Source organism: Mycobacterium yunnanensis, from assembly GCF_025823185.1.
In the GTDB taxonomy this organism is placed as follows: Bacteria; Actinomycetota; Actinomycetes; order Mycobacteriales; family Mycobacteriaceae; genus Mycobacterium; species Mycobacterium yunnanensis.
This window is the reverse complement of sequence record NZ_JACKVK010000013.1, coordinates 401,909-458,822: the sequence shown is the minus strand read 5'-3', so window position 1 is coordinate 458,822 and position 56,914 is coordinate 401,909. Positions and strand designations below refer to the sequence as shown.

General features: G+C 66.5%; 53 protein-coding genes, 2 tRNA genes and 2 pseudogenes (2 of these 57 cut by a window edge). 23 read left to right on the top strand and 34 right to left on the bottom strand.

All coding sequences use genetic code 11. The annotated features are described in order from the left end of the window. The 4 genes in view from H7K45_RS25830 to H7K45_RS25815 are tightly spaced (each overlapping or abutting the next) and all read right to left on the bottom strand, a layout consistent with a single transcriptional unit that may run on beyond the window. Positions 1–2,221 carry the 5' portion of a hypothetical protein gene (locus tag H7K45_RS25830; RefSeq protein WP_263998927.1) on the bottom strand. It extends 2,882 nt beyond the left edge of the window, so only the first 2,221 of its 5,103 coding nucleotides appear in the window; the start codon lies at positions 2,219–2,221; its stop codon lies off the left edge, out of view. After that, positions 2,211–3,680, bottom strand: a complete 1,470-nt coding sequence (locus tag H7K45_RS25825; protein ID WP_263998926.1) for a hypothetical protein — start codon at positions 3,678–3,680, stop codon at positions 2,211–2,213. The genes H7K45_RS25830 and H7K45_RS25825 overlap by 11 nt, the downstream gene beginning before the upstream one ends. After that, positions 3,673–4,671 (bottom strand): caspase family protein, encoded by a 999-nt coding sequence (locus tag H7K45_RS25820; protein WP_263998924.1) that lies wholly within the window; start codon positions 4,669–4,671, stop codon positions 3,673–3,675. Before H7K45_RS25820 ends, H7K45_RS25825 begins: the two co-directional genes overlap by 8 nt. Beyond that, positions 4,671–5,636, bottom strand: coding sequence for an alpha/beta fold hydrolase (locus H7K45_RS25815; RefSeq protein WP_372512643.1), 966 nt, complete (start codon positions 5,634–5,636; stop codon positions 4,671–4,673). Before H7K45_RS25815 ends, H7K45_RS25820 begins: the two co-directional genes overlap by 1 nt. Positions 5,637–6,167: 531 nt before the next feature. Between H7K45_RS25815 and H7K45_RS25810 the strand changes: the two genes are divergently transcribed. Then, positions 6,168–6,353: a putative endonuclease domain-containing protein gene (locus H7K45_RS25810; protein ID WP_263998923.1), complete on the top strand. Its 186-nt coding sequence runs from the start codon at positions 6,168–6,170 to the stop codon at positions 6,351–6,353. Positions 6,354–6,428: 75 nt separating this feature from the next. Here the strand turns inward: H7K45_RS25810 and H7K45_RS25805 are convergent, their stop codons facing one another. After that, positions 6,429–8,450 carry a TPM domain-containing protein gene (locus tag H7K45_RS25805; protein WP_263998921.1) on the bottom strand — a complete coding sequence of 674 codons (2,022 nt, stop codon included), beginning with the start codon at positions 8,448–8,450 and terminating at the stop codon, positions 6,429–6,431. A gap of 84 nt (positions 8,451–8,534) precedes the next feature. Between H7K45_RS25805 and H7K45_RS25800 the strand changes: the two genes are divergently transcribed. The 3 genes from H7K45_RS25800 to H7K45_RS25790 are packed head-to-tail and all read left to right on the top strand — an operon-like array spanning position 8,535 to position 12,081. Beyond that, on the top strand, positions 8,535–9,803 hold the full coding sequence (locus H7K45_RS25800; protein WP_263999322.1) for a deoxyguanosinetriphosphate triphosphohydrolase: 1,269 nt from the start codon (positions 8,535–8,537) through the stop codon (positions 9,801–9,803). Between the two features lie 4 nt (positions 9,804–9,807). Next, complete coding sequence (gene dnaG / locus H7K45_RS25795) at positions 9,808–11,739, top strand: DNA primase (protein ID WP_263998920.1); 1,932 nt, start codon at positions 9,808–9,810, stop codon at positions 11,737–11,739. A gap of 54 nt (positions 11,740–11,793) precedes the next feature. Then, positions 11,794–12,081 (top strand): DUF7155 family protein, encoded by a 288-nt coding sequence (locus tag H7K45_RS25790; protein WP_263998918.1) that lies wholly within the window; start codon positions 11,794–11,796, stop codon positions 12,079–12,081. Here H7K45_RS25790 and H7K45_RS25785 read toward each other — a convergent pair. Continuing rightward, positions 12,078–12,308: a hypothetical protein gene (locus H7K45_RS25785; protein ID WP_263998916.1), complete on the bottom strand. Its 231-nt coding sequence runs from the start codon at positions 12,306–12,308 to the stop codon at positions 12,078–12,080. The two genes, H7K45_RS25790 and H7K45_RS25785, sit on opposite strands and share 4 nt — an antisense overlap. A 181-nt stretch (positions 12,309–12,489) precedes the next feature. On the opposite strand from H7K45_RS25785, the gene H7K45_RS25780 reads away from it, so the two are divergent. Then, positions 12,490–12,562, top strand: a tRNA-Asn gene (locus H7K45_RS25780). Positions 12,563–12,574: 12 nt separating this feature from the next. Here H7K45_RS25780 and H7K45_RS25775 read toward each other — a convergent pair. Then, entirely contained in the window at positions 12,575–14,521 is a 1,947-nt protein-coding gene (locus tag H7K45_RS25775) for an acyl-CoA dehydrogenase family protein (protein ID WP_263998914.1), read from the bottom strand. Between the two features lie 103 nt (positions 14,522–14,624). Between H7K45_RS25775 and H7K45_RS25770 the strand changes: the two genes are divergently transcribed. After that, positions 14,625–15,356, top strand: coding sequence for a VIT1/CCC1 transporter family protein (locus H7K45_RS25770; protein ID WP_263998912.1), 732 nt, complete (start codon positions 14,625–14,627; stop codon positions 15,354–15,356). A gap of 7 nt (positions 15,357–15,363) precedes the next feature. Here H7K45_RS25770 and H7K45_RS25765 read toward each other — a convergent pair whose 3' ends face one another. From H7K45_RS25765 to H7K45_RS25755, 3 genes are read right to left on the bottom strand one after another with little or no spacing between them, the layout of a single operon-like run. Beyond that, positions 15,364–15,993, bottom strand: a complete 630-nt coding sequence (locus tag H7K45_RS25765; protein ID WP_263998911.1) for a hypothetical protein — start codon at positions 15,991–15,993, stop codon at positions 15,364–15,366. 57 nt (positions 15,994–16,050) lie between these two features. Next, entirely contained in the window at positions 16,051–17,253 is a 1,203-nt protein-coding gene (locus tag H7K45_RS25760; RefSeq protein WP_263998910.1) for an MFS transporter, read from the bottom strand. A gap of 27 nt (positions 17,254–17,280) precedes the next feature. After that, on the bottom strand, positions 17,281–17,739 hold the full coding sequence (locus H7K45_RS25755; protein ID WP_263998909.1) for a MarR family winged helix-turn-helix transcriptional regulator: 459 nt from the start codon (positions 17,737–17,739) through the stop codon (positions 17,281–17,283). A gap of 107 nt (positions 17,740–17,846) precedes the next feature. On the opposite strand from H7K45_RS25755, the gene H7K45_RS25750 reads away from it, so the two are divergent. Continuing rightward, on the top strand, positions 17,847–19,904 hold the full coding sequence (locus H7K45_RS25750) for an ATP-binding cassette domain-containing protein (protein WP_263998908.1): 2,058 nt from the start codon (positions 17,847–17,849) through the stop codon (positions 19,902–19,904). Further along, positions 19,901–20,731 (top strand): CbiQ family ECF transporter T component, encoded by an 831-nt coding sequence (locus tag H7K45_RS25745; protein WP_263998907.1) that lies wholly within the window; start codon positions 19,901–19,903, stop codon positions 20,729–20,731. Before H7K45_RS25750 ends, H7K45_RS25745 begins: the two co-directional genes overlap by 4 nt. A gap of 3 nt (positions 20,732–20,734) precedes the next feature. On the opposite strand, the pseudogene H7K45_RS25740 reads toward H7K45_RS25745, so the two are convergent. From H7K45_RS25740 to H7K45_RS25720, 5 genes and pseudogenes are all read right to left on the bottom strand, one after another. Then, positions 20,735–21,760, bottom strand: a pseudogene (locus H7K45_RS25740) (HNH endonuclease signature motif containing protein); the annotation flags it as partial. A 109-nt stretch (positions 21,761–21,869) separates the two neighbouring features. Further along, positions 21,870–22,136 (bottom strand): annotated as a pseudogene (locus H7K45_RS25735) (DUF222 domain-containing protein); the annotation flags it as partial. Positions 22,137–22,175: 39 nt separating this feature from the next. After that, positions 22,176–23,513 (bottom strand): ABC transporter substrate-binding protein, encoded by a 1,338-nt coding sequence (locus H7K45_RS25730; RefSeq protein ID WP_263998905.1) that lies wholly within the window; start codon positions 23,511–23,513, stop codon positions 22,176–22,178. A 10-nt stretch (positions 23,514–23,523) separates the two neighbouring features. After that, positions 23,524–24,339, bottom strand: a complete 816-nt coding sequence (locus tag H7K45_RS25725; protein ID WP_263998904.1) for a carbohydrate ABC transporter permease — start codon at positions 24,337–24,339, stop codon at positions 23,524–23,526. Then, positions 24,326–25,183 (bottom strand): carbohydrate ABC transporter permease, encoded by an 858-nt coding sequence (locus H7K45_RS25720; protein ID WP_263999321.1) that lies wholly within the window; start codon positions 25,181–25,183, stop codon positions 24,326–24,328. Before H7K45_RS25720 ends, H7K45_RS25725 begins: the two co-directional genes overlap by 14 nt. A 57-nt stretch (positions 25,184–25,240) precedes the next feature. Here H7K45_RS25720 and H7K45_RS25715 point away from each other — a divergent pair, with 57 nt between their 5' ends. From H7K45_RS25715 to H7K45_RS25695, 5 genes are all read left to right on the top strand, one after another. Beyond that, complete coding sequence (locus H7K45_RS25715; RefSeq protein ID WP_263998903.1) at positions 25,241–26,764, top strand: TldD/PmbA family protein; 1,524 nt, start codon at positions 25,241–25,243, stop codon at positions 26,762–26,764. Beyond that, complete coding sequence (locus tag H7K45_RS25710; protein ID WP_263998902.1) at positions 26,761–28,131, top strand: TldD/PmbA family protein; 1,371 nt, start codon at positions 26,761–26,763, stop codon at positions 28,129–28,131. Before H7K45_RS25715 ends, H7K45_RS25710 begins: the two co-directional genes overlap by 4 nt. Before the next feature lie 72 nt (positions 28,132–28,203). Continuing rightward, a complete protein-coding gene (locus H7K45_RS25705) occupies positions 28,204–28,929 on the top strand; it encodes a class I SAM-dependent methyltransferase (protein ID WP_263998900.1) in 726 nt (241 codons plus the stop codon). 65 nt (positions 28,930–28,994) lie between these two features. Beyond that, a tRNA-Ile gene (locus H7K45_RS25700) sits at positions 28,995–29,068 on the top strand. 195 nt (positions 29,069–29,263) lie between these two features. After that, a complete protein-coding gene (locus H7K45_RS25695; RefSeq protein WP_263998898.1) occupies positions 29,264–29,632 on the top strand; it encodes a hypothetical protein in 369 nt (122 codons plus the stop codon). A 609-nt stretch (positions 29,633–30,241) separates the two neighbouring features. On the opposite strand, the gene H7K45_RS25690 is transcribed toward H7K45_RS25695, so the two are convergent. The 3 genes from H7K45_RS25690 to H7K45_RS25680 all read right to left on the bottom strand — a co-directional run bounded on the left by H7K45_RS25690 (position 30,242) and on the right by H7K45_RS25680 (position 33,954). Further along, entirely contained in the window at positions 30,242–30,829 is a 588-nt protein-coding gene (locus H7K45_RS25690; RefSeq protein ID WP_263998897.1) for a DUF4276 family protein, read from the bottom strand. Next, positions 30,826–32,037, bottom strand: a complete 1,212-nt coding sequence (locus tag H7K45_RS25685; protein WP_263998895.1) for an AAA family ATPase — start codon at positions 32,035–32,037, stop codon at positions 30,826–30,828. The genes H7K45_RS25690 and H7K45_RS25685 overlap by 4 nt, the downstream gene beginning before the upstream one ends. 558 nt (positions 32,038–32,595) lie before the next feature. Beyond that, complete coding sequence (locus tag H7K45_RS25680; protein WP_263998893.1) at positions 32,596–33,954, bottom strand: alpha/beta hydrolase family protein; 1,359 nt, start codon at positions 33,952–33,954, stop codon at positions 32,596–32,598. 172 nt (positions 33,955–34,126) lie between these two features. Between H7K45_RS25680 and H7K45_RS25675 the strand changes: the two genes are divergently transcribed. Together H7K45_RS25675 and H7K45_RS25670 are read left to right on the top strand one after the other, a co-directional pair. After that, entirely contained in the window at positions 34,127–35,038 is a 912-nt protein-coding gene (locus H7K45_RS25675; protein ID WP_263998892.1) for a fumarylacetoacetate hydrolase family protein, read from the top strand. Next, positions 35,035–35,712, top strand: coding sequence for a TetR/AcrR family transcriptional regulator (locus H7K45_RS25670; RefSeq protein ID WP_263998890.1), 678 nt, complete (start codon positions 35,035–35,037; stop codon positions 35,710–35,712). The genes H7K45_RS25675 and H7K45_RS25670 overlap by 4 nt, the downstream gene beginning before the upstream one ends. A gap of 54 nt (positions 35,713–35,766) precedes the next feature. On the opposite strand, the gene H7K45_RS25665 is transcribed toward H7K45_RS25670, so the two are convergent. After that, the gene (locus H7K45_RS25665; RefSeq protein ID WP_263998888.1) at positions 35,767–36,546 is read right to left on the bottom strand and encodes a maleylpyruvate isomerase N-terminal domain-containing protein; all 780 of its coding nucleotides are present in this window, start codon (positions 36,544–36,546) and stop codon (positions 35,767–35,769) included. Between the two features lie 175 nt (positions 36,547–36,721). Between H7K45_RS25665 and H7K45_RS25660 the strand changes: the two genes are divergently transcribed. Both H7K45_RS25660 and H7K45_RS25655 read left to right on the top strand, forming a co-directional pair. Next, the gene (locus tag H7K45_RS25660; protein ID WP_263998887.1) at positions 36,722–37,243 is read left to right on the top strand and encodes an RNA polymerase sigma factor; all 522 of its coding nucleotides are present in this window, start codon (positions 36,722–36,724) and stop codon (positions 37,241–37,243) included. Further along, positions 37,240–37,854, top strand: coding sequence for a methylated-DNA--[protein]-cysteine S-methyltransferase (locus H7K45_RS25655; protein ID WP_263998885.1), 615 nt, complete (start codon positions 37,240–37,242; stop codon positions 37,852–37,854). The genes H7K45_RS25660 and H7K45_RS25655 overlap by 4 nt, the downstream gene beginning before the upstream one ends. 32 nt (positions 37,855–37,886) lie before the next feature. Here H7K45_RS25655 and H7K45_RS25650 read toward each other — a convergent pair whose 3' ends face one another. The 3 genes from H7K45_RS25650 to H7K45_RS25640 form a co-directional block, all read right to left on the bottom strand. Next, positions 37,887–38,309 (bottom strand): PPOX class F420-dependent oxidoreductase, encoded by a 423-nt coding sequence (locus tag H7K45_RS25650; RefSeq protein ID WP_263998884.1) that lies wholly within the window; start codon positions 38,307–38,309, stop codon positions 37,887–37,889. Positions 38,310–38,339: 30 nt separating this feature from the next. Then, the gene (locus H7K45_RS25645; protein WP_276070590.1) at positions 38,340–39,071 is read right to left on the bottom strand and encodes an ABC transporter permease; all 732 of its coding nucleotides are present in this window, start codon (positions 39,069–39,071) and stop codon (positions 38,340–38,342) included. 184 nt (positions 39,072–39,255) lie between these two features. Beyond that, the gene (locus H7K45_RS25640; RefSeq protein ID WP_263998882.1) at positions 39,256–40,281 is read right to left on the bottom strand and encodes a hypothetical protein; all 1,026 of its coding nucleotides are present in this window, start codon (positions 40,279–40,281) and stop codon (positions 39,256–39,258) included. A gap of 188 nt (positions 40,282–40,469) precedes the next feature. Between H7K45_RS25640 and H7K45_RS25635 the strand changes: the two genes are divergently transcribed. Next, positions 40,470–41,198, top strand: a complete 729-nt coding sequence (locus tag H7K45_RS25635) for a type 1 glutamine amidotransferase domain-containing protein (protein ID WP_372512642.1) — start codon at positions 40,470–40,472, stop codon at positions 41,196–41,198. A 19-nt stretch (positions 41,199–41,217) separates the two neighbouring features. Here the strand turns inward: H7K45_RS25635 and H7K45_RS25630 are convergent, their stop codons facing one another. The 5 genes from H7K45_RS25630 to H7K45_RS25610 all read right to left on the bottom strand — a co-directional run bounded on the left by H7K45_RS25630 (position 41,218) and on the right by H7K45_RS25610 (position 48,282). Further along, positions 41,218–42,867 (bottom strand): PucR family transcriptional regulator, encoded by a 1,650-nt coding sequence (locus tag H7K45_RS25630; protein ID WP_263998881.1) that lies wholly within the window; start codon positions 42,865–42,867, stop codon positions 41,218–41,220. A 217-nt stretch (positions 42,868–43,084) separates the two neighbouring features. Then, positions 43,085–45,274, bottom strand: coding sequence for an amylo-alpha-1,6-glucosidase (locus tag H7K45_RS25625; RefSeq protein WP_263998880.1), 2,190 nt, complete (start codon positions 45,272–45,274; stop codon positions 43,085–43,087). Next, positions 45,271–46,302: a glycosyltransferase family 4 protein gene (locus H7K45_RS25620; RefSeq protein WP_263998879.1), complete on the bottom strand. Its 1,032-nt coding sequence runs from the start codon at positions 46,300–46,302 to the stop codon at positions 45,271–45,273. Before H7K45_RS25620 ends, H7K45_RS25625 begins: the two co-directional genes overlap by 4 nt. Before the next feature lie 238 nt (positions 46,303–46,540). Then, complete coding sequence (locus tag H7K45_RS25615) at positions 46,541–47,113, bottom strand: hypothetical protein (protein ID WP_263998878.1); 573 nt, start codon at positions 47,111–47,113, stop codon at positions 46,541–46,543. A gap of 20 nt (positions 47,114–47,133) precedes the next feature. Beyond that, positions 47,134–48,282, bottom strand: a complete 1,149-nt coding sequence (locus tag H7K45_RS25610) for a zinc-dependent alcohol dehydrogenase (protein ID WP_263998877.1) — start codon at positions 48,280–48,282, stop codon at positions 47,134–47,136. Between the two features lie 152 nt (positions 48,283–48,434). Between H7K45_RS25610 and H7K45_RS25605 the strand changes: the two genes are divergently transcribed. Continuing rightward, positions 48,435–49,292, top strand: coding sequence for an NAD(P)-dependent oxidoreductase (locus H7K45_RS25605; RefSeq protein WP_263998876.1), 858 nt, complete (start codon positions 48,435–48,437; stop codon positions 49,290–49,292). Here the strand turns inward: H7K45_RS25605 and H7K45_RS25600 are convergent. The 6 genes from H7K45_RS25600 to rpmG all read right to left on the bottom strand — a co-directional run bounded on the left by H7K45_RS25600 (position 49,286) and on the right by rpmG (position 52,781). Continuing rightward, a complete protein-coding gene (locus H7K45_RS25600; RefSeq protein ID WP_263998875.1) occupies positions 49,286–50,500 on the bottom strand; it encodes an MFS transporter in 1,215 nt (404 codons plus the stop codon). The two genes, H7K45_RS25605 and H7K45_RS25600, sit on opposite strands and share 7 nt — an antisense overlap. Next, positions 50,500–51,048: a Chromate resistance protein ChrB gene (locus H7K45_RS25595; protein ID WP_263998874.1), complete on the bottom strand. Its 549-nt coding sequence runs from the start codon at positions 51,046–51,048 to the stop codon at positions 50,500–50,502. The genes H7K45_RS25600 and H7K45_RS25595 overlap by 1 nt, the downstream gene beginning before the upstream one ends. A gap of 130 nt (positions 51,049–51,178) precedes the next feature. Next, positions 51,179–51,985, bottom strand: coding sequence for an RsiV family protein (locus tag H7K45_RS25590; protein ID WP_263998873.1), 807 nt, complete (start codon positions 51,983–51,985; stop codon positions 51,179–51,181). A 32-nt stretch (positions 51,986–52,017) separates the two neighbouring features. Further along, complete coding sequence (gene rpsR / locus H7K45_RS25585; RefSeq protein WP_263998872.1) at positions 52,018–52,311, bottom strand: 30S ribosomal protein S18; 294 nt, start codon at positions 52,309–52,311, stop codon at positions 52,018–52,020. After that, positions 52,312–52,617 carry a 30S ribosomal protein S14 gene (gene rpsN / locus H7K45_RS25580; protein WP_263998871.1) on the bottom strand — a complete coding sequence of 102 codons (306 nt, stop codon included), beginning with the start codon at positions 52,615–52,617 and terminating at the stop codon, positions 52,312–52,314. Beyond that, complete coding sequence (gene rpmG, locus H7K45_RS25575) at positions 52,617–52,781, bottom strand: 50S ribosomal protein L33 (RefSeq protein WP_263998870.1); 165 nt, start codon at positions 52,779–52,781, stop codon at positions 52,617–52,619. Before rpmG ends, rpsN begins: the two co-directional genes overlap by 1 nt. Before the next feature lie 176 nt (positions 52,782–52,957). Here rpmG and H7K45_RS25570 point away from each other — a divergent pair, with 176 nt between their 5' ends. The 3 genes from H7K45_RS25570 to H7K45_RS25560 all read left to right on the top strand — a co-directional run bounded on the left by H7K45_RS25570 (position 52,958) and on the right by H7K45_RS25560 (position 55,609). Further along, entirely contained in the window at positions 52,958–53,923 is a 966-nt protein-coding gene (locus H7K45_RS25570) for a metal ABC transporter solute-binding protein, Zn/Mn family (protein WP_263998869.1), read from the top strand. Further along, positions 53,910–54,704: a metal ABC transporter ATP-binding protein gene (locus H7K45_RS25565; protein WP_263998868.1), complete on the top strand. Its 795-nt coding sequence runs from the start codon at positions 53,910–53,912 to the stop codon at positions 54,702–54,704. The genes H7K45_RS25570 and H7K45_RS25565 overlap by 14 nt, the downstream gene beginning before the upstream one ends. A 62-nt stretch (positions 54,705–54,766) precedes the next feature. Further along, entirely contained in the window at positions 54,767–55,609 is an 843-nt protein-coding gene (locus tag H7K45_RS25560) for a metal ABC transporter permease (RefSeq protein WP_263999320.1), read from the top strand. Here the strand turns inward: H7K45_RS25560 and H7K45_RS25555 are convergent. After that, on the bottom strand, positions 55,570–56,283 hold the full coding sequence (locus H7K45_RS25555; protein ID WP_263998867.1) for a VIT1/CCC1 transporter family protein: 714 nt from the start codon (positions 56,281–56,283) through the stop codon (positions 55,570–55,572). The two genes, H7K45_RS25560 and H7K45_RS25555, sit on opposite strands and share 40 nt — an antisense overlap. A gap of 203 nt (positions 56,284–56,486) precedes the next feature. Between H7K45_RS25555 and H7K45_RS25550 the strand changes: the two genes are divergently transcribed. Further along, positions 56,487–56,914, top strand: the 5' end (the start) of a protein-coding gene (locus H7K45_RS25550) for a cation:proton antiporter (RefSeq protein WP_263998866.1). The gene runs 850 nt beyond the window's last position; the window shows 428 of its 1,278 coding nt (coding positions 1–428); the start codon lies at positions 56,487–56,489; the stop codon falls past the right edge of the window.

The window sequence follows — 56,914 nt, the reverse complement described above, 5'->3', positions numbered from 1 at the left end:
CCAGGATCTCGGCATCGTTGATAAGCGCAGTGCCTCGCAACATAGTCAGAATGGACTCGACGTCTTCCTCCCGCAGTAGTCGCGCAAGTGGTCCGTTGAGCGCCTCGAAAACCTGGTCGGCCCAGCTACGCCGCTCATTGAGCAAGCTCGCCATCGCGGCCGGACTTGGGAGCAACCATCGACTTTCTGCGACCTCGCGAGCGCCGAGCCGACGCAACTGATTCTCGGTAAGCGGGAGGAGATCAATGGTGGGAGCTGCGACGCCGATCGCCGAGTATGCCGCAAGTGCTTTGGCTGCCTGCATCGCGGCATCATCAAGACCGTCGCCGCGCATCTCGAGGAACGCCGCCTTTAAGGAATCGGGGTCGCCAAAAGGCCCACTCTGACAAACGAAGTCAAGCAAACGAATCATCCACCAGAGGTCACCTGCACACGCTCTCGCGAGGATCCCGGCATATCCCTTGGCTTTGGAGAACCTGATGGGGAACTCTTCGATTAGTCGATCGACCAGACCCTCCATTGTCTTGTAGTCGTAGCGAAACCGCAGCACCTGGATGCTCTGCTGGTTCAGACGCTTCGTGCTAGCCCGTTTGGTTGTATTCAGTACAAGAACCGAACACCCCAATTCTGCTACGCCCACTATCGATTCCGCGAGGTCGGCGTCTTCTTCAGAAGCGTCGATTCCCTCCGCGATCAGCAGCCACGGTTGATTCGGTTCGATTGGTAGAACGGTTAATACGAGACCCATGATGCGCAGCAGTGCGGATTTCTCTGGCAGAGTGCCGTCCTCGAAACGAACCAGTCGTACGGCGTGTCCGCGCTCTGACATTGCATTGGCTACCGATCGTGCTGTCCACGACTTACCGACGCCCGGCGGGCCACCGAGAATCATGGGCATGCTGGGGTAGCTGGTGAGGAAGTCCATCACCTCGTCGTGATAAGCGCTACGCACCCCGATGCGCACTCCGTCATCGTCGATCAGCGCAAATGGATCTGGGTCGTACCCATCGGAGACGGTCACTCCGATGGACTCGAGTTGTCCTCGAGCTCCGGTGACCTCGACGGCGAGCCAATCCTCTCGCCAGAGCGCAGCAGCTGCGCCGCGCAAGGTCGTCGCGGCTATTTGCCAGAAGCCGACCTCCCCGGCCGGAATGCTTGTCCTTGCGGCCAGCCGCTGTCGAAATCCGTCGGCGCGGACGGCTGCCAGTTTCAACCTCGTAGAATTCGCATCCATCTCTTCGATTCGACCCTCGCGCGATAGGGCTCCCGTGACAGCGCAGTCAAGTGGTGGCAGACCCAGTGCTCTTTCCAAGACGTAGAGCGCGATGGGCAGACCCACGGATCGCTGGTCGAGGTCCGGAAGAGCTGCCGTTCCAACGATTCGATACTCAAGTCGCGACACGAGGTCAACCCTGGAGGTTTCGACGCCAAGGTTTCGCAGTAGCATCAGCGCCGCGTAGTGGCCCTCGGTGATTGCATCTCGAAACACCTTGTGCAGTTTCGGTTGATCGACATCGTCGTGGATACATTCGCTTCGGACGCCCGACGCTTGCCCAAGCGTGACGGACAGGCCGGTGACTAGACCGTATCTCCCGTCGAACAAGGTCGGCACGTCGACGCGGAACAGACGCGAGGCAAGCTCGCGTTCATAGACTGTCAGCTCGCCGCTGTGGCTGAGGACGTCTTTGAGTTCGGAGCGGACGTCGCCGCGAAGTGCGCCTGTAGACGCCGTCAGTTCAGCACCTCGGTGGACTAAAGCCCTGGCCAGATTGTCGTAATCGTCAGGTCCCAACCGCGCGGCGTTTTCCAACAGCGTCGTCGAAGAAGTCTGCGACAACGCTTCGACTAGGGCAATCGCTAGCTCGAGATCGTCCTCGCCGAGGATCGGCGCGCCGCCGTCGCCCTCGGCCGCCCAGAGCGCATCCGACCCCACTCCCGTCGCCAAGTCGAGGGGTCCGTGCCCGCCCGACGCGTCGTTGGGAATGAGCCAGTTCGGTATTCCATAGCCGACTGCCCTAGCGACCTCTGCATCGTCAGAGCGGACCATTTCGCCTGCCTGCACCATCACCTTTAGCCCTTCGGCAACGGCAGCGGCAGTTTTCCCAGACACGGAGCTGAATTGCAATCGCTCGCTCTCGAACTCGGAGGCAGCCAGATGCCATCGGATGAGGGCTTCCAGCAAGTGATCTCGTGGCGTCATGGCACTGAACTCATTGTTCATCGACGTGTAGTGCCTGTTCCAAGTGGCGAATGACATCGGAGCCGACCGGAATCAAGAGCTTCAGCGCCGCATTCGGATCGGTCGGGACGATTTGACCCGTGGGAAGATATTGCAAACGCGCACCACCGCTCCGCTGATAGATGGTGAGGGCATCGCTCTGCCGGACTCGCACCTGCGCGACCACTGTCAGGGCGGTGGCGAGGCGATCCAAAACCGTGTAGTCGAGGTGCCGTCCCAACGGGATTCGCGGAAGCGGGTAATCGGCCGCGAGGTAACCGCCACGGTCGTCCTCTGCACCTGTGCGGATAATCCTAATGTTGGGAGGATCAAGCGGCGTTGGCGGTGGGGTCCAATCATCGTCATTCTGTGTGGCTTGGCCTAGCAGGTCTGCCGGGAGAACGTCTCGATCGGAGGAATCTAGCCGCCACCGGGTCCACATGCTGCCTGAGACCGGCTGCCAGGTAGCGTCGTTCGTCGCAGAAGTGCGCGCTGCAAACGACTGCCAAAGCATCGTCGTGGAAGGCGACAAGAGCGGCGGCACATCGGGCGCGGAGTCCACATCGTCGGGTACGTTAGGTGGGCCGACCGAAGAGCGACGCAACAGCGTGGCGTCCGCAGGTGCCCAGGCCGCAACTTCGTCCACGATCGCCGCAATCGCGGCAGCTCGCTGTTCGCCCTCGCCGAGCATCCGATAGCCCATTGCGAGGCGCGCCACCGGGTCGAGTCCGGTTAGTCCATCCAAATTTTCGGGAGACGACCAGCCGCCAGATAGTGCATCGACTATTAGTTCACTGCGCGCGTACAGGTTTCGGCTTTCCAGCGAGAAGCCGGTTCCCAGCGGAACGCAGGTCACCGAGGCTCGCGCGACGTCCGGTCGATCGTCATCCCAGGGTACGAATACGTGACTTTCCATCTTTGAGGGCGTCGCGATGGCCTGTGCACGCAGGCCACGCCCGGCGGCGTGGTACGCGAGCATGTACGTGCCTGCAGCCACATCGATACAAAAGCCGGCATACCCGCTAGATCTATCTAGTTCACCATCTTGGTGGAGGCGTACTATCAGCTCACCTTCCAACGTCAGTAGCCACACCTTGGGTGCGCGCAACCTAGCGGTTCCGTCGCGGCTGCGGGCGAAGAAAAAGAGCCGACTGTCAACTGCGCGAGTCAGCGCGCGGTGTGATATTTCCGTTGCTGCGTCTGCCTGCGCACCGGGCGTGGTCGGTGCGATCGTCTCGATACTTGATACCGTCGGGCCGATCGTGACCTCGAGTCCTGGCCACACTGCGATCGTTGAGCGCTCTACGTGTCCCGGATGTCGGACTTCCACGCCATAGATTCCGGCCGGCAGACTTTTCCTTGCGGCGCCAGAGAGAATCAAGGGTTTCGGCAATGTGGGACCTGACATCCGAACCTCTGCTGGCGTTTCGGGCGAGACGACCGCGACAAGACCATCAGGCATTTGCCGACACCGTAACTGACAGGCGATCGATACCACCGTCGACGTCGACTATCGTCCTCCTGCGCGAGGGTAGGGCCAGCACCATGTACTGCCCCGGGGCGAGTCCCACGGTGGTGGCAGGCGCCATCAGCTCGGCAACGAGTTCGTAGGCAGCGGTAAAGACGAGTAGCGTCTTCTCCTCAGGGGCGAGCTCAAATGTGACTGACCGTTCGACGGGCGCACTTACCGTGACAATCACGAGATCATTTGCTGGACCGGAGAACTCGCGCTGCGGCTCTTGATGTAGGTCGTGTTCCGCCGCCAATGCTGGGACCTTGCGCTGGAGGTAGCGTGCCAGCGAATCGGTGGTAACGACCCAGTCACCCGATTGCCGCACTGCGGCTGCCCCCTCTAAACCAGAGATCAGAGCACGACTGAACAATCCGCGCATCGTAGTGAAAACCGGTGCCCGCTCGTAAGCCGACTTCTGGAACTCAGAAGCGTAAAACGTGTACTGCTTGACCGCGAGGCTTTGAGGGGTGATTGGTGTCCATGGCGGCTTCGTGCCTTTGGCGACCCAGTCATATTTTCGGCAACAGTCGAAGAAGAAGAGTTGCTCGGAAAACGGTGCGACAGAAGCCAGCCCGTCGCGATACTCGCGGGTGTTGAGACCGTGGTTGAGCTTGTCACCAGCCGCGTTCGCCGCGAGGAGCACGAGGTGTGAATAGCTCGCGGCTATACCGTGTCCGGCGAAGTAAACATAGAGCCTACGGGACGCTCCACGGTCGCGAGCGCGGTCGACGATTTGCTCGAAAGCGTCCGCGAGCTTAGCCGCTACCGGCTTGCCCTCGTCGTCAGCGGCGGCAACGAATTCGATGTTCTCAGGCGGGACGCCAGCGCCATCCACCAGCCACGAACGAAATGCGCTTGCGTCGTGCTGGGGACCATCCAGACGGGCCAGATCGACGTAATGGGACACTCCGAGCACGACCCCAAAGTCATTGGCGGGCATCAGGGGATGAGCGCAGCGAGTTGCGCGTAGACATCTTCACACCGCCAGTACTCGCTATGGGAGTCCGGAAACGGAGCCCTGGTATTCACCAATACGTCATGGACGTTCGTGAAGCACGATTCGGCATAGAAACTCAGCAGGTCGTTGGGATCGTACATGTTTATCCACGTGTCGACTGGAAGAGGCGGGATCAACTTGCCAGTATGAGCATCTCGTGGCGCCATGTCGAAGAAGCCCCATTCGGCGAACAACCCGACCTGGCTGCCGACCGTGGCGAGGTTGGACACCGGGTGCCGACTGAAGCAATAGTCGAGTCCGATCACGCCGCCAAGGCTGTGTCCGACAAGGCAAACGTTGCCGTGCCGAGCAGCGTCCTTCACGGCCGCGTCTACACGATCGAGAATTTGTTCCCGGTGCTGGGTGTACACAATTATGTCGCCTACGGCGAATGCCATTGTCTGCATCACGCGCTTGCGAACCCCAAGTCGCATCGCAGCGGTCATTGCTCTTTTGCCTGCCCGACCGATGCTGCGACTCCCGCCAAGGCGTCTGTCGAGGACGTCGCCCACCCTGGCGAATGTGTCCTGCCAGCGGAAGTCGCTATCGAATGGAGCCCCGAGTGCCGCACGCCGTTTGGACAGGGCGGACGTGATCGCCCACTGGAGTGTCTCGAGTAGGTCCTCCACGTCCGGTTGCGTTTGTGTGTTTGAGGCATCTGCGATTGCCTGGGTCACGGCGTCACGAAACCACGTCAGAGGTATCGGATCAGGCCCGTCCACGAACGTCGCCGACATCTTGTGAAGGTCGATGACCATGTCGTCCAGGGCGGCGCTCAACCGGGCGGCACGTCGCTCTGTTTCAGGGTTCGCGACAAGCGCCGCACGAGCAGCCATCGCTCGAGACGCCCGATCGTGAGCGTCGTCGGCTGCGCCATCGGCTCTGACGTCCAGCAGCATCGCGGCCACGTCGTCTCCTGTCGCGACGCCGCCGCGACCACCGTCCGAGAATCCAGGGATGGACGTTCCATCGAACTGGAGTCTCGACGCGAGATCGGACCAGTAGCAACCATGCACAGCAATCGTGTGCCGGTGTTGGCGGACGCCTCGGCTTACGAGGCCGACCAGCTCCTGATGTCGCTGGTGCCGCACGGTGATCCCTGGGATGAATACGATTGCCAACCGAGCCCCAATCTAGACAGCGTGTTAGCGCAATTACTAGCAGTTTCGGCGAACAGAACTAGGAAGAATCGCCGAGTCATCGCGGAAAAGGCAGTTTTTGGCAACAGCCTCGGGCCCTTGCCGCGGTGGATGCCACGCGACGAAGCCAGCGGTGAACTCAATCCGCTCGCCGGTCCGCAGGCCGAGTCACCGATGGAGAGCGAGGCGAGGCTGATGAGGTCGCTCGTGGCGTGCCAACGCCCCTATTGCAATTCGACACCACCGACCTGAACGGTTGCCTGTGGATTAGTCGATTTCGTCTGACCGGCAAGCAGCTTAATGGTCGAGTACGACGGATTCACCTTTCACGGCGACCCGGACCGCTCAGACGCGACCGACAGAAGCGCGACCCTCCACGAACTTGACTGGAACGTGATGTCGATCGCCTCCGACGACGTGCGGCGGCGGCCCGTGGAGACCGTGCGCCGCATCGACCTGGAGTGGCAGCTCGTTTGGGCGGCGTGAGGGTGCACAGAATGCCAAGAACTCGGGCGTGTCGCCGTACCAACACGCACGCTCGCGGGGGGAGGGGGTAACGGGTTAGAACCGTCCGCCGCCGCCACCCCAGTCGCCGCCGGAACCGCCGAACGACCCTGGGCTCCAGTCCCCACCGCCGCCTCCGCCCATGCCGCCGCGCATCGCGCCGGAGAGGATGTTGCCGATCAGGATGCCGCCGAGGACGGCACCCATGTTGCCGCCGCCTCCGCCGCCGAACCCACCGCCGCCGTACCGGCCGGTGTACTGACGCTGTGCGGCACTGACGTCGGCGTGGGCCATCGACTGGGCCTGCACCGCCAACGTCGCCGCGCCGTTGGCGCGCTGGATGCCCTCGGCCGGGTTGGTCGCCCGCACCGCGTTCGCGGCCTCCAACTGCCGCACGGCTTCGGCCAAACGGGTGCGGGCCTCGGGGCCGACGCTGCCGCGGCGCGTGTCGACGAAGTCCGACACCGACCGCACCTGCGCCTGTGCGTTGAGCAAGGCCTGGTCACACGCGCGGTTCAACCGGGCGGCGGCCTCGACCTCGTCGCTGATCGCCGCGAGCAGCTGATCCAGCGTCGCGTCGGCCTGCGTCAACTGGGTGAAGGCGCCCAGCGGGTCGGCGGTCCCGGCGCTCTGGGCGTGGGCGACGGCCGCGACGGCGGCGTCGCGGGCCGCGCTGAGTTCGGCGGCGCGCGGGACGTCGCCCCTGGCCAGCTGGGCGGTCGCGGCGGTGATCCCGTTGCCGATGTCGGCGATCGACGCGGGCAGTGCGGCCACCGCACGGTTGATGTCGGTGGACGCGCTGTCGACCGCGTCGAGGAGGGTCCGGGCCTGGCCCAGTCCGGACTCCGCCGCGCGGACGGCGTCAACCAGCCCGCCCTGGCTGCCCGCAGGCTTGGCGACGAGGGCCCGGGCCTGGCCGATGTTCTGGTCGGCGAAGGCCAACCGCTGGCGGGCGTGTTCGACGTTGTCGGCGACCGACGCCAGCGCGGTCTCGGAGAACTGTGAGTGCAGCGCGGCGAGGGTCCGCTCGGCGGGTTCGGTCCGCGCGGTCAGGTCGACCATCTGCTGGGTAAGGGTGTCGAGGCGGTCCGGTGCGTTGACGACGAGGTCGCGCAGCTTGCCGAAGGCCTCGCGTTGCGCCTCGAGCTCGTCGTCGGCTCTGGCGGCGGCGACGATGACGCGGGTGAGCAGATCGCGACGCTGCTGCGGCGTCTCGGGGATGGTGTCGTCGAGGATCTGCCGAGCGTTGAAGGCCTGTGTCAGTGCGGTTTTGGCACCGTCGACTGCCTTGGTGAACGGCGCGGTGTCCCGCTCGCCGAACTCCTCCACGGCCAAGGTCAGTTCGTTGTCACTGGTGCGCACGGCGTTGTCGACCTCCACCACGATCGACTTGGACAGGTCGTCGAGGGCGTCCAGCGACAGCGAGGACAGTGCCCGGGGGTCGGCTGGGTCGACCCGCTTGGCGGCTTCGAACTCGGCTTCGCGACGCCGCCGCCGGCGACGGCGCTGCCAGACCAGCAGCGCGAGAACCGCCAGCAGGATCACCGCGAGGACGGCGGCGATGGCCACCCACGACACGCTCGACGACGCCGTGCCCGCGCCCTTCAATCCGGTGGCCGCCGCGGTGGCGGCGCCGGCCCAGTCGCCCTGGCGCAGGGCCGGTTCCACCGCGTTGCGCCGAAGATCGGCCTGCTCGGAATTGCCCATGATGCCCTTGCCTGCCAGTAGCGCGTAGTCGCGGTCCTGGGTGGCCACGGCCAGCAGGGCGTCCTGGTCGCGCTGGAAGTCGTTGATCTCCATCGTCCTTTGCGCCCACGCCACCCCGCTCTGACCGGAGAAGGTCGGGACGAAGACGACCCAGAGGCGCACCCGGCGAGCGTCGTACAGATCGTCGACGGCGCCCGTCACGGTGGCCAGCGCCGCGGAGTCCAGCACGCCGGCCTGATCGGTGATGTAGTTGGTCAGCCGGAGCGGCGGTGACGCGCTGGCCGTGGGGAGGGTGGGCGACAGCAGGGCGCCCACGGTCAGCACTGCGAGGAGCATGCCGAGAACGCGGGCTGCCCTTGGATTCCTGCTCATGACCGCCAATCTAGTGCGCCACGGCCGACGGGCGGCCGAGACCGCCACACCGCCCTGGCAGACTGTCCATCGGTGACGCACTATCTGGACGGCGACGAGGATCGGTACTCGGCCTTCGACCGGGAACGCCCGGTGGTCGAGTCGCCGAAGGGTGCTGCCCTTCCCGGAACCGACGGCGAGCGCCGCACCGACTTCGCCCGCGACCGGGCCAGGGTGCTGCACAGTGCGGCCTTTCGGCGGCTGGCCGACAAGACGCAAGTGGTCGGCCCAAGGGAAGGCGACACCCCGCGCACCCGGCTGACCCATTCCCTGGAGGTGGCGCAGATCGGCCGCGGGATGGCCGTCGGCTTGGGGTGCGATCCCGATCTGGTCGACCTGGCCGGGCTGGCTCACGACATCGGACATCCGCCGTACGGCCACAACGGAGAACGCGCGCTCGACGAGATCGCCAAGCCGTTCGGCGGTTTCGAGGGCAACGCGCAGAACTTCCGCATCCTGTCGCGGCTGGAGCCCAAAGTGCTTGACGCCGAGGGTCGTTCGGTGGGGCTGAATCTCACCAGGGCGTCTCAGGACGCGGTGACGAAGTACCCCTGGCCGCGGGGCGACCGCAGGAAGTTCGGCTTCTACGACGACGACATGCCGTGGGCCGACTGGATGCGCGAGGGTGCCCCGCAGCGCCGGCCGTGCCTGGAAGCGCAGGTGATGGACTGGGCCGACGACGTCGCCTACTCCGTTCACGACGTCGAGGACGGGGTGATCTCCGGGCGCATCGACCTGCGCGTGCTCGCCGACACCGATGCGGCCACCTCGCTGGCCCGGTTGGGCGCCGCGTCCTTCGACGCGGTCCGCTCGGAGGATCTGCTGGCCGCCGCGCAGCGCTTGTCCCAGATCCCGGTGGTGGCCGCGGTCGGCAAGTACGACGGTTCCGTCGCGGCGTCGGTGGCTCTCAAGCGGTTGACCAGCGAGCTGGTCGGCCGGTTCGCCACCGCGGCGATCTCGGCGACCCGGGAGGTCGCGGGCCACGGTCGGCTGGCGCGCTTCGACACCAACCTCGCGGTGCCCGCCCTGGTGCGCTCCGAGGTCGCGGTGCTCAAGATGCTGGCCCTGCAGTTCATCATGTCCGACCATCAGCACCTGCAGGTTCAGGCCGATCAGCGCACCCTCGTCCACGAGGTGGCCTTGGCGTTGTGGGCGCAGGCCCCGAGCAGCCTGGACCCGCAGTTCGCCCCCGAGTTCGCCGCGGCCGCCGACGACGGAGCACGGCTGCGGGTGGTGATCGACCAGATCGCCTCCTACACCGAGGGCCGGCTGGAACGCGTGCACCGGGCGCGCTCGCCGCGGCCCCTAGACTGAGCGGGTGGCTGCTGGCAGGAGCGAAGGGACGCGGGGCGGGCGGATTCCCGACCGCGACATCGCGGCCATTCGCGAAGGCACCCGCATCGAAGACCTCGTCGGCGACTACGTGCAGTTGCGCCGCGCGGGTGCGGACTCGATGAAGGGGCTCTGCCCATTCCACGACGAGAAGTCACCGTCGTTCCACGTCCGCCCCAACCACGGCCACTTCCATTGCTTTGGCTGCGGCGAGGGCGGTGACGTCTACGCATTCCTGCAGAAGATCGAACACGTCAGCTTCGTCGAGGCCGTCGAGATGCTGGCCGACCGCATCAACTACACCGTCACCTACACCGGCGGTTCGACGACGAACGTGCAGAGGGACAAGGGCAGCCGCAGCAGGCTCATCGCCGCCAACGCCGCCGCCCAGGCGTTCTACGCCGAGGCGCTGCAGTCCGACGAGGCCGCACCGGCGCGTCAGTACCTCGTCGAGCGCAACTTCGACGCCGCGTCGGCCGCGCACTTCGGCTGCGGTTTCGCGCCGTCGGGCTGGGACAGCCTGACGAAGCACTTGATACGCAAGGGTTTCGAGTTCAAGGAGCTGGAGGCGGCCGGGTTGTCGATGGAGGGTCGCCGCGGCCCCCGCGACCGTTTCCACCGGCGCCTACTGTGGCCGATCCGGGCCAGCAGCAACGAGGTCATCGGCTTCGGTGCGCGCCGGATCTTCGACGACGACACGATGACCGCCAAGTATCTGAACACCCCGGAAACGGTGCTCTACAAGAAGTCCAACGTCCTCTTCGGGCTGGATCTGGCCAAGCGTGACATCGCCAAGGGACACCAGGCCGTGGTGGTGGAGGGCTACACCGACGTGATGGCCATGCACATGGCGGGGGTGACGACGGCGGTCGCCTCGTGCGGCACGGCCTTCGGCGAGGAGCACCTGTCGATGCTTCGCCGACTCATGATGGACGACAACTTCTTTCGCGGTGAGCTGATCTACGTCTTCGACGGTGACGCGGCGGGCCGCGCGGCGGCGGTCAAGGCGTTCGAGGGTGAGCAGAACCTCTCGGGTCAGTCGTTCGTGGCAGTGGCCGACGAGGGCATGGACCCGTGCGACCTTCGGTTGAAGGCCGGGGACGCAGCCCTGCGCGACTTGGTGGCCCGTCGAACGCCCTTGTTCGAGTTCGTGATTCGCACCGCTCTGGCCGATCACGACCTGGACAGTGCGGAGGGCCGGGTGTCGGCGCTACGACGCTGCGTGCCGATGGCGGCCAGGATCAAGGACCCGACACTGCGCGACGAGTACGCGCGCCAGCTCGCCGGCTGGGTGGGGTGGGACGACGTCGCCCAGGTCATCGGCCGGGTGCGCGAAACCGCCAAGGCAGGTGGCAACCCGCAGCGGCGCGACACCCGCCGCAACGCCGCCGCCGCGCCGGCGGAGGCCGCCGCCGTTCCCCGGCCCGATCCCAAGGATCCGACGCTGTGGCCGCAACGCGATTCGCTCAAGGCGGCGCTGCAATACCCGGCCATCGCGGGACCGGTCTTCGACACCCTGACCGTGGAGAGCTTCACCCATCCCGCCTACGCGGCGGTGCGCTCGGCGATCGCGGCGGCCGGTGGCATGTCGGCCGGTGGCACGGGCGGGCAGTGGATCGACGCGGTCCGCGAGCAGGCGACCTCCCCACAGGTGGCGAACCTGATCAACGAGCTGGGGGTCGAGGCGTTCCGGGTCGAAGACGACGACCGGCTGGCCCGCTACATCGGCGGGGTCTTGGCTCGCCTACAGGAAGTGTGGGTCGGCAGGCAGATCGCCGAGATGAAGTCCAAGCTACAGCGCATGTCCCCGGTGGACAACGACGAGGAATACAACGCTCTGTTCGGCGACCTGGTGGCGATGGAGACCTACCGGCGCAGTCTGCTGGAGCGGGCCAGCGGCGACGACCTTACTGCGTGATCGTGCTCACCGCGCTATGGTGAGCTCGCCGTCATTTCCAACGAAGGGCACGTCATGACCGTCAGCGCACGCCGAATTGCCACCGCAGGAGCCTTGGCGATCTCCGCCGTCGCCGCTCCGCTCGCGATCGCGTTCGCCAGCGGCGCAGGTCAGGCCGTTGCCGCACCGTGCCTGGCGACGGTCACCACCAACGGCTCCGATCCGGTGTGCGTGGGCTACTCGAATGGCAATCCGACGAACATCGGCACACCTAACTTCGGCACCTTCGGGCCCAACAGCGGCTTTGGTGTCTCCACCGGCAACCTGGCGCCGGGCCAGACCTGGCGTCAGCCGCTCTCCTAGCGCTTCTTCTCGGGCTGCCAGACGGCGGTGTCGGCGTCGATCGGCGTCAGAGTGCCGTCTGGTGACACCCGGTCGGCGATCTTGCGCCGCCCCGCATCCAGCACGGCCTTGGTGGCCGGGCTTCCGGTGACCGCGCGGAACGTCGTCGCGATCTGTTCGTAGCGGCGGCGGCCCGCCTTTGCCCCAAGGACATATCCAACGGCCATGACGGCGGCGACGCGGATCACGGGGTACCTCTCTCGCGGCAGTGCATTGCGTCCATCCTGCCTCGTGCGAGCCAGTGGTGACGGAACGGAGGCGCTCCGCCCCCACTCAGCCCCCGCTCACCTGCCCGATATCGGACTTCCGGCATCCATGCGCTAGAGTCAACGCTCGGTCATCGGGCGCGTCCCGCAGACCGAGTGCTATTCCCCTGTAGCTCAATTGGCAGAGCAGCCGACTGTTAATCGGCAGGTTCGTGGTTCGAGTCCACGCGGGGGAGCTTCAACCGGCGTCACTCCGCGTTTTGCTCCTGATGCTCGTCGGCGTCGGGGATGTGCTCCGGGTGCAACATCTCGGCGTAGCGCAGCTGCTCGGGAATCCCGAACCCCTCGACCAACAGCTCGGCGTGCGGTCGCAGCTTGCGGCACCGGTCGTTGATGCCTCGCGTGACGGCCTTGGAGCGCTCCGTCGACAGGAACCGGTGCTCGATGAACCATGCCTTGTCGTCCTCGATCACCGACAGCGCGTAGAGGTCGCAGACCATGCCGAGGATGTCGCGGGCCTCGTCGTCCTCACACGTGTCTATGCCTGCGACGAACGCCTCCAAGATGATCCTGTCGATGTGCGCCTTGGCGGCGTGCAGCACGTGGTCCTGAACGGAGTTGAACGCGTCGAACGGCGACATCTCCTTGGACTTGCCCTGGAGGCGCCGCGCCACGGACGCGATCATGTACTCCTCGCGATCCTCGAACATCTTGACCTGCGTGCCCCGGTTGAACAACGAGCCCTCCTCCTCGTTGTCCTGGCGCGTGTCGACGATCGTCTGCATGATGGTCTGTGCCGCGGTGCGCTTGAGCACCCGCTCGCCGGCGAAGTTCGCCGCGAACCGCACCCACTGTGCGGGGCTCATGCCCTTGACGTCGTCGGCGTAGGCGGTCAGCAGTTCCTTGGCGACCAGCTGGGTCAGCACGTGGTTGTCGCCCTCGAAGGTGGTGAACACGTCGGTGTCGGCCTTCAGCGCGATCAGTCGGTTCTCGGCCAGATAGCCTGCGCCGCCGCACGCTTCGCGCGCCTCCTGAATGGCGCGGGTGGCGTGCCAGGTGTTGGCGGCCTTGAGCCCGGCGGCGCGGGATTCCAGCTCGCGCTGCTCCTCGGCGTCGGGGTCGTCGGAGGTCTGCAGCTCGTGACACTTGGCCACCAACTCGTTCTGGGCGAACTGCAGGGCGTAGGACTTGGCGATCAGCGGGAACAGCCGACGCTGGTGCACCAGGTAGTCCATGACGAGCACTTCGTCGTCGGCGCCGGGCGCCTCGAACTGCCTGCGCTGCAACGCATATCGCGTCGCAATGTCGAGGGCCACCCGGGCCGCGGCGCCGGCGCTGCCGCCGACGGTGACCCGGCCGCGAATCAGGGTGCCGAGCATCGTGAAGAAGCGTCGGCCCGGATTCTCGATCGGCGAGCTGTAGGTGCCGTCCTCGGCCACGTCGGCGTACTTGTTGAGCAGGTTCTCTCGCGGGATGCGCACCTGGTCGAACTGGATGCGGCCGTTGTCGACGCCGGGTAGGCCGCCCTTGTACTGGCAGTCCGAGGTCGTCACACCCGGCAGGTCGTTGCCCTCGTCGTCGCGGATCGGCACGACGAAGCAGTGCACGCCGTGGCCCTCGCCCTTGGTGATCAACTGGGCGAACACCGCCGCCACCCGCGCGGTGTTGGCCGCGCCGCCGATGTAGTCCTTGCGCGACGAAGGGGTGGGCGAGTCGATGACGAACTCCTGGGTCTCGGGATCGTAGGTTCCCGTGGTCTCCAGGGCTTGGACGTCGCTGCCGTGACCGGTCTCGGTCATCGCGAAGCAGCCCAGCAGCTCCAGGTCGATGAGCTTGCGCACGTAGGCGTCGTGATGGCGCTTGGTGCCGAGGTTCTCGATCGCACCGCCGAAGAGGCCCCACTGCACGCCGGCCTTGACCATCAGCGACAGGTCCGACATCGCCAGCATCTCGATCTGCGTCACCGCGGCGCCGACGTCGCCGTTGCCGCCGTGCTCCTTCTTGAAGCCGTCCTCGGCCGCACCGTTGGCGGCCATGATGCGCATCTGCTCGGTGACCTTCGTGCGGGCGATCACCGTGTTGGGGGTGTAGTGCGGCTTGAAGACCTCCGACGCCAGTTCTTGGCGCATCCGGTTCTTCATGTCGCGCCAACGACCGTCGAGTGAGTTACGAAGGTGATCCGCAGTGGTGGTCATGGTGGCCACGTTATCCCTCGAAACCCGTCGTGAAACTGTGATGTGGCAAACCCAGGCCATCCTCATCGAAACCGGCCCGCCCGCGTGGCGTTGAATCGTCGACATGACCGCTTCGGACGCCGTGCCGCCAGTGCCGGGAACGCCCCACGACTTCGACCACCGGCATGCCGACGTCACGGGGGGATGGCTGCGCGCCGCCACGTTTGGCGCGATGGACGGGCTCGTCAGCAACACGGCGCTGATCGCGGGCGTCGCAGCCAGCGCCAGCACGCACGCCGTGGTCCTCGCCGGGGTGGCCGGTCTGCTGGCCGGATCGTTCTCGATGGCACTCGGTGAGTTCACCTCGGTCACCACGGCCAACGAGCAAGTCGAGTCCGAGGTTCGGGTGGAGCGCCGCAGCTTCCGCAAGTATCCCGACCTCGAGCGGGCCGAATTGGTGGGGATGCTGACGGACATGGGCATGAGCGTCGACACCGCCACCAAGGCCTCCGACGAGATCCACCGAGACGAGACGCGGGCGTTGAACTTTCACCTGGTTCAGGAGCTCGGCGTCAACCCCGACGAGAAGCCGTCGCCGTGGGTGGCGGCCGCGTCGTCGTTCGTCATGTTCGCCGTCGGTGCGGTGATCCCGTTGATCCCGTACCTGCTTGGCTACTCGTCGCTGTGGCTCGGCTTGGCCTGCGGCGGGGTCGGCCTGCTGGTGGTCGGTGGGGTGGCCGCCCGCGTCACCAAGAAGGCGCCGTGGCTGGGATCGTTGCGGCAGTTGGCCTTTGGTGCGATCGCGATCGCGGCGACCTATCTGGTCGGCCACCTCATCGGCACGGCGGTCGGGTAGGGGCGGCTCAGTCGATCTCCACGCCGTAGCCGCCGCGAAGATCCTTGCGGGCGGCGGCGGTCGTGCGGTCGCACAGCGCCAGCAGCGCGTCGACGTCGAGGTCGGATTCCTCGCCGAGCCGCCGCAGCCACGACGCCTCTTCCTCCTTGAGGGCTGTCCACGCCGCCTGGTCGTCGCACGGGGTGCTGAGCTGCTGCTTGCACGTGTCCAGCTGTGCCAACGAATATCCGTGGTCGCGGAACTGCCGGTCCCATTCGTCGAGCAGCTGCTCGGTGAGTTCGCGAACGGGCTCTGCGGCATAGATCAGCACCTCCGCGACGCCGTCGTCCAGACCGAGCCTGCCGCGGAACGCGTACAACTCCTCGATGGCCTCGGCGCGGCGTTGCGCGACGGTCTGCTGCGCGCCGACGAGCGGCTCGGCGCCCCGCCTGACGCGCATGGTCGCCGCGAGGAGAGTCTTGAGGGCGATCTTCTTCTCCTCGCCCGCACGCTGTTCGAAGTCCATGCGCAGCGCGTGCTCGCGGTCGTCGCGCTTGCTCTTCACGTCGATGCGCTTGGTCCAGATCGCCACGGTGGCCGTCGAGAGCACCGAGACCACGGGAACGAGAACGGTTGCGAGGGCGCTCAACCACGTCATGGGGGACAAGTCTCCCTGGCCGACGCCGTCCGTGCCGTGGTTCCGGCCCCGAACGGGTCAGCTGTCGCTGCCGACGGTGATCGCGGCGGCCTCGTCGGCCAGTTCTTCCTCGTCGTCGTCGAGGTGGCGCAGGTGCCCGCGGGTCAGCACCAGCACCCCTGCCCCCAGCATGACGGCGGCCGCGCCCACCCAGAACGGCACGTGGGCGCCGAACGTCTCGCCGAGCACGCCCGCCAGCCACGGCGCGACCGCCGCCCCGCCGAACCGCAGGAAGCTGTAGGCGGCTGACGCCACCCCACGCTCTATGGGGGCCGCCTTCATGACCGTCTCGGTGATCAACGTGTTGTTCACGCCGATGAACAGACCAGCCACCACGACGCACGTGGCCAGGGCCGGCTTGGCGTCGGTGACGACGGCCATCACGGCCAGCAGCGCCGAGAAGGCCACCAGGTTCAGGACGAGCACGCGCACGGTGCCGAAGCGGTGCTGCAGCCGCGGCGCGACGACGACGGAGGTGAAGGCCAGCGCCAGACCCCAGCCGAAGAAGATGAGCCCGATCTCGTGGGCCGTCATGTCTAGTGGAAACGGCGTGAAGGCGAGCAGGGTGAAGAACCCGAAGTTGTACAGCAGGGCCGTGATTCCCACGCCAAGCAGGCCGCGATGCCGCAGCGCGCGCAGCGGGTCGGCCAGGCTGGTGGCGCGCTTGGCGCGTGGTGTCGCGGGGAGCAGGAACGCGGTCACCACGAAGGCCACGGCCATCAGGGCCGACACCCCGAAGAACGGTCCGCGCCACGAGATCGAGCCGAGCACACCGCCGACCAGGGGGCCGACGGCGATGCCGAGGCCGAGGGCGGCCTCGTAGAGGATGATCGCCTGGGCGACCGAGCCGCGGGCGGAGTTGACGATCGTGGCCAGGGCGGTGGCGATGAACAGGGCATTGCCCAGGCCCCAGAGTGCGCGCCAGCCGACGATGCCCGAGACGGTGTCGGACAGGCCCGCCAGACCGGCGCCGGCGATGATGACGAGCAGCCCGATCAGCAAGGTGCGCTTGGGTCCGATGCGGCTCGACACCACACCGGTGATCAGCATTGCGACGCCCATGACGGCCATGTAGCTGGTGAACAGCAACGACACTTGCGACGGGGTCGCGTTCAGGTTGTCGGCGATGGGCTTGAGGATTGGGTCGACGAGGCCGATGCCCATGAACGCCACGACGGAGGCAAAGGCAACGGCCCAGACGGCCTTGGGTTGACGCCACATGGGCGGCAGCTCCTGTTCTGGTTGGGGTCAGTCGGACTGTTGGGCGTTGGCGAGGATCGTGCGCATGACGTCGACCGCGTCGCCCAGGGTCTCTCGTTCGGCAGGGGTGAGCCGTTCGAGGTAGGGGTCCACGGCGGCGGCGCGATCGGCGCGCACCCGGGCTAGGACCTGCCGCCCCTTGGCGGTGATGCTGATCAGCACGGCGCGAGCGTCGGCCGGATCGGTCACGCGAGACACCAGCGCAGCCTCCTCGAGGCGGCGGACCTGGGTGGTCATGGTGGGCTGCGAGCAGTGGTCGAACGCGGCGAGATCGGAGATGCGCGCTGCGCCCTGGTCTTCGATCGTGGACAGCAGCCGGGCCTGGGCGAAGGGAAGTTGAAGTTTCACGCGTCGGGTGGCGAGGCGGTTGAGGCGGGCGACGACCGACAGCAGGTCCGCGGAGAGCGTGGTGTCAGCGGTGTCGTGCGTGGCGGAGCGCTGTGACATGACGCCCAGTTTACATAGAAACTCTATGTAGACCGTGGTGGGCGGATCGTGGCGCTGCTCGTGGGCCGCTGAGATTGCTCTTGGCCGACAGCTGGCAGAATCGTGCAATGGCCAAGACCGGCAGAGCGACCGGCGGCGGCGCACCTCGGCGAGCTGGCTCGATGAAGCCCGACGAGCTCGCGCACGCCGCGATCATGGCCGCCCTCTGCGCTGCCACGGCCATCATCGCCGTCGTCGTCCCGTTCGCCGCGGGCCTCTCGGTGCTGGGCACGGTGCCCATGGGTCTGCTCGCGTACCGCCACCGATTCCGGGTGCTGGTCGCCGCGACGGTCGCCGGGGGCACCATCGCGTTCCTGATCGCCGGGTTCGGCGGTTTGATGACGGTCGTCAACTGCGCCTACATCGGCGGCCTGGTCGGCATCGTCAAACGCCGCGGTCGCGGACTGCCGACGATCACGGTCTCGGCGGTCGTCGCCGGTGCGGCGTTCGGCGTGGTGGGCGTCGGCTTCCTGCTGGCGTTCTCGCGCATCCGCGACCTCATCTTCGCCTCGGTTACTGCCAACATGAACGGCATCGCCGCGGTGCTCGACCGCATCTCGGGCATGGAGCGGGCCGCTCAACAACTGCGCGACGGCTTCGGCACGGTGCTGAGCTACTGGCCCGTCCTGATCATCGGATCCAGCATCCTCAGCATCGGATCGGTCACCCTCATCGGATGGTGGGCGCTCTCCCGGGTGCTCTCGCGGTTGTCCGGCGTGCCCGACGTCCACAAGCTCGACTCCGACGGCTCCACCGAACCCGTCGGCCCGGTGCCCGCGGAGTTCCGCGACGTCCGCTTCCGATACGACGGCGCGGCCCAGGATGCCCTCGGTCCCGTGTCCCTGACCATCGGCGAGGGTGAGCACGTCGCCGTCACCGGGCCCAACGGGTCCGGCAAGACGACGCTCATGCTGGTGCTGTCGGGCCGCGAGCCCACGGCGGGTCGCGTCGAGCGCCCCGGTGCCGTCGGACTCGGCAAGGTCGGAGGCACCGCGGTGGTGATGCAGCATCCCGAGAGTCAGGTATTGGGCAGTCGGGTCGCCGACGACGTGGTGTTCGGACTGCCCCCGGGCACCCAGACCGACGTCGACCGGTTGCTCGCCGAAGTGGGACTCGACGGACTGGCCGAACGCGACACCGGCAATCTGTCCGGCGGCGAGCTGCAGCGACTCGCGGTGGCCGCGGCGCTGGCGCGTCAGCCGACGCTGCTGATCGCCGACGAAGTCACCAGCATGGTCGACCAGCAGGGGCGCGAGGGGCTCATCGAGGTGCTGTCGGGACTGACGAAGAACCACCGGATGTCGTTGGTGCACATCACGCACTACAACGACGAGGCTGCGTCGGCGGACCGGGTGATCGACCTGACGGGCAACGGGGGCAGCGCCGACAACGTGGAGATGGTCAGCACCTCGTCGCCGCCCGATGCGACCAGCCCGCAGACCCGCCGCGGCGGATCGCCGCTGCTCGAGCTGACCGGTGTCGGACACGAATACGGACTGGGCACTCCGTGGGCGTCGACGGCGCTGCGCAACGTCGACCTCGTGGTCAACGAGGGTGACGGCGTCCTGATCCACGGGCTGAACGGGTCCGGCAAGTCGACGTTGGCCTGGATCATGGCCGGGCTGCTCACGCCCACCACGGGCACCTGTCTTCTCGACGGCAAGCCCGTGACCGAACAGGTTGGCGCGGTGGCCATCTCGTTCCAGGCGGCCCGGTTGCAGCTGATGCGCGGCCGCGTGGACATGGAGATCGCCTCGGCCGCCGGTCTGGACTACTACGACCACTCGCAGATCGTCGCCGCACTCGCGATGGTCGGCCTCGATCCGGCGATCGGACTGCGGCGCATCGACCAACTCAGCGGCGGACAGATGCGTCGGGTGGTGCTGGCGGGGCTGCTGGCCCGCAAGCCGCGGGTGCTGATCCTCGACGAGCCGCTCGCCGGGCTCGACGCCGCCAGCCAGCGCGGGCTGCTGGGCCTTCTGTCGTCACTGCGGCGCGACGCGGGGCTGACCGTCGTGGTCATCTCGCACGACTTCTCTGGGCTCGAGGAACTGTGCCCGCGGACGCTGCATCTGCTCGACGGCGGCGTGATGGCCACCCCGACGACGGCAGGAGGGGTCGGATGAGCGCCCCGCAGCGTCAGCCCCGCCCGGTCGTGCTGCTGCGACCGGTGCCCGGGCGCACCGCGATTCACGAATTGTGGGCGGGCACCAAGCTTCTCGTCGTCGCGTTCATCGGCCTGCTGCTGACGTGGTATCCGGGGTGGGTACCGATCCTGTTGGTCGGCGGTTTCGTGTTGGTGACGGCGAAGATCGCCCACATTCCGCGGGGCGTGTTGCCGTCGGTCCCGCGCTGGTTGTGGTTCCTGCTGTTCCTTGGTGCGTTGACGGCGTCCTTCGCCGGTGGCAGCCCGCACGTCGTGGTCGCCTCGGTCGACTTCGGGCTTGGCGGACTGCTCAAGTTCCTCCAGATCACGGTGCTGTCGATCGTGCTGTTGGGACTCGGCGGGCTGGTCTCGTGGACGACCAACGTCGCCGAGATCGCCCCGGCGGTGTCCAAGATCGGTCGACCGTTGCGTCTGCTGCGCCTGCCGGTCGACGACTACGCGGTGACGCTGGCGCTTGCGCTGCGGGCGTTTCCGATGCTGATCGACGAGTTCCGCGTGCTGTTCGCCGCGCGCAAGCTCAGGCCGCGCGACCCGGCGACCAACGCCAGGGAGCGGCGCCACCGCTTCAACCGCGAGATCGTCGACCTGCTGGCCGCGGCGGTCACCGTGGCGTTGCGCCGGGCCGACGAGATGGGGGACGCGATCACCGCCCGTGGTGGCGCGGGTCAGATCTCCGCTTTGCCGTCGCGCCCGACCCGTGCTGACGCCGTGGCCTTCGCGATCGTCATCGTGTTGTGCGCCGTGTCGGTCTACGTCGAGGCGTTCACCCCGCTGGCCACGACCTAGCGATCAACCGGCCCGCCGGGGCCGTTCCGGGTCCCAAGGGTCGTACCACCACCAGTCGGCGCGTTCCCCGAGTGGGCCGGTGCACGGTGGGACGGCGGGTGGCGGTGTCGTGGGTGGCCTGGCCAGCGACGCCCCGGTCAGCTCCATTCCGTCGGCGTCGGTGACCACCAACTGAGTGGCGGTGCCGCTGATGGTGATGCCGCCGGTGTGGTGCAACCGGTGGTGAAACGGGCAGAGCAAGATCAGGTTGTCCGGGTCGGTGGGTCCACCGTCCTCCCAGTGCCGAATGTGGTGGGCATGCAACCCTCGGGTGGCCCCACACCCTGGGACTGCGCAGCAGCGGTCGCGGTGCTCCAACACGCGACGGAGTCGTCGGCTGATGGTGCGGGTGGCCCGCCCCGCCCCGATCGGTTGTCCGTGGCGTTCCATCCACACTTCGCACGTCGCGTCGCAGAGCAGGTACTGGCGGTCGGCATCGGAGAGAATCGGCCCCAGATGCAACTCCGCTGAACGCTTCTCGGGGTCGAGGTGCACCACCACGGTGGTGTGCTGCCCGTGCGGGCGGCGCGCCACATCGGCGTCCCACCCCGCCTCCACCAAACTCATGAACGCGTCCACGGTGGTCGGGAACGGTGGCGCCTGCTCCGGCGAGCTCTCGGTCACGTCACCGGCAGGACGATCACCGTCGTGGCCGCTGTCCCCGTCCTTATCGTGGGCGGTCTTCCAGTCGTTGACCAACGCATCGCGGTGCGAGGCCAACGCGGCCTCGACCTTCGCGGCCTCCACCTTGGGCAACCGGATCCGCCACGTGGTGTGGGTGGCGGTCTCGGTCGTGGTGATCGACCGGTCCGGCTCCCAGGACGGTTTGGCGTCGGGGCGGGGTTCGAGCTTGATGGCGGTCCGCAACTGGGTCACCGTGGCCACCGACGCCAACTGGGCGTAGTGCTCGTCGGATCCGTCGCCGGCGCGTTCGGCGATCACCCCGACCTGATCCAGGGACAGGCGGCCCTCCCGCAACGCGCAACTGGGTCACCGTGGCCACCGACGCCAACTGGGCGTAGTGCTCGTCGGATCCGTCGCCGGCGCGTTCGGCGATCACCCCGACCTGATCCAGGGACAGGCGGCCCTCCCGCAACGCCGCGGTACAGGACGGGAACTCGGAGCGTCGCTCGGCAATGGTGGTGATGGTCTGCGCGTTGTGGGGCGAGATTCCGGTGCGCCAGGCGACCAGTGCGGAAATCGACCGGCACCCGGTGTTGCCCCACAGCCCGTCGCCGTCGATTTCGGCGACGATGTCCACGATGCGACCGTCGATCGCGTTGCGCTGCCCGGTCAGCTCAGCCAACTCGTCGAACAACACCTCTAGACGCTCTTTGGAGCTCAGAGTGGTTGTCGCCGTTGGCATGTATCCATCATGGCAGAAGGGTCTGACACGTCGAAGCTACTAACGGTCGGCGGCCGCGTTCGCGGCGTCCTGGGCGGCCGCGAGCGTGCCGGGCACGTCGCGACGTCCGAGGAACATCTCGTCGAAGTACGGTGTCAGCGCCTGATATCCGGCGGCGAACCCCGGGCCGCCGGGTGCCGCGATGCGGGGTCCGTCCAGTACGTCGAAGAACGGGCTGACGTCGACGCCACGAGCGGCCCAGTGTCGGAAGTACACCGGCTGGGCCTCGAGGACGGCCGGGATCGCCGCGCCACCGCTGCCGAGGAACTCGTTGCCGCGCGTGCTACCCATCCACTCGAGGACCTGGCGAACCGCGTCGGGATGTCGGGTCGCCGCATTGCCCGCGGCGGCAATGCCATTGGTGACGCTGACGCGCCCCTTCGGACCGCTGGGCAGCATCGCCACACCCCACCGGAACGGCGCCTGGTCGGCGATCGCGGCCAGGTTGTACGTGCCCGACTGGAACAACGCCATCCGCCCCTGGAGGAATTGGTTGCGCGAGAAGTCGCCGTTGCCGTTCGTGTCTGCCGCCGGTGGAGCGACGTGGTCGCGGTTGACCAGTCCGACGAGGTAGCCAAAAGCCTGAACGCCAGCGGGGGTGTCGAAGGCGAACCGGTCGCCGTCCTGGAAGGTGCCGCCCGCGGAGCCGATGTAGTTCAGGTAGATGCCCTGGAGGTCGTTCGCGGCGTTGTAGCCCCATTGGCGGATCGTGTCGGGGTCGAATGCCGGTGTGTCGGCTCGGTTTCCGTCGGCGTCGAGCGTCAATCGTGCCAGCAGCGGCCGCAACGTGTCGTCGGCTCCGTCGGGTGACCACCGAAGTGCTCGAAGGTCGTCGGGTTTCACCCCGGCCCGGTCGAGCAGGTCGGCGTTGTAGTAGACCGCGATGCCGGCGTCGGTGAGCTGCGGCACGCCCCAGAGCACCCCGTTGCGGGTGAACTGTCGTACCACCGAGCCGTCCCATGCCCGGGCGGCGTCGGCGCCGAGCGTCTTCCCGACGTCGAGCAGCCTGCCGCTGTCGGCATAGTTGGCGAAGTAGGCGTTGGACAGCCAGAACACGTCGTCGGCACCGCCGCCGGCCACGTCGGTGCGCAGCGTGTCGAAGTACGACGAGTACGCCACCACGTCGAGCCGGACCTCGACGTCGGGATGCTGGCGGCTGAACTCGTCGAACGACTGCCGATAGGCCGCGGCCACCTTCTCGTCCCACAGTCGCACCGTCACCACCGTCTTGTCGGAGGGCTCGGCCGACCCGCCGAGCAGCACCGCCACGCCGAGCAAGACCGCCAGGACGAGGGCCAAGCCGCCGACGAACAGGGTCGAGAACTTGGGCTTGGTCACGTCGGCCCCGTCACTTGAGACCCGTCACCACGATGGAACCGACGATGTGGCGGCCGAACGCGACGAAGAGCACGATCAACGGGACGATCGCGACCGTCGTCGCCGCCATCACCAGCGTCCACTGCGCGTCGTAGCGGGATTGCAGGCCCGCGGTCGCGACGGTGAGCACCTGCCACGTGCGTCCGCTCGTGATGACCAGCGGCCACATGAAGTTGTTCCACTGCGACACCGTCGTGATCAGCGCCAGGGTCACCAGGATCGGCCGGCTCGCCGGCAGCACCACGTGCACGATGACGTCCAGGGTGTTGGCACCGTCCATGCGTGCGGCGCGGATGAGGTCGGTGGGGATCGTCCGAAAGTACTCCCGCAGCAGGAAGATCGCATAGGGCGAGCCGAACATGAAGGGCAACACCAACGCCCAGAACGTGTTCCGCAGTCCCGCCTCGGCCATCATCAGATACAGCGGGACCACGGTGACGGTCGGCGGCACCATCAGCGTTGCGACATACACCCAGAACAACGTGTCGCGGCCGCGGAACTCCATCCGCGCGAACGCATACGCGGCGAAGACGGAGAATGCGAGCTGGCCGAGCAGGATGACCGCCGTCGTCAGCGCCGTCACGACGACCGCGCGGCCGAACCCCGCGTCGGCGAGGCCGAGGTAGTTCGCCACCGTGGGCGGCGACGGCACCGACAGCGGCGACTGGGTGCTGAATTGGCGCGGGGACGTCAGCGACGTCAGCAGACCGAGACCGAACGGAATCAGGGTCAGCACGGCGAGGACGCCGAGCGCCGCGTAGATCGCCGCAGTCCTAGACCAGGTCATAGGTGATCCTGCGGCGGAAGTAGACGTGCTGGACGAGAGTCACGCCGAGGAGCACCGCGAACAGCACGACCGCCATCACCGCCGCCCGACCCACCGCTGCCGCCCCGAAGGCCTCGGCGTAGATGCGGTGGGCCACCAGGTCGGTGCGGCCCTCGGGCCCGCCGCCGGTCAGGGCGTAGACGGTGTCGAAAACCTGAGCGGCGCTGATGATCCCGGTGACGAGGACGAAGAAGAACGTGGGCCGCAGCATGGGAAGGGTGACGTAGCGGAACCGCTGCCATGACGTGGCTCCGTCGAGGCGTGCGGCGTTCTGGACGTCACGGGGGATGGCCAGGATGCCGGCGAGGAAGAACAGCGTCACGTAGCCGACGTTGGTCCACACCGTGACCGCCGAGACGACCGGCAGTGCCAACGTGGGGTCGGTCAACCACTCGACGGGACGACCCAGAACGGTGCTGACCGCGCCGTCGGTGGGGGCCAGGATCCACTTCCACAGCACGGCGATCGCCAGCGGCGAGCAGATCCACGGCAGCACGTACAGCGTGCGCAGCGCGCCGCTGCGCGGCAGGTTCCTGGCCAACATGGTGGCGGCGAACAGCCCGAGCACCGTCTGCAGCGGTACCACCAGCGCGATGAACGCGGCCGTGGCGACCATCGAGGTGCCGAATGTCGCGTCGGTCAGTACCGACCGCCAATTGTCCAGTCCCACAAAGCGGATCGGGCCCAGGAGATCCCAGCTGTGCACGCTCAACCACAGTACGACGAGCATCGGCAGCAGCAGGAACGTCACGACGCCGAACAGGCTGGGTGCGAGCAGCGCGTAACCGGTGACGGCGTTGCGCACGCTGCGGCGTACCGGCTCGTGACCCACGGCGTCATTATGTGCCACTACGGTGGAGACGTGACAGCGCTCAGACGTGTCGACGCCGACTTCCTCGGCCTGCCGCGACACCAACTCGCCGACGCGGCACTCTCGGCCGCGACGGCCGCCGGTGCCAGCTACGCCGACCTGCGGATTCACCGCATCACCACCGAGATCGTGCAGCTTCGCGACGGTGAGCTCGAGACCTCCGTCATCAGTCGCGAGGTCGGGTTCGCGGTGCGGGTCATCGTCGACGGGACGTGGGGATTCGCCTCACACGCCGAGCTCGACCCCACCGTCGCCGCCGAGACGGCACGTCGCGCAGTACGGGTTGCGACCACGCTGGCGCCGTTGAACGCCGAACGCATCGAGCTCGCCCCGGAGCCGGTGTACTCCGACGTGACGTGGGTGTCGGACTACCTCGTCGACCCGTTCGACGTCCCGGCGGCGGAGAAGATCGCGGTCCTCGACGAGTACTCCGGCCGGCTGCTGGCCGCCGACGGTGTCGACCACGTGTCGGCCGGGCTGCAGGCGGTCAAGGAACAGTCCTTCTACGCCGACACGTTCGGCTCGTCGACCACCCAGCAGCGCGTGCGGTTGCAGCCCACGTTCGACGCCGTCGCGGTCGACGCCGCGGCGGGCACCTTCGAGACGATGCGCACCTTGGCCCCGCCGACCGCGCGCGGCTGGGAGTACGTCACCGACGACGACCTGTGGGACTGGTCCGGTGAGCTCGCCGAGTTGCCGTCGCTGCTGGCCGAGAAGACCAAGGCGCCGTCGGTGGTGGCCGGTCCGACGGACCTCGTGATCGACCCGACGAATCTGTGGCTCACCATCCACGAGTCGATCGGGCACGCCACCGAATACGACAGGGCCATCGGGTACGAAGCCGCGTATGCGGGCACGTCCTTCGCGACGCCGGACAAGCTGGGCTCGATGCGCTACGGGTCCCCGGTGATGAACGTGACCGCCGACCGCACCGTCGAATTCGGTTTGGCGACGATCGGTTTCGACGACGAGGGAGTGCGCGCGCAGAAGTGGGACCTGGTGCGCGACGGAGTCTTCGTCGGCTACCAACTCGACCGGGTGTTCGCCCCACGGCTGGGCGAGAGCCGGTCCAACGGCTGCTCCTACGCCGATTCGCCACACCACGTGCCGATTCAGCGGATGGCCAACGTGTCGTTGCAGCCGAGCGCCGAGGACACGACCACCGAGGACCTCATCGCCAAGGTGGAGGACGGCGTCTACGTCGTCGGTGACAAGTCGTGGTCGATCGACATGCAGCGGTACAACTTTCAATTCACCGGGCAGCGCTTCTTCCGCATCCGCGACGGACGTCTGGACGGTCAGCTTCGCGACGTGGCCTACCAGGCCGTCACGACGGACTTCTGGGGTGCGATGGAGGCGGTCGGTGGACCGTCGACGTGGCGGTTGGGTGGGGCGTTCAACTGTGGCAAGGCGCAACCCGGACAGGTCGCGGCGGTCAGCCACGGCTGCCCCTCGGCGTTGTTCCGGGGAATCAACGTGCTGAACACCCGCGAAGAATCAGGACGGCAGGAATGATCAGCGCTCCCGAGGCCGTCGACCTCGTCCTCGCCGAGGCCGCGCGCCGTGGCGGCGCCGACGAGACGATCGTCGTCGTGACCGACCGGGCGACGGCGTCGCTGCGGTGGGCAGGCAACTCGATGACCACCAACGGCGAGACGCGCAGCCGCGACACCACGGTCGTCTCGATCGTGCGGCGCGACAACGGCGCCCACGTCGGTTCGGTCAAGTCCAGTGAAGTCGACGCGTCCGCCATCGCCGGTCTGGTCGCCGCGTCCCAGGACGCCGCGCGCTCGGCGCCGGAGGCTCGCGACGGCGCGCCGATCTTGGCCGGAGACGACGTGCCCGACGACTGGGACGCGTCGGTGCCCGAGACCGCCGCCGACGTCTTCGCCGGTGTCGCCAAGGGTTTGGCCAAGGGTTTCCGGGGTGCCGACCAGCTCTACGGATTCGCCCGCCACGAGGTGGAGACCACGTTCGTCGCGACGTCGACCGGCCTGCGGCGGCGTTTCACCCAGCCCACCGGTTCGGTGGAGGTCAACGCCAAGCGCCGCGGCGCCAGTGCCTGGGTCGGCGTGGGCACACCCGACTTCGTCGACGTGCCAACCGATTCCATGCTCGAGCAGTTGTCGACGCGGCTGGGGTGGGCGAACCGGACCGTCGAACTGCCCGCGGGCCGCTACGAGACCCTGATGCCGCCGTCGACGGTGGCCGACATGATGATCTACCTCGGCTGGTCCATGGACGGCCGGGGCGCACAGGAGGGACGCACCGCGCTGTCGGCGCCGGGCGGCACCCGGGTGGGGGAGACACTCGGCGATCTGGGGCTCACGCTGTACTCCGATCCGACGGCGACGGGGTTGGAGTGTGCCCCGTTCGTGGCGGCGACCAGTTCCTCGGAGCGGGTGTCGGTGTTCGACAACGGTCTGGACGTCGACCGGGTCGACTGGATCCGGGACGGGACGATCAATGCGCTGGCCTACCCGCGGGCGGCTGCGGCCGAGTTCGGCGTGCCCGTGGCCATCCCGGCGGACAACATGCTGATGACCGGTGGTTGGGCAAGCCTGTCGGACATGATCCGTCGCACCGAGCGCGGCCTGCTGCTGACGACGTTGTGGTACATCCGCGAGGTCGACCCCACGGTGCTGCTGTTGACGGGTCTGACCCGCGACGGCGTGTACCTCGTCGAGGATGGCGACGTCACCGCGGCGGTGAACAACTTCCGCTTCAACGAGAGCCCGCTGGACGTGCTGCGTCGTGCCACCGAGGCGGGTGTCAGCGAGGTGACCCTGCCGCGGGAGTGGGGTGACTGGGCGACGCGGGCGAAGATGCCGTCGCTGCGCATTCCGGACTTCCACATGTCCTCGGTCAGTCAGGCGCAGTGATCACGGGGATGAACGGGCAGCCGGTCTACGGCTGAGGGTTCGGCAGGGCCGCGATAGGACATACTTGCCGTCATGAGCATGAACTCCTCCGGCCTGCCCAGGGCAGTCGTGCCGAGCACCTTCGACGTCGAGGCGCCCTCCTACGACCAGCTGGTCGGCGCCAACCCCGGGTACCACGAACACCTGCGAATGTCGGCGCGCCGGATGCGAATCCCCAACGGCGGCCGAGGACTTCGCTTGCTCGACGCCGGGTGCGGCACCGGTGCCTCGACGGCGGCGCTGCTGGACGCCGCCCCCGAGGCCGAAATCGTCGCCGTCGACGCGTCGGCGGGCATGCTCGCCGAGGCGGCGAAGAAGACGTGGCCGCAGAACGTGACCTTCGTGCACACCCCCATCGAGGACTTGGCCGAGGCCGGCGTCGAGGGGCCGTTCGACGGCATCCTCGCGGCATACCTGCTGCGCAACCTGGCCGATCCCGACGCCCAACTGCGGCGGTTCCGCTCGCTGCTGAAGCCTGGGGCGACGCTGGCGCTGCACGAGTACTCGGTGGCCGACTCGAAGCTGGCGACCGCGGTCTGGAACGCCGTGTGCGCGGGCATCATCATCCCGATGGGTTGGTACCGCACCAGGGACGCCACCCTCTACCGTCACCTGCGCCGCAGCGTCGCGACGTTCGACGGCGCGGCTGCGCTGCGCAAGCGCTTGATCGCCGCCGGGTTCGCCTCCGCGGTCAGCGAGACGGTGCCGGGATGGCAGCGCGACATCGTCCACACGTTCCTGGCCGACGCGCCCCGCTGAACTCCGCGCCCGCGTCTTCGCCGGGAGGCGGCCGTGCGATCATGGGTGCCGCGCGCGAGCGCAAGGGGGCGATAGCTCAGTTGGTTAGAGCCGCGGACTCATAATCCGTTGGTCCTGGGTTCAAGTCCCAGTCGCCCTACAGAGTTATACTGCAGGTCCAAGCAGTTTGAAAAGTTGCTGGCGTTGTAAGACTAGCTTCGAATCGGTCGAAATTTACGCAAGTCTTACGCAGAGGCGTGGTACAAAGGGCGGTGCAAACATGGTTCAGCAAATCCCGATGACGAGTGAAAAATCCGGCCGGACAATTGTCGGTGTGGGGTAGCGTCACCTGTGATTGCTGGCGCTGTCATTGGGGGCAGGAAATCACGTCAAGGGGGAGCGGATCGTGAAACAAATTGTTGGCTTTTTAATCTGCCTTGCAGCGGTTTCGCTCGGTGTTGGGGCAGGAACAGCCAGTGCACAGCCTCAAATCGACGGTAAAGCCATCGTTTGCGACACGTTCGATCAGTACGGAGTAAACGTCAAATCCGTTAAGTGGATCGGTGACTATCTGATCGACAGCAAGAATCAAACGCCGAGCGGTGCTGCAACCTTGATACAGCTGTCTGTGATTAACTTCTGCCCTGAGTTCACTGAAGATTTCGACGCCTTGAACGAACAAGCAGCCAAAGATCAGCACCCCGGAAACCCGCTCTTCAACTAGCCCCCACCCCGGCTCCACGCGATGAGGGCAGTTAATTGTGGTCACGGGGTGTCGCCGCAGTTCAACAGGGTAAAATGACTGTGTGCGGCAATCAACGGACGACGAATTACGCGAGACGTTCGATTACCTGATTCGTCGGGCAGTGTTCTTCGGTGAGTGCGTCGAATCGGCGTGCATCGGAGTGGACCCAGAGACGTGGGCAGCACTAAAACTCGTAGCAGTGGAGCGCACACAAGAATCGGTGATCGCTGCTCGGGTGGAGCTAGAACGCCAAATCAGCGGGCTGTACGGGCTGGAGCAGCTTGCAGTGTGGTCAGCGACCAGGGCAGGCGAAATAGAGACTCACCCGGAAACCCGCGACCAATACGCCAAGCATGGGTATCCCATCGCCAGTGCGGTCACTGCCTCAGTTTTGCAGTCAACCTGCTCTCGGCTAGTCCTGCGGTCGATTTTAAACGAGTGTCCAAGTGGTTGGGACACAGCACGTTCACGCTCACTTTGGACGTTTACGGTGACTACATCAACGAGGACGTTTCGCAGCCCGCGGGTCTAGCGCGCCCTGCTATTGCCAGGTCACCAATAGGAAGGGTCTCAAGCGTCCACCGCCATCTAGGGGCTGTTTAGCAAGGGGAGCAGCGCATCGAATCTGTCCAGCAATCGAGACAAGCTGGTGCTTCTCGATCGTGCAAGCGCGATATCTATACGGTGCGTCAGTTTTGGCTGCCATAGCGGCTTCGAGTAGGACTCACCTATTGCTCTCAAAGCAGTTTCGATCGCGCTTATGCCTGATTTTGACGCAACGAATATGCAATCGCCAATACCTAGTGTTTCGACCGACGCGTATAGCCAATCCTCGTACGTACGCTCCGCGAAGGCCAAAACGACAGGCTGCTCAACAAGGCCATCCAATCGGATGGTTAATTCCTCCGCCATTTCGGCAATGCAGTGATCGTCAGAGTCGATCACGATCAAAATAGCCCTGCAGCCCGGCCGGCAGGCGGCAGTTACAACAAAGCCTTCGATACCATTAGCTTTTGTAGCGTTCGAAATTCCCTTCGTCGCTATTGGCTTTCCAAGTAGATCCCTGTACTCATTCTGGGCGTAGAGATGATTTCGCAGCAACACCGGGATCGCGTTAAAGTCAGCTTTGCCCTCTACGATTACTTCGATATGAGGATCGCCAGATTGTGCGGTCATGAAATAACGGGGTCCAGCGAGTCGGAACGCAGTAACTGGCCGGGGGTTATCAGCCCCTTACGAACTGGTATTTTAGAGTGTTCCGCCAGACGCGCAACATTCGACACGCCATTCTCATGCCAAACAATTCTTAGCGAGTCAATCGGCAAAGCGTCAATGATGTCTGCGCTGTGTGTGGTCACTAAAACCTGCGTTTTGTTAGTCTCCGCTTCCAGCAATTGAACAAGGCTGCCTAGGGCACCTAAGTGAATAGCAACCTCAGGTTCTTCGATGACTAGGAGGGTTGGGCGCCTGTTCTGCAGTAGCGCAACCATGATTGCGAAGGCGCGAAGCGTCCCATCAGACATCTGTTTGGCAAGAAAAGTTCTCGTTAAACCGTCGTCGGCCGTCTGCTTGAATCGGAGCGTTAATCTGTCGGCCAAATGATAAACCTCTACTGCCACAATTCCAGGAACAATTGCAGCCAACCTGTCCACTACGTCTTGCTTTGTCTTCTTATCTAGTGAATCGTATATGCTTGCTACATTTGAACCGTCGGATTCGAATGTTGCAGTGGAAGACGGCTCCTGGAGATCACCCACCTTGGCAGGGTTTACTTCCACAGTCTGAATGCGCTGCAGCACTTCATAAACAGTGATGCCAGCGATACCGGCAGCGGGAATGATGCTCTGGCCCGCTACGGCGTTGAAATTAAAGCGCTCAGGCTTACTGTCTTTCCGGGAGACGATAATGCGGACCGCATCGCCCGTGCGATCGAACGACGCAGAGCTACCGTCTGCAAAAAATAGTTCCGCAGCTTCTCGTTTGATTTTATACTGGCCGCCTTTAACAGACCCGAAGCTTAAAAGATAGGATGAAGTTCTACCGCTTCCATGCATTTCGAAACAAAGCCGTAGAGATGGGTCGTATGGATGACCCCGGCTTCGATGCCTTAGCTGGTCAAAGCCGCCTCGACGGGCAATTGCCGTCGGAAGGCCATAACTTGGAATCTCTCTCAACAGTCGTAGTGCCGCCACCGCATTAGATTTGCCGCTTGCGTTCGGCCCAACGATCGCAATGAAGTCTGAAAGATCGAGCGAGGCATTCTTGTACGATAAAAAGTTTTGTAACTCCAACGACTTAAATCGAACGCTATTGGGGTTGAGCGCCTCCCACGTGATGCTGACCATTCCTCCGGACTCTTCAGCCCCGTCCTTCGCCTCTGTCACAGGTCTTAGGCTACAACTTCGGTGCTAAACGAGTACGTCGTATTGGTTACTCAACGTGGTGGGTGGCCTCGCTAAGAGGCCAAAGATCGTCTGTCGATTCAATTGGCTTTCCGGCCAGCAAACCCGTCTGAGAGTGAAGCGTCACGCAACGCTTACGCAACCGCGCGGCGATGTCCTGACCAGCGGCGATGATACAAAGCCCCGGATTGAATACCCAGAATCTTTCAAAGGTATTGAGTCGCAACGGATTCAACAATAAGGATTGACTCATCCAAATCCGTTGCAAGGCAGCCAGTTTAACCCAAAATTGGCGGGGCGGCAGGACTCATAATCCGTTGGTCCTGGGTTCAAGTCCCAGTCGCCCTACGTCAGAGGCTGTTCTTCAAGATGGACGATTTGGAAAGACGTTCAGGCTCGGGCCTCCTACCTGTCCTGGGCGATGGCACACTCGTGTGGCCCACACGATGTCGGCGTGCCGTCGGTGGGGGGACCTCGGCGTCGCAGGTGCTCGTGCCGTCCCCGAACGGGAACGCGAGTGGCCCTCCTTCGGTGACGTATCTAGTTGGCGGTGACCGCCAGCTGTGTCAGCAGCCAGTGCTGTGAGTAGTCCAGCCACTGGCGGTAGTGGCCCATTGCGCAGTGGTCGTCGTCGGGATAGAGCAGCAGGGTGGCGTTGGCGGCGGCGTGGGCGAGGTCGCTGCTGTCCTGAGTGCTCATCAGGGTGTCGTTGTCGCCGTTGATGACGAGCAGGGGAATGGTGATGTCCGAGTACGAATCTCGGATGGACAGCCGTCGCAGCTTGCGCACCAGATCGATGGGATGGGCCGCTCCGACGGTCTTGGCCAGGGCGTGCAGGATGATCTGCGGGGTGCCCAGCGCGCCGCCGTGGAAGGACCGGTGTGTCGGTGCTCCGCATGCGATCGCACACGCCAGCCGGTCGTTGGTGGCGGCCAGGCGCGCGGTCCAGTAGCCGCCGAAGCTGACCCCCACCATGGCGATGCGCTCTCCATCGATGCGGTCGTCGGCGGCGAGGTGCTCGATCAGCCGGTGGTAAACAGCCTCCGACGCGGGCGCCATGGGATGCGTGTAGGCGTAGCTGCCGGGCATCTCCATCAGGAACATCGCCATGCCCGAATCGCGGTAGCGCAGCTGGGGGATCGCCAACTCCTGGATGGTGCCCTCCAGGCCGTTGGTGGTCAACACCACCGGATGCGGCCCCGATCCCGGTGGCACGATGAGGTACCCGCGGACGGTGTCCCCGTCTGCGAGTGGGATGTCGACGTGGTCGACGGACAGCCCCAGCGTGGGCACAACGGCGCCGATCAGAGCGTCGAAGAGGTGTCGTGAGCGCCAATAGGCTTGCATCCGGTGCGGGTCGTGGCCGGGGAAGGCGCTCACCTGGTAGTAGGTGATGGCCTTCACCCACGCGTCAATGGCTTCGTACGCCTTCGTTATTCGTCCACGGTCCTCGATTGGTGCGTGTTCGTCGACGAGTGCGGTGAGCGCACGCGCATCCGGTTGTGGTCCGTGGTCGGCGAACAGTACCGCGGCGGGGGCGATCAAGGCGCTGAGCGAGGCGCGGTAATCGGCGGCGGTCGCCGCGCTCGGGTCAGCGAGGTCGGGCACGTCGGCGGAGCCCGTGCCGGCCAGGCTGCGCAGCAAGTCGGTGGCGCGCCGGGCGTGGACGTCGGCGATGCGGTTCCAGTAGCCACACCAGCGGTCGTCGTGGAAGGACCGGGCCCCGCGGACCTGCGCGGCGAACAGGGCGTGGTCGAGCCCACCCATGTTGGCGTAGCGAAGCACGAACAGCGCCGGCAGGAATGGTGCGGCGCCTGTCCAACGGGCCGCCAGGTCGGTGCTGCGAGTGACTGCGCACGCTGTGACGAACAGCTTCTGCGGCAGGCTGATCTCGGTCATCGAGCGTCCTTTCAGGGTGCGGCGTCGGCGGGGGTGTAGACGACGAACGACGACGACTGCGGGCCGCGCACGCCCACCTCCTCACCAACACGGAACGATCGTTCCGACAATAACACCGTTGTGCGATACAGTGGAACGACTGTTCCGCCACGGTGATGAGGATTGATACTCGGTGAAGCTTCGACGTGTGCGCACCCCCGAGGGCCTACAGGTGCAGTGCCTCGAGGCCGACGGATCCTGGCAGACGAGCACGGACCGGAACCCGTTGGGCGGTGCGGTCTTCGACCGCGACTGGGAGCTCGCCCGTGCTGACGAACACCTGCAGCACAGTGCGGTCTCGTTGCCGTTTCAGCCGGCGTCGTTTCGCGATTTCATGCTCTACGAGCAGCACGTCCTCGACGCCAGCCGAGGTCTCCTCCAGCGCCTTCACCCAGGCCAGTACCGACTCGTGAAGACCGTCGAAGCGCTCACCCGGCGCCCGTTTCCGCTGGTGAAGCCCAAGCCGCTGTTCTACGCCCAGCCGATGTACTACATGTCCAACGCGATGACCTTCGTCCCCTCGGGCACACCCATCGCAGCACCGTCCTACTCCCAGGCGCTCGACTATGAACTGGAGATCGGATTCGTCCTCGCGCGAGGCTTGTTCAACGCCGGCCCAATCGAGGCACTCGACGCGATCGGTGCGTTCGTCGTCGTCAACGACTGGAGCGCCCGCGACGTGCAACGCGCCGAAATGGACAGCGGGTTCGGACCGCAGAAGTCCAAGCACTTCGCCACCTCGCTGTCACAGGTCGCCGTGACCGCCGACGAGATCCTTCCCCGTGTCGACGCGCTCCGCGGAACGGTGTCGATCAACGGGTCCGTCGTGTCGACGGTGTCCAGCGCGGGCCTGCAACACAGTCTCGGCGAGGTCCTGGCGCACGCCTCTCGCAGTGAACACCTCTATCCCGGTGAACTCTTCGCCACCGGAACGCTTCCCGGCGGCAGCGGCATGGAGAACGGGCACTGGCTGCGCCCCGGCGACACCCTGAAACTGGCCGTCGACGGCATCGGCCACATCGAACACACCGTCATCGAGTCATGACCGGTCCCGCAGCAGCCGACCCACCACCACGCGTCTCGCGGGAAGTGGCCCGCGAGAAGCTACGTGCCCGGTTGCTCGACAGCGCTGAGGAACTCTTCGCCGCCCGCGGCTACTTCGGTGTCAGCGTCCGCGACATCACCGACCACGCCGGCGCCCGCCTCGCCTCTGTCAGCGACCAATTCGGCGGCAAGGAGGGCCTCTTCCACGCCGTCCTGCTGCGCCGCATCCAACCACTAAACGACGACCGTCGTACCCGCCTGGCGGCACTGCCCACCCGCGGGACCCGAGCCCGGCGGCTGGGTGCTCTCGTCGACGCATTCACCGAACCCATGCGCCTACGAGCCGGTGATCCTGGGTGGGACAACTACTTTCGATTCATCGCCCAACTCGCAAACTCCGGACACCCCATCGGGCGCTTAATCGTCGGAGACTTCAACGCCATCGCCGCCGACTTCATCACGGCGCTGCGAGCCCTGTTCCCGACAGCACGCGAGGCGGCCATCCACGACGCCTACCTGCACCTGGTTGCGGCCACTCTGCACACCTACTCCAACAACCTGCGACTCGACAGCCTCACCGACGGCCGCATGCGCACCGGCGACATCGACAAGCGCCACCAAGCACTTCGCCGCTTTGCCCAAGGCGGGATCACCACGCTTGCCACCACGCCATGACGACCGGGGCCCCCGTCGGACACGGAAAGCAGAATTCGAGCCGTCTCAAATGCCTTAGCCTTGGGGCCATTCGTGGACATCGGGCCACAGCGCGGCGGCGACGGCGCCCCACTGCGCCGGGTTGCCGCTGACGATGATCTGGCGGCGGCTTGAATGGCGGCCCCACATGGTCAGGAGCCGATTGGCGGCGTCGGTGGTGACGACGAACTGCCCGGTGATACTGCCTGCACTGTCACCGTGGAGGTAGCTGGCTTCGCCGTCGGTGTCTACCTTGAGGGCGACGTCGGGCTGGCCCGGGGTGCGAAGCACGATGACGGTACCTGCGCGCAACCCGGTTCCGGCGACCCTGTTCGGAGCGCCTTCGGCAAGCATGGGCAGTGCGTTGAGGAGGAACACGGCATGGCGGGTGAAGGCCGGCTCGGACAGGAGTTCTTCGCTGATCGCGTCCTCGCCCATGAAGTCCCAACGGTGGATCGCGAGTTCGCTGTCGAGATGAGTGCTCATCTGCGCAGCGGTGAAGGAATGTCCGTTGAAGTCGAACACGGCATCCGGGCCGGCGGCACGGAAGTCGGCGAGTACTTTGGCCGTCGTCGTCAGGCGGTCGCGTAGCACCTCTCGCAGAGCGTCGGCGTCCATGGCCAGGTACGGGGCTTCGCGTTCGTCGAAGGTGCGGGTGTCGCGGCTGGGGCGACCAGCCAAGGAATTCTCGATCAGAACGTAGACCTCCTCGAAGCCGGCGGCCAGGTGCGCGGCGACGTGGTGCGCAGTCCAGCCCGTGCAGGCCGTGGGCGCATTGGCAGGCACGCTGGCCATGCTGGTGAGAAAGGTCGCCACGGAGCCCTGTTGATTTGACATACGAACCACATCCATTCACTTGGGTCGGTCGGCGCGTCGGGCACCTTGTCCTGAAGACGCCGCCGTGCTGTGAAATGTGAGGTCCGAGCCAAGAGAATCGTGGACGACGATGAGCACCTCACAAACATCAGCTCTGGGGCGTCTACGAGATGTGATGACCAAACCGCCATTCGAGGCCGTGGTGCGCGACCACGGTCCCCGCGTCTTCCGGGTGTGTCGTGCCGTCGTGGGAGCACACGACGCCGACGACGCCTGGTCGGAGACCTTCCTGGCGGCGCTGAAGGCCTACCCCGAGCTGCCTGCAGACGCCAACCTGGAGGCGTGGCTGGTCACCATCGCTTACCGCAAGGCCATCGACGTCACCCGCGCTCGCGCCCGTCAACCCGTGCCGACTGATGCCATCACCGAAATCGTCGGCGCCCTTGATGACACCGGCGCCGATCATGTCGACCTAGACGCACTGGCCGTCGCGGTCGACCAGCTGCCGCACAAACAGAAGCACGCCGTGGTCTACCACTACCTCGGCGGCTTGCCCTACAACGAGATTGCCGTCGTTCTCGGCGGAACCGCTGCGGCCGCCCGCCGCGCCGCCAGCGACGGCATCGCCACACTTCGACGCACCTACCTCGGCAACCTCACCGACTTCGATGCGCCTCGGAAAGGACACACCAAATGACAGACACCGACGGGATCATTCACGATCTGACACGACTTACCCAGCCCAGCCCGGACAAGTTGGCCGAACTGCATCAGCGCCTCACTGCGGCAGCCCAGCGTGACGGCCTCCTCGACATCGCCTACCGCACCGTCGACACCGCGGTGGGTCCGCTGCTCCTGGCGGCCACCGAGCAGGGCCTGGTGCGCGTCGCGTACGCCCGCGAAGACCACGACACCGTGCTCGCGCAGCTCGCCAGCGACATCAGTCCTCGCATCTTGCATGAACCCACCCGACTGGACTTGGCGGCCCGCGAGATAGACGAGTACTTCACGGGGACTCGTCGCAGCTTCGATCTCCCACTGGACTGGCGGCTTACGGCGGGGTTCCGCAGCGCCGTACTGCACCATCTGTCCACGATCGGCTACGGGCAGACCGCCAGTTACGCGACCGTCGCCAGGCTGGCCGGCAACCCCAAGGCCGTCCGTGCAGTGGGCACCGCGTGCGCGAAGAACCCGCTGCCCGTGGTCGTTCCGTGCCACCGGGTGGTGCGAAGCGATGGCACGATGGGCGGCTACCTGGGCGGCCCGGAGGCCAAACAGCTGCTCCTCGATCTCGAGGCTGCCGCATGACACTCAGCACGGACGGAATTTGGGCCGGTGTCTCAGCCGCCGACTTGGTCGTTGTTCTTCTGGGCGCCCCAGCCGTGCACCTTGTCGACCTCGATGAGCGCGCTGACCCGTTTGCGATCCCGGACGGGGTAGGGCTTGTCGGTGTAGTGACGGGACAGGGCGTCGATGTCCGCCAGGCCCTCGTCGTCGTACATCTCGGTGACCCGGCCGATCAGGGTGACGTGGGTGTACCAGTCCTCCTGGTCGATCACGGTGAGGGAGACCCGTGGTTCCTTCTTCATGTGCTTGAGTCGCACGCGGCCCTCGTCCATGTTGACCAATATCTGATCCCCGCGCAGCAGGTACCAGGTCGCCGCCGACACCGGTTGTCCGTCGGATCGAACCGTGGCGATCACGGCGGGGTTGGCCTTGGCCAGCATGCTCTTGGCGTCGTGGGAGAGGGGTGATTCGCTCATGCCGTGCGGTGTACCCGCCTGCTGGCCGAACTAGGCATCTTGGCGGGTGATCCGACCGCGCGCCACGAGCTCGCCCACGACGGCGACCCCGCACACCTGCGCAAGCAACAGGGAGATCAGCACCAGCACCTGGACGGCACCCGCCTGGGCGGCCGACCCGGTGGCGAGCAGTACCCCGACGAAGGCCCCGGGCAAGGTGACGAGTCCGGCCGTGCGGGCCTGATCGAGGTTGGGCAGCAACGCGTCGGACAACGGCCGCTCGATGACCATCATGCGGGAAAACCGTTCGGACAGGCCAAGGCTCAGCGCGGCCTCTACCTCCCCGGCGCGCTGGGTCAGGGAATCCAGCGCCCGACGGGCGGCGACGGCCGAGGCCGTCATCGTTCCGCCGAGGACGATGCCGAACACCGGTACCAGGGCCACGCCCGTGAACGGAACGACGCCGGTGGACAGCAACAGTGGAATCACCGCCGCCATGCCGCAACCCAGTGCGGCCGCCAGCCATGCCGATCCCCTCGTCGCCTCGCTGCGGCGGCCGGCGGTGACCGCGGCGACGACGAACATCACCAGCAAGACCACGGCCGAGGACCACAGCCGCGAGAGCGCCACCACGAGCACGGTCGCCACGGCTCCGAGCTGGACGACGGCGCGCACCGCTGCGACCGGTGCGGCGAACCCCGACCCCTTGAGGAACACGCGGTTGACCAGTCCGGCCGCGACCGCCATCACCACGCAGACGACGACGAGGCCGACGCTCAGCATCGGCTCGGCTACCGGCACGTCATTCCGATCCCCAGGCACATGCCGCCCATGATGCCTTGCGTGGCCGACGCGGGGCCCATCGAACTACGGGACTGCGCGCAAACCGACCGTAATCCGTCGAAAACCATTCGGAAACAATGGATTTAGGGCTGCGCACCCGTACCCGATCGAGTGATCGACGCGGTCAGTCGAAGCGCTCCCGTTGCCGCGCACCGTACGTCGCCGCCTTCACGACGTCGTCGTCCTCCATCCCAGACCCCAGGGCGCCACCCAGCGTGGCGACCGAAGCCACCAACCACGCCATCCGAAACAGCGAAGACGCACCAACGGGGTGGCCGATGTTCTGGGACACCATTTGGGGCGGGATGGTCCACCACGCGGTCAACAGGAGCAGGACGAACAGCCCGACGTGGAAGATGACGACGCCGATGGTGAGCGTGACCACGGTCGAGGCGTTGTACAGGGCGGCGCGCTCGCGCTCGTCGGCCGACGACGGCTTCTCCCACAGGTCGTGTTCGACGATGAGCCACGTGATCAACGCCGAGGTCGACAACAGCGTCGCCGCAGTCAAGCGCCACGGGCCCATGGTGTCGGACAACTGCCACATCGTCGGGTAGGCGAGGCTGACTGCGCCCGTTGCGAAGGCGGCCATCAACACCTTTGACATACCCAGCGTGACACGCCACGGCCGATTGGCGTAGACCATGCCCGCCAGGAGTCGCAGACGCGAGAACGACGACGGTGCCGTGTAGCGGACGACGTCGTCGTCCTCCCGTCGCGTCAGCCGCTTGACCGACGCATCGTGATCGCCCACCTGCTCCTCCAGTTCGGCCACCACCGTCCGTGCCAGACTCCTCACCCGGCGGTCGACGAACATCGCACCCATGCCGGGGATGGAGATGATGCCCAGCCGGTCGGGCACGCTGATGTCGACGATCACCGGCGTCGTGCCGTCGCGCCGCGGCTGATCGGTGAGATAGATGACGATGTCGTCGGACTCGGAAGCCAGGTCCATGGCGTTCACCACGTCGGACACCGCGTCGTCTTCCTTGATCGGATAGGCGTGGCGTCGAACGGACACGTCCCATCGATCCGCGTCCCCAGCGCCATTCGCCAACACCCGAGGGAGCTTCTCGGACAACCGTTCGGCGAGGGTTGCCGGCGCCCCGGGGTCGGCGACGAGCAGGATGGACGAGGGTTCGCCTGTCATGCCCGGCCGCTACCCCGGGGCCACGACGTCAAACCTCCAGTCCGCCACGGTCGTGCGCCGACACGACAGCTACGGGGTGGGTCGAAATCGGGGACCCATTCACGCGTGGACGGCTCGCTCGTGGGTACGGCTGCCGTATCGCGGGCGGACGTCTGCCGTCCCCGATCGCCAACGATGAACGGAGAACCATGACGACTATGCGACGGCTCCACGGTCGACGGATCGCAGTACTGGCGACCGACGGCTTCGAGAAGGTCGAGCTGACGATACCGATGCGCGCGCTGCAACTCGCGGGTGCCAAGACCGAGGTGATCTCACTGCGGCATGGCCGAATTCGAGGAGTAAACCTGCACATACCGGCCACGCGGGTGGGAGTGGACAAGACCGTGGCCGAGGCCAACCCCGCCGACTACGACGGCCTGCTGCTGCCGGGCGGCTTCATCAACCCCGACCTGCTGCGCCAATCCGCGGAGGCGCGAAACTTCGTGCGCGCAGTCGACGCGGAGGGCCTGCCGATCGCCACCTTGTGCCACGGGCCGTGGGTGCTCGCGTCGGCCGGGCTGCTGACGGGGCGAACTCTGACCTCGTGGCCCGGCATCCGCGACGATCTGGTGAACTCGGGCGCGACCTGGCTCGACCGTCCAGTCGTCGAGGACGGCAACCTCGTCACCAGTCGCGGGCCTCAGGACATGATGTCGTTCGTCCCTGCGATCGTCGACCAGTTCGCGGAAGCGGATGCCAGCCCGCGGGCCGCGACGACCGGCCAAGCGTCGGACCCGCAACTAGATTCGCCCGTCGCGTGGGCCGTCGCCGCACTGCGGTGGGCGCCGAAGCCGTCGATTCCGGGCGCCGTCGCCGGCCTCATTGCCGGAGCACGGCTGTCATCACCCCTGAGGCGGGCGAGGGTCCTCTCGTAGCGGACATCCGATTCACGAATCACGGCTCGGGCGTAAGGAATTGCCACGCGCGCGTGGCGGCGTGAAGGTTGAAGCGCGCGTCGACGTCACGCAGGTCGACACCCGTGAGTTCGGCGATACGGCGAAGCCGGTACCGCAGCGTGCTGCGGTGAACGTGGAGCGCGGCCGCCGACTCGTCGTAGTTGCCCCCACATTCGAGGTAGTGGCTCAGAGTGTGCACCAGATCCGCATGCTTCGCCTCGTCGTAGTCGAGGAGCGGCCCCAGCCAGCGCCGGACGTACTCCTCGGCGACACCTACGCTGTGGGCGGCGTCGACCAGGTGGTAGAAGCCCAGCTCGTCGTAGTCCGAAACACCCTGTGGGCGAGCCGATCGCAGACGAACGTTCAGTGCCCGACGGGCCTTGCCAAAGGACTGCGGAAACTCGGCAGGCGCGTCACAACGTGGTCCGATGCCGACGGCGCTCCGGTCGTGGCCGAGCTGTCGGGTGAGCTCCCGTGCCAAGGCCTGGCGGGCGGGGCGCCCGTCGGTGAGCAGCACGATGGAATTTCCGTGGTGGCCCGCCAGATGGTTTACGTGGAGGTTCGCCGCCGCGCGACCGGCGGCGGCAATGTCGGCCTTGCTGGCGCTGCGTCCGGTATGGATCACCACCACGTAGTGGGGGTGGCGCAGGTCGTAGCCCAGGGCTTCGGCGCGTGCGTAGGCTCCGTCCGCGTCGGTGCCCGCCAGCAGATCGTCGACCAGCTCGCGACTCAGGCTCAGGTGCATCTCGGCGAGGTTGCGTCGATGGGAGAGTTCGAGGCCCAGCACCATACTGCCGTAGAGGAGTGCGTAGTGGTGGTCCTCGTCGGCGTCTGGCGTCACCAATGCGATGACGCCAAGGATCTCCGCGTGCGGCTGAACCAGGACGCACACCCGACCGTCGACGTGCACCGGAGCGGTCTGTGCGGTGAGCTCGTGCAGGAACCCCTCGCGCTCAGTCGTTCTCGGCTTCGAGTGGCGTTGAGGCCGCCCGGGACCAGACCATGCAAGGATGTTGCCGAACCGGTCCTCGACGCACACCGGTACCCCGGTCAGCCGATGAAGTGCCTCGACTATGCCGTCCTGACCCGAACCCCCGGCCAGGGCTCCCTCGAGTGACTCGTGGACGCGGCCGCGTGCCTCCAAGCGCTGCACCGCGGAGGCGAGATCATGGTTGGACTCGTTGAGCTGTCGAGCCCGTCGAACGTCGCGCTGGTGCAGTTCGGCGCAGGCCAGCGCCGCACCCGCCTGCTGCGCCAGGAGCTCCAGCAGGAGGAGTTGCTCGGGCACGGGCGTCGCCGCAGCGCTGAGCACGATGCAGCCGTGCACGACGTCCTGATGGCACAGGGGAAACGCGCGACCCCAATGATACTGCGCCAAGTCGACTTTGCCCGTCCAGCTCGATTGCCGAAGCGCGTCGGTTAGCTCCGTGTGCTCGGATTGCGCTGCCGGGCAGAGTTCCATGTGACCGTCGTGAGCGCAGTAGCTCGCCTCGACCCGACACGTCGACAGGGCCGCGGCACCGGCCGCCGCCGTCTCGAGGATCTCGGTGGGATCGAGTGACGGGAACTTGATCCCCGCCAGCGCCGCCAGTCCTTCAGCGGTAGTCCTAACCCCGGCGTCGTCGGGAATCGTCGAATCGGTGTCCATGCCTTCGGTAGGAGCCTCGGTCTTCGAAGACCTCCCGGTGGTGTACTTCGGGGAGGTCCGGCTCCGCGCCCGCACCTCCCTTCGACGTGAGTGGGTCGACGTCGCGCGGCTGCGAGCCGATGCTGCCGTGCGCTTTCCAGGGGCGCGGGTACCCAAATGTGACGGCTGAAACCTGCCACGTCGACTCGTCGTCGACGTCGCTTCGGCACGCGAGAGTTCAGCCCAAGGCGCGCTCGCCGTCAGCCCCCGGGGCCGTGATGGGCGGCGTGGTGTCGAGCTCGATTCCCGCGGGAAGGCCGCGCACCTGAACGCCACCGTCGCGGTCGACGTCGAGGCTCACCCTGGCCCCGGCGAGAGGGACGTTCTCCATGCTCAAGGGTAGGAACCGCGCGGGGATCGTCGGACTGAGCCGCACGACGCCGCGGGGAACGTCGGGGTCGAAGCGGAGCAGACTGCGCAGCAACATTCGGGACGAGGCGGCAGCCCACGCCTGCGGTGAGCATGACGTCGGATACGGCACGGGACGCGGAAATTCAGCCCGCGAGAATCCGCAGAACAGTTCGGGCAGCCGCCCGCCGAAGGAATCGGATGCATCGATGAGATCGGTCGCTATCTGCTGGCTCTCGCGCACGTAACCGTACTTGGCAAGTCCCGCAACGGCTATCGCCGTGTCGTGCGGCCACACCGAGCCGTTGTGATAGCTCATGGGGTTGTAGGCCGTCATGTCCGTGGACAGAGTCCGCACCCCGAAGCCCGAGTTCAGTGCCGACCCGGAGAGATGTGCTGCCACCGCGGCCGCCTTATCGTCGTCCACGATGCCCGTCCACAGGCAATGGCCCATGTTCGACGCGATGGCGTCCACCCGTTCACCGGAACCGTCGAGCGCGACGGCGAACGCCTGCCGCTCGGGCATCCAAAACGCCTCGTTGAACGCGGCTTTCAGCTGTGCCGCCCGGTCGCGCCACTGGTGGGCGACGTCCGTGTCACCGTCGCAGTCGGCTAGGCATGCCCGGGCCTGGAACGCCGCGTATACGTAGCCCTGTGCCTCGCAGAGCGCAATCGGTGGGTTGGCCAAGGAGCCGTCGGCGTGGTTGACCCCGTCGAAGGAGTCCTTCCAGCCCTGGTTGGCCAGGCCGCGGTCGGTGTACCGGCGATATTCGATGAACCCGTCTCCGTCCGCGTCGCCGTACTCCAGAATCCATGCCATGGCACGGTCTGCGGCCGCCGTCAAGGCAGGCCGGTCCTCGTCGGGTAGGGCGCCCCACCGGTCGATCTCGGCGAGCAACATCACGAAGAGCGGTGTGGCGTCGACGGTTCCGTAGTAGGTGCTGCCGCCGCCCAGCGCCAAGGCGGCCTCGGCTCCGAGGCGAACCTCGTGGAGGATGCGACCCGGTTCCTCCTCGGTCAGGGGGTCGACGCGCGTGCCTTGCAGACGGGCAAGGGTGCGCAAGGTGTTGACGGCCAAGCGTGGGTCCAGGCCCAGCGCCATCCACGCCGTCAACAGGGAGTCACGTCCGAACAGCGCCATGAACCACGGGGCGCCGGCCGCGAGGATGGGGCGGCCGGGCTGGTCGGGGTCCTCGATCTGCAGCGAACCCAGGTCGCGGGTTCCGGCGTCCAGGCACCGGTCGAACACCGGATCTCCGGTGGTGATGCGGGGATTCGACAAGCGCCATGCCTGGAGTCGTCGCGCGGGCGCACTGGCGTCCACGGCTTCGCCGCAACGATGCCGAACGGGAAAGCGACGGCCGTCGGAGGATGCCTCCACCGACAGGCACGTCGACCACTGCGATCGTTGCGGTACGACGATCCGGAACGTGAAGCCACCAGGGGTGACGATCGGGTCTCCGCTGGCAGCGGCGATGCAGACGCCGTGGGTGTCGTCGGGCTGGGTCGACGTCAAGACGATCGAATCGGTGCCGACCTCGACGGCCAGCGCGTGCGGCGGCCGCACCCGGCCTTCCTTCACGGCGAAGATGTCGGCGAAGTCTGCGGCGACGGTCAACGACATCGTGACTGCGATGGGTTCCGAACCCAGATTTCGGAGGGTGAGGTCCTCGCGCATGCCGTCGCCCACCAGTCGGTCACGCAGGATCAATGTCGTGCTGTCCGCCAGCCACTGGCGGGGCGGCGTGCGGCCCACGAAGGTGGCCCGATACGGATCGGCGACGTCTTCGACGGTGGACAGGTTTTGCACGGGGGCGCCGTCGATCGCGAGCCGCCAGCTCGACAGAATGCGGGTGTCCGCGACGAACAGACCGTGCGGACGGTCCTCGTAGACGTCGCCCGACGTAGCCGAACGACAGAACGTCGAGCCCTCGATCAGGGTGACTTCACCGTCGTCGCCAGTCACCGGCGGCCCCGCCCCGGATGACCACCCGCCGGCTGCGACCTCGCCGCCGGTCACCTGGCCACCATGTCGTAGTAGAGCGCGACGTGGTCGGCGACCATGCGTTCGGTGGAGAAACGGTCGACGACGGCGGCCCGGCAGAGGTTGCGGTCTAGTTGGTCGACGCGGTGAATCGCCGACACCAATTCGTCGGCGTCGGAGCAGAGAAACCCGGTGCTGCCATCGTCGACGATTTCGGGTGCGGCACCGGTGGGGCACGCGATGACCGGTGTGCCGCACGCCATCGCCTCGATCATCACCAGACCGAACGGCTCCGCCCACTGAATGGGGTTCAACAGCGCCGTGGCCCAACCGAGTACGGCCAGCTTCTCTTCACCTGCGACCTCACCGATGAAGTGGACGTCGTCGGTCATCACCGGCTTCACCTGCTCGGAGAAGTAGGCCTGCTCGGCGGGCTCCCGGTTCTTGGCCGCGATGACGAGCGGCATACCGGCCGCACGTGCGGCGAGCACGGCCTCGCGCACTCCCTTCTCCGGGGTCATCCGCCCGAGGAACAGCAGGTAACCTCCGTCGCCCGGGGCGGCTGGATAGTCGACTGGGTCGAGCCCATGATGTATCACGCGGTCGACGGCGATTTCCGGTGCGTGGGAGGCTTGATCGTGGGAAATCGCCACGACGGGAATGCGCTTGCCATAGCGACGGTAGATGGCGCGCAGCTCACCGCTGAAGGGACCGTGGCAGGTCGTGACCACTCGGTCATAGTCCGATGCGAGGGCCCAGGCGGGTCCCAAGAGGGTGTGGTCGTGGATGATGTCGCAACCGGCGAGCGCCTCGTAACCGCCCATCACATGCGGCAATTCGACTTCGCCCGAGCCGCGGCGATCCCACTCCGCGGTCGCCGTGGCGTACAGGAGGGGCACCGGCGCCGTGCTGTCGCCGGTGGCATAGAGGACGACGTCGTGCCCGGCGGCGGTCAAGCCCTGCGCCAACTGGAACACCACCGACTCGGTGCCTCCGTAGCCAGGCGGGGGCACCGTCGCCCAGGGCGGCGACAACAGGCCAATCTTCAAGGGTTTCTGCTTCATTGATCCATCGTGGTTGATCTGCGCGGCCGACGCACCGGCCCGGCGGGATGGAAAGCAACGGGGGAGTTCGTCCCGCCAGATCATGACCGGTTGCGACATGCGTTGTCCCAGTGGAGAAATCGCAACGGAGGTCAACACTGGATCATCCAAAACTTCATGAGTGCAACGCAATACGCCACCCGGCCACCGGAGGACCGGCGGCCGGATGGCGATTGACTGGTAGTCGGAGCCAAGGCGTCTACCTCTTGCGCTTGAACAGCCGCCTGATGAGGTACACGGATACAATCCACGGACCGCCGACGATCAGCGGATCCATCCACGTGTGATGCACGTCGACGCGCTTGCGGCCGAATCGCGACCGAAGGCCGTTTCGGGTGAACTCGGCCTTGATGCCCGTCTCGGTGATCGGGTTGTCCGGACGCATGCTGAGCAACGAGCGCAGATGGTGCTCCCCGGCGTCGACTCGGTCGGCGTACAACAGGATCAGCCAGTGTGCGGCTCGGCCCTCACTGAACGTGTAGGCATACTTGCGCATGACGCCGGAAAGCCCGCTGGGCGGTTGAGCGGTGCCGAAGACCGGCGTGAGGAAGCGATGCTCGACCGACCTCTCGCGCGGCCACTTCTCCGGCTGACGCTCGGGGAAGTCCCAGTGGGCCCCCGTGTCGAGGAACTTCAGCTTGGGGACCGACGGTCGGTCCTCCTTGTTGAGATCGGCTCCCCAGCCAGGGATTCGGGCTCGCAGCTCGTCGCTGTCGGGGACCGGGGGATGGTCGGGAGTGTAGGCCGGTATGCGATCGGATGTCTGGGTCATGCGAATCTCCTTGGAGTGCTTCACGGTTGGCTGACGAGGACGACTGGCTTGATGACGTCGTCCAGCTTTGATGAGAAGAGGTGGTAGCCCTCGGCGATGTGCTCCAACGGAATGCGGTGAGTGACGATCTCATTGGGCTTGATGAAGCCGTTCTCGATATGCGACCACAGCCGGGGCCACTGCCGTTTCACGGGCGCCTGGTTGGTGTGGATGGTGAGGCCCTTGTTCATGGCGTCGCCGAACTTCACCGCGCTGAACATCGGTCCGTACGCGCCGATCACCGACACCGTGCCGCCCTTGCGCACCGAGTCGATCGCCCAGTTGAGGGCGACCGGAGAGCCGCCCTGCAGCTTGAACTTCGCGGTGGTGACATGCTGCAGGAGGTTGCCGTCCGCCTCCGCCCCCACGGCGTCGATCGCGACGTCGGCGCCAAGGAAGTCCGTGGCCTTCTTCATCTCCACGACGATGTCGTCGTACTCGCCAAAGTTGTAGGTCTCCGCGTGCGCGAAACTGCGGGCCTTCGCCAGCCGGTACTCCAGGTGGTCGACGACGATCACCCGACCGGCGCCCATCAACCACGAGGACTTGGCGGCGTACAGGCCGACCGGGCCGGCCCCGAAGACGATGACCGTGTCTCCTTCCACGATGTCGCCGAGTTGTGCGCCGAAGTACCCCGTGGACAGTGCGTCGGTACATAGCAATGCGTCTTCGCTCTCCATCCAGTCGGGAATCACGGACGGACCGACGTCGGCAAACGGGACCCGGACGTACTCCGCCTGCGCGCCGTCGTAGCCACCGCAGGTGTGCGAGTAGCCGTAGATGCCGCCGACCGCGGTGGCGTTCGGATTCACGTTGTGGCAGTTGGAGTAGAGCCCTCTGGCGCAGAAGTAGCAGGAGCCGCAATAGATGTTGAACGGCACCATCACCCGGTCGCCAGGGCTCAGGTTTTGGACCGACGAGCCGACCGTCTCCACGGTCCCAATGAACTCGTGTCCAAAGGTGTGCCCGACACGCGTGTCCGGCATCAGACCGTGGTAGAGGTGGAGGTCCGATCCGCAGATGGCCGCCAGCTCCACCCGCACGATCGCATCGTTGGGATGCTCGATCGCCGGGATGTCCTTTTCCTCGATACGGACCTTGTACGGACCGCGATACGTCATTGCCTTCACAGTGCCTCCCTCGAATTTGTGGTCGGCGCGCGCATACCCAGGGCAGTTCGGTGGAAACGGGCCTCCCGTGCCGGATTGAAGGGGGCTTGTTCGGCCTCCCAGCACGTGTGAAACGGGTTTGTACGTCGGCTCCGGTCTCGGGTGGGCGCACAATGACAGCCATGAGAGCAACGGTCTTGGGTACGGGCGCCATGGGCGCGGGGATGGCGCAGTCGATGCTGCGAGAGGGCATCGACGTGACGGTCTGGAACCGCACGCCCGAGAGGTCGGAGCCGTTAGCCGACGACGGCGCGGTGGTGGCGCTCGATCCGACCGCGGCGGTCGCCGACGCCGACGTCGTGGTGGCCATGCTCTTCGACGCGACCTCGACCCTCGAGCTGATGGACACGGTGCTGCCGGCGATGAAGGAGGGCGCGGTGTTCGTCCAGTGCGCCACCGTCGGGGTCGACGGCGCCGCGCGAACCGCGGAGATCGCCGAGCAGCACGGCGTCGCGTTCCTGGACTGCCCGGTGCTGGGTACCAAGGGACCTGCCGAGCAGGGCAAGTTGGTGATGCTGGCCTCGGGTGACCCCGCGCTGCGCGACAAGGTGCAGCCGGCCTTCGAGGCGATGGCCGCCAAGACGATCTGGGTGGGCGACGAGCTGGGCCTCGGATCCAAGCTCAAGTTGGCCTGCAACGCGTGGATCGCCACGCTGGCCGCGGCCGTGGGTCAGTCGCTCGCTCTGGCCAAGGGACTCGGCGTGGACCAGCAGCTCGTGTTGGAGGCGTTCGACGGATCCGCGGCGGGCTCGCTCTACCTCCAGATGAAGGGCAAGGCGATCATCGAGTCGTCGCTGGCCCCGCAGTTCAGCGTCGACGGCGTCCGCAAGGACACGGGGCTGATCCGCGATGCGATTGCCGCAACGGGACTCTCGACGGTGGTCGTCGACGGCGTCAAGGCGGCCTTCGACGCCGCCAGCGCGGCGGGTCACGGAGACGAGGACATGGCGGCGGTCTACTTCGGCTACTGACCCGCTCGGGTGCGCCGCCGAATCACCGACGCGCCAAGGGCCATGATGACCGCGGTGACCTGAATGGCCGCGACGGTGACGACGAGTGCGTCGAGTGACACCTCGTAGAGCCAACCGGTCAGGGCTCCGCCGACAGCGGTGGCGGCGCCGAGGCTGGCGGCGAACACGCCGTATGCCGTGGCGCGGCGGGCCGGTGGCACCAGTTCGGCGACGACCGCGCGCAACGTCGACTCCTGGATGCCGACCGCGGCGCCCCAGAGCAGCGCCCCGCAGATCACGAGCCCTTCACCGTCGGCGAAGGCCAGCGCGGGGATGGCCGCCGAAAGCACCGGCAGGGCCAGGAGCGTCTTCGCGCCCAATCGGTCGTAGGCCCAGCCGGATGCCAGTGCCGCGACGGCGTCTGCGCCCATGGCCGCGGCGTAGACGAGTGGGACGGCGGCCGCGGTCAGCGTTCCGGTCGAGACCATATGGAAGGACAGCAGTCCGAACGTCGCGAATCCGATCATCGTGGTCGCGGTGAACGCCGAGTACGCCCAGAACGCGGTGGGCAATGTGGTCTTGCCTCGCTTCCCGCCGTCAGCCGTCGAAGTAGTCTGTGCCGCCTCGTATTCGGCGGGCCGGGGGACCCGTCGCGACAACCAGACCAGGGTGGCGAGCGCGGCCGCGCCGGGTAGGGCGAGCACACCCAGCGCCGGGCCGTAGTCGTCGCCGGTGGCGGCCAGGACGGCGGCGACGGTGAGCGGACCGATGACCGCGCCACACTGGTCCATCGCTTGATGAACGGCGAAGCCCCGGCCGCGCCCGGTCACGGCGGTCGCATGCGACAGCAGAGTGTCCTTCGCGGGGCTTCGGACGGCCTTCCCCACCCGTTCGGCCACGACCAACGTGCATGCCACCCATAAGGTTCCGGCTATTCCCAGGAAGGGGACGGTGACCACGGTCAGGGCGTAGCCCCCGATGGCCCAGGCCCAGAATCGCTGCGTGCGGTCGGTGAGCGGACCCGACAGCAGCCGCAGGCCCAGGGCGGCTGCCTCCCCGATGCCGGTCACCACTCCGACCACGAACGCGGTGGCGCCGAACGACGCCAGCAGGGGTCCGGTGATGGAACGGGCGCCTTCGTAGACGAAGTCGGCGAGCAGGCTGACGGTGCCGAACGTCGTGACGAACCGCCAGGCACTGAGCCGGGGGCCCGCGTCCGCGTCGGGCATCACATCTGATGCAGAGCGGCGAACACCCGCTCGGTGTAGTCCGCCAACCGGTCGCCGCAGTGCTTGAGCTGCTGGCCGGCGTCAGCGGCATTTGGCGCACCGAAGACGTCACGGGCGGTGAGATCACGATGCCATCGCCGCAGGCGTTCCAGGCTCTGCTCCTCTTCCTCCAGTTCGGCAAGGGTGAACTTGTTGATGCGAATCTCCTTGTCGATCTCGGCGTCGTACTTGGAGCACTCGGAGAGGAACTCCGACCACTCGTCCTGTCGCTCGTCGGTGAAGAGGGCCTCGAGCCGTGCGGCGTCGGATTCGTCACGCCCGGCGGCGGTCAGCACGACGACTTCGCCGCCGCCACGCGCGGCCAGCTCGAGGGTGCGCGCGATGCCGTCGGCGAATACGGGAACCTCCGGAATGACCCACGCTCCCTGCCCCAGCGACAGCGCACCCGCTCGACGCAACTCGCGCCACACCGCGACGCGATGGCGCGACGGCTCGGACGGCACCCGTACCACCAGCACCAGCCAGCGGGGCTCAGCGGAATCCGTCACGACGCGATTGTAGCGGCTGTTACAGTCACGCGAGTAGCGGCCGAACGGCTAGGAGACGTCGGGCATGACGACCAACAACGGTCTTCCCGCCCACGCGGTATGGGCGGCGAGGCCGCTGGATGACCGCCGCTCAGGCGATCATCGGGTCGATCGCCGACCGGGGCACCAGCACCTGCAGCGGCCCGGCGGAGTCGGGCAACAACACTCCCTGGTCGAAGAAGAAGATGATCCCGTCGTTGACCACGGCGAAGTTCTGATAGTTGGCCGGGTTGTAGAGCGCGGCCGACGAGAACGGCAGCGGCGCGGGTGGAGGCGGCGGTGTGGTCGCGGTGGTCGACGTGGTCGGGGACGGCTGACCGGGGGCGACGGTCGCGGTGGCGGGCGCAGCCGGCGGCGGCGCCAACTGCTGCTGCAGCCCGCTCTGGACCAGCGGCGCGACCGTGGGCAGCGGGTTGTCCACCCGCCACAGCGGCGTCAGCGTCTTGTCGTCCGAGGCGGCCGTGTAGACGATCGACTTGCGGTAGGACTGATCCCAGTTGAACGACTTGAAGGTCTTCTTGGGACTGGCGTCACCGAGACTCTGGGTGACCTTGAACACCACGGCCTGCGTTCCCCGAGGGGGAACCGCCGAGGTGTACTCCGTCGGAGTGATGGTCAGCTGACTCGGCGTGGCGCCTGCCGGGGTGGACTTCGCGGCGTTGACGAACGCGTCGCGCGTCTGCGAGACGTAGTCGGCGATCGACTTCTGGTCGGGGTAGTCCTGCGGGATGCTGACGTCGACCCGGTACCCGGGGTCGGAGACCGCGATGACGCACGAGGTTCCCGTGCTGGCGCCCTTGAGATCGGCGCAATAGTCCTTGGGCGCCGCGGTCGCCACGGCAGACGAGAAGACGGCGGTGGCGACCGCGGCGACGACGGCCACGCTGAACGAACGCATGAAATCCTCCTGGCAAACGCGAAGGGCCCAGGCTAGCGCGCGTCGCGGAGGTGGCTCGGGCCGGGCGGCGATTGCCCCGGGTAGGGCAGCAGCGCCATCTCGCGGGCATTCTTGATCGCCGCCGCGACCTGGCGCTGCTGCTGAACCGTCAGCCCCGTGACGGCGCGCGACCGGATCTTTCCGCGGTCGGAGATGAAGGTCCGTAGGCGGACGGTGTCCTTGTAGTCCACGGCGTCCACCCCCAGGGCCTCGAGCGCGTTGCGTTTGACGGGCTTGCGCTCAGTGTTGCGGTTGGATCGCGTGCGGTTCGGCTTCGTTTGTGCCACTTACCAACTCGCCTTCCTGATACCGGGTAGCTGGCCGTCATGGGCGAGTTCGCGCACGCGCACTCGAGACAATCCGAACTTGCGCAGGTGTCCTCGTGGCCGCCCGTCGACGGAGTCGCGGTTGCGGACTCGAACGGGGCTCGCGTCGCGGGGTTGGCGGCTCAGCTCGGTCTGGGCCGCGGTGCGCTGCGCTTCGGACGTCTCGGGCGACCGGATGATGCGCTTGAGCTCGGCGCGCCGCTCGCTGAACCGCGCCACGGTGGCCTTGCGTCGTTCGTTCTTCACCATCTTGGACTTCTTGGCCATCAGCGTTCCTCGCGAAAGTCGACGTGCCGCCGGATGACGGGGTCGTACTTGCGCATCGTCATGCGGTCGGGGTCGTTGCGGCGGTTCTTGCGGGTCACGTAGGTGTACCCGGTGCCCGCCGTGGACCTCAGCTTGACGATCGGTCGAATGTCGTTGCCGGACAATGAAACCTCCTCGGCGCAGGAATTCACCTACGCCCTAATGAAAATGATTGTCGATAACACGACTGTAGCGGGTGTGCTGCGATGGCGAAAGCCCGCCTCCGCGGCCACCTTCCGGATTCCTGTCAAGGTGGGGGTCGGCTGGCGCGACATTAATGGAAACGATTATCGTTCTCGACATGACACGTGTGCTTCGCTCGACCCCCCTCGTTGCCGCCCTCGCCGTGACCCTCGGCGGCACGCTCGCCGCCTGTGGTACCGGGCAGTCCACTCCCTCCCCGTCGTCCAGCACCGCCGCGGCGTCGACCAGTACGGGATCGGCCGCCGCGTGCCCCAGCGCACCGGTCGACGTGGTCGTCAGCGTCGACCAGTGGGGCGACATCGTCTCCGAACTCGGCGGTGCGTGCGCCCGGGTGAAGACGATCCTGGCCAGCTCGTCGGTCGACCCCCACGACTACGAACCGTCACCCGCGGATGCGGCGTCCTTCGCCGGAGCCAAGATGGTGGTCGTCAACGGCGTCGACTACGACGCCTGGGCTGCCAAGCTCGCAGCGTCGTCGGCGCCGGGGGCCCCGGTGGTGAGTGCCGCCGACGTGACCAAGACGGCGGACGGTGCGAACCCCCACCTGTGGTATAGCCCGTCGGCGGTCACCGCGGTCGCCGACGCCGTCACCGCCGAACTGAGCAAACTCGACCCGCAGGCATCGTCGTACTTCGCCGACCGCCGGACGGCCTTCACCACCGCACTCGAGCCCTACGACTCCCTGATCGCCAAGATCAAGGCGGCCGCGTCGGGCAAGACCTACGCGGCCAGTGAGGGAATCTTCGACTATCAGGCCCAAGCTCTCGGGCTGGTGGACAAGACACCCGACGGTTACCAGCGGGCGTCGTCCAACGAGACCGACCCCTCGCCCGGCGACATCGCGGCGTTCACCTCGTTGCTGTCGGCCAAGCAGGTCGACGTCCTGATCTACAACACCCAAACCGAGGGCTCGATCCCGGAGCAGATTCGCAGCGCGGCAGAACAGGCCGGCGTGCCCGTCGTCGACGTCACCGAGACCGTCCCGCCGGGCCAGACTTCCTTCGAGGCATGGCAAGACGGTCAACTCACCGCGTTGGCGAAGGCCCTGGGTGTTTCGGTCTGACCCCGACCCCGACCGCGGCGCGACCGCGCTGGCGTTCAACGGCGTCAGCGCGGTCCGAGGACGACGGCTGATCTGGTCGGAGGCGACGTTCGAGGTGCCCGCCGGAGGCATCGTCGCGTTGATCGGGGCCAACGGCGCGGGCAAGACGACGCTGTTGCACATGATCCTGGGCCTGGTTCCCGCGGCGTCGGGCGAGGTACGCGTGTTCGGGCGCGCGCCCGGTGCGGACAACGACGGAATCGGTTACGTGCCACAGGACTACGGTGCCACCGCCGGCGAGGCGATCCGCGCACGCGACATGGTCACCCTCGGTCTGACAGGTCGACGATGGGCCTTTGGACGAACGAGTCCTGATCAGCGCCAACGCGTTCGAGAGATCCTGGCCGCCGTGGACGCCACCGACTTCGCCGAGCGACGCCTCGCGCAACTCTCCGGCGGGCAACGTCAGCGCATCGCCATCGCCGAGGCGCTGGTCTCCGGTCCCCGGCTCCTGATCCTCGACGAGCCCCTGGCGTCGTTGGACCTGCGCAGCCAGCGTGAGATCGCTTCGCTACTGGCCCGCCTCCATCGCGAACTGGACGTGACCATTCTCGTCGTCGCGCACGACCTCAACCCGCTGCTGCCGATGCTCGACAGCGCCATCTACCTGCTCGACGGACACCCGCACTACGCCTCGCTGACCGACGTCGTCGACGACGACCTGCTGACCCATCTGTACGGCACGCCCGTGCAGGTCATGCACACCCCGCAGGGTGAGTTGTACATGAGGAGCGCGCCATGACCCGCGAGCTGGTGGCCCTGGGGTATCAACCCGACTGGTGGACGATTCTCGGCTCACCGTTCATGCAGAACGCGCTCATCGGTGGAACGGTCGTCGCGCTGGCGTCGGGATTGATGGGGTACTTCATCGTGGTGCGCCGCAACGCCTTTGCCTGCCACGCACTCGCCCACATCGGACTGCCCGGCGCGACGGGCGCGGTTCTCCTCGGGGTCCCCCCGGTCTTGGGCCTCGGCGCGTTCTGCGTCGGCGGGGCCTTGGTCATCGGTGCCATGGGCAAGCGGATGGCAGACCGGGACGTCGTCACCGGCACCGTCCTGGCGTTCGCGACCGGACTGGGCCTGTTCTTCAGCTCGTTGGCGACCAAGAGTTCCAGCACGATGACCAATGTGCTGTTCGGCAACCTCCTGGCCATCACCGGTGATCAGCTCGTCGGGTTCACGGTGCTGTTCGCGATCCTCACGCTGTGTGTCGGATTGGTCTTTCGACCGTTGCTGTACGGCTCCGTGAACGCCCCCGTCGCCGAGGCGAAGGGCGTTCCCGTGCGCGCACTTTCGGTGGTGTTCATGGTGTTGCTCGCACTCGCGGTCACCATGGCGGTGCAGGCGGTCGGAACGCTGCTGCTCTCGGCCCTGTTGATCACGCCAGCGGCCACGGGAATCATGCTGACGCCGCGTCCGTCGCGGGCCATGGCGATCGCGGCGGCCATCAGCGTGATCTCGGTGTGGGTCGGCCTTGGAGCGTCGGCGATGTTCAACGTACCGCCAAGCTTTCTCGTCGTAACGGTCGCATGCGGCATCTGGCTGACCGTGTGGTCGGTGGACCGCAGCCGTCAATCCCGAAGTCCTGCCCCGACGATCCCCGTGGGTCAGGCGATGACTGCGCCGACGAGATGTCCGACCAGGTAGGTGATGGCCAGGGCCAGCCCCCCGCCGACGACGTTGCGGACCACCGCACGCTGTTTGGGCGCCTGGCCGAGGGACGCCGAGACGGCCCCGGTGACGACGAGTGCCAACAGGACGGCCACCACGGTCACCGGCACGCGAAATGCGTGCGGCGGCAGCATGATCGCGATGAGGGGGAGGAGCGCCCCGACGGTGAACGACAGGGCCGAAGACAGTGCGGCCTGCCAGGGGTTGGTCAAATCGGTCGGGTCGATGCCCAGCTCGACGTCGACGTGTGCAGCGAACGCGTCGTGGTCGGTGAGCTCCTCGGCGACCGTGCGTGCCGTCGCCGTGGACAAGCCCTTGGCTTCGTACAGTGCGGCGAGCTCGTCGAGTTCGGCCGCCGGGTCGTCGCGCAACTCCTTGCGTTCCTTGGTGAGCAGCGCGCGCTCGGTGTCGCGCTGGGTGCTCACGGACACGTACTCGCCCAACGCCATCGACACCGCGCCGGCGACGAGCCCCGCCACGCCGGCGGTCAGAATCGGGCCGGTCGACGTGGCCGCCGCAGCTACGCCGACGACGATGCCCGCAGTCGAGACGATGCCGTCGTTGGCGCCGAGAACACCGGCGCGCAGCCAGTTCAGCTTCGACGACAACGAACCCATGTGAGGTTCGGCGGGATGCGTGCTGGTCGTCATCGGGCCAACGCTAGCCAACGCATTTGGCGTCCGCCAGCGAACCAAGCCTAGCCAAAGTCCGAGGTCAAGGCCGTGACTCGGCGTTCCACCGGCCCTGCGATGATGACCGCACCCATCCGAAGGGCGTCCATCGTCGAATGACGAATAGACGGTGAGGCCGAGCGCCGTCGTCGACCTCGTGCCCTCGACCCGTAGGAACCGACATGCCCACAGCCACCGCGATTCACTTCTTCCTCGAGCTGGCCGTCATCCTCGCGACGTGCCGCGTGGTGGGGTTGGTCGCCAAACGGGTCGGACAACCGCAGGTCGTCGGCGAGATGATCGCCGGCGTGGTCCTGGGACCGTCGCTGCTCGGGCAGATCGCCCCCGGCATTCAGCAGCAGTTGTTTCCGCCCGGGCCCGCCAACGTTGTGCTCTACACCATGGCCCAGATCGGCCTCGTCCTCTACATGTTCCTCATCGGGCTGAACTTCGACGTCGACCTGGTGAAGCATCGGGCAGGCACGGCCGTCGCGGTGTCGGCGGCCGGCATCGTCGCACCGCTGGTCCTCGGAGCGCTGGTCGCCGTGCCGCTGCTGTCGAGCGGGGACTACTTCTCCGACGGCGTCACCACGGTGATGGCCATGCTGTT

Bases quoted from the DNA above. Each gene is read 5' to 3' on its own strand.
- H7K45_RS25750 (WP_263998908.1), top strand. From the start codon at position 17,847: ATGGCCAAGACCGGCAGAGCGACCGGCGGCGGCGCACCTCGGCGAGCT.
- H7K45_RS25600 (WP_263998875.1), bottom strand. From the start codon at position 50,500: ATGCCCGACGCGGACGCGGGCCCCCGGCTCAGTGCCTGGCGGTTCGTC.
- H7K45_RS25810 (WP_263998923.1), top strand. From the start codon at position 6,168: ATGGTCGAGTACGACGGATTCACCTTTCACGGCGACCCGGACCGCTCA.
- H7K45_RS25775 (WP_263998914.1), bottom strand. From the start codon at position 14,521: ATGACCACCACTGCGGATCACCTTCGTAACTCACTCGACGGTCGTTGG.
- H7K45_RS25765 (WP_263998911.1), bottom strand. From the start codon at position 15,993: ATGACGTGGTTGAGCGCCCTCGCAACCGTTCTCGTTCCCGTGGTCTCG.
- H7K45_RS25820 (WP_263998924.1), bottom strand. From the start codon at position 4,671: ATGCCCGCCAATGACTTTGGGGTCGTGCTCGGAGTGTCCCATTACGTC.
- H7K45_RS25670 (WP_263998890.1), top strand. From the start codon at position 35,035: ATGACCGGTCCCGCAGCAGCCGACCCACCACCACGCGTCTCGCGGGAA.
- H7K45_RS25755 (WP_263998909.1), bottom strand. From the start codon at position 17,739: ATGTCACAGCGCTCCGCCACGCACGACACCGCTGACACCACGCTCTCC.
- H7K45_RS25590 (WP_263998873.1), bottom strand. From the start codon at position 51,985: ATGCGTTCGTTCAGCGTGGCCGTCGTCGCCGCGGTCGCCACCGCCGTC.
- H7K45_RS25630 (WP_263998881.1), bottom strand. From the start codon at position 42,867: ATGGACACCGATTCGACGATTCCCGACGACGCCGGGGTTAGGACTACC.
- H7K45_RS25615 (WP_263998878.1), bottom strand. From the start codon at position 47,113: ATGACCCAGACATCCGATCGCATACCGGCCTACACTCCCGACCATCCC.
- H7K45_RS25560 (WP_263999320.1), top strand. From the start codon at position 54,767: ATGCAGAACGCGCTCATCGGTGGAACGGTCGTCGCGCTGGCGTCGGGA.
- H7K45_RS25655 (WP_263998885.1), top strand. From the start codon at position 37,240: ATGACAGACACCGACGGGATCATTCACGATCTGACACGACTTACCCAG.
- H7K45_RS25705 (WP_263998900.1), top strand. From the start codon at position 28,204: ATGAGCATGAACTCCTCCGGCCTGCCCAGGGCAGTCGTGCCGAGCACC.
- H7K45_RS25570 (WP_263998869.1), top strand. From the start codon at position 52,958: ATGACACGTGTGCTTCGCTCGACCCCCCTCGTTGCCGCCCTCGCCGTG.
- H7K45_RS25645 (WP_276070590.1), bottom strand. From the start codon at position 39,071: ATGCTGAGCGTCGGCCTCGTCGTCGTCTGCGTGGTGATGGCGGTCGCG.
- H7K45_RS25660 (WP_263998887.1), top strand. From the start codon at position 36,722: ATGACCAAACCGCCATTCGAGGCCGTGGTGCGCGACCACGGTCCCCGC.
- H7K45_RS25710 (WP_263998902.1), top strand. From the start codon at position 26,761: ATGATCAGCGCTCCCGAGGCCGTCGACCTCGTCCTCGCCGAGGCCGCG.
- H7K45_RS25640 (WP_263998882.1), bottom strand. From the start codon at position 40,281: ATGACAGGCGAACCCTCGTCCATCCTGCTCGTCGCCGACCCCGGGGCG.
- H7K45_RS25745 (WP_263998907.1), top strand. From the start codon at position 19,901: ATGAGCGCCCCGCAGCGTCAGCCCCGCCCGGTCGTGCTGCTGCGACCG.
- H7K45_RS25635 (WP_372512642.1), top strand. From the start codon at position 40,470: ATGACGACTATGCGACGGCTCCACGGTCGACGGATCGCAGTACTGGCG.
- H7K45_RS25760 (WP_263998910.1), bottom strand. From the start codon at position 17,253: ATGTGGCGTCAACCCAAGGCCGTCTGGGCCGTTGCCTTTGCCTCCGTC.
- H7K45_RS25690 (WP_263998897.1), bottom strand. From the start codon at position 30,829: ATGACCGCACAATCTGGCGATCCTCATATCGAAGTAATCGTAGAGGGC.
- H7K45_RS25770 (WP_263998912.1), top strand. From the start codon at position 14,625: ATGACCGCTTCGGACGCCGTGCCGCCAGTGCCGGGAACGCCCCACGAC.
- H7K45_RS25555 (WP_263998867.1), bottom strand. From the start codon at position 56,283: ATGACGACCAGCACGCATCCCGCCGAACCTCACATGGGTTCGTTGTCG.
- H7K45_RS25725 (WP_263998904.1), bottom strand. From the start codon at position 24,339: ATGACCTGGTCTAGGACTGCGGCGATCTACGCGGCGCTCGGCGTCCTC.
- H7K45_RS25790 (WP_263998918.1), top strand. From the start codon at position 11,794: ATGACCGTCAGCGCACGCCGAATTGCCACCGCAGGAGCCTTGGCGATC.
- rpsN (WP_263998871.1), bottom strand. From the start codon at position 52,617: ATGGCCAAGAAGTCCAAGATGGTGAAGAACGAACGACGCAAGGCCACC.
- H7K45_RS25650 (WP_263998884.1), bottom strand. From the start codon at position 38,309: ATGAGCGAATCACCCCTCTCCCACGACGCCAAGAGCATGCTGGCCAAG.
- H7K45_RS25825 (WP_263998926.1), bottom strand. From the start codon at position 3,680: ATGCCTGATGGTCTTGTCGCGGTCGTCTCGCCCGAAACGCCAGCAGAG.
- H7K45_RS25805 (WP_263998921.1), bottom strand. From the start codon at position 8,450: ATGAGCAGGAATCCAAGGGCAGCCCGCGTTCTCGGCATGCTCCTCGCA.
- H7K45_RS25620 (WP_263998879.1), bottom strand. From the start codon at position 46,302: ATGAAGCAGAAACCCTTGAAGATTGGCCTGTTGTCGCCGCCCTGGGCG.
- H7K45_RS25680 (WP_263998893.1), bottom strand. From the start codon at position 33,954: ATGACCGAGATCAGCCTGCCGCAGAAGCTGTTCGTCACAGCGTGCGCA.
- H7K45_RS25605 (WP_263998876.1), top strand. From the start codon at position 48,435: ATGACAGCCATGAGAGCAACGGTCTTGGGTACGGGCGCCATGGGCGCG.